Raw genomic sequence first — 56,533 nt, forward strand, 5'->3', positions numbered from 1 at the left:
GTGTGGGGCCTGACCGAGCACGGCGCCAAACGCACCGGCCGCGACCCGGTCGTCCAGCCCCGCAGCGTCGTCTACGACCCCCGCCTCACCCTCTCCCTGCCCGTACCCCTGACCGTCACCAGCGGGATCAACGCGCTCGCGCACGCCGTCGAGGCGCTGTACGCCCCGGACGTCTCCCCGCTGGTCTCGGTCATGGCGGAGGAGGGCGTCCGGGCGATGGCCGAGGCGCTGCCCCGGCTGGCCGCCGACCCGATGAACCTCGACGCCCGTGGCCGGGCACTGTACGCGGCGTGGCTGTGCGGCGCGTGCCTCGGCACGACCACCATGGGGCTGCACCACAAGCTGTGCCACGTCCTCGGCGGCACCTACGGCCTGCCCCACGCCGAGACGCACACCGTCGTCCTGCCCCACGCCCTCGCCCACAACGCCCCAGCGGCCCCGCAGGCGTTGACCGTACTGCGCCGCGCCCTCGGCACCGACGACGTGCCCCGCACCCTGTGGGACCTGGCCGGCCGCCTCGGCGCCCCGCGCTCCCTCGCCGAACTGGGCCTCACTGAAGCGGACGTGGCCCGGGCGGCGGACCGAGTGGCGGGCGAGCCGTACGCCAATCCGCGCGAGGTGACCGTGGAGGGGGTTCGTGGGGTACTGCTCGCGGCGTACGACGGAGGCCCGCCGGAGCACGCTGAGGGGAGCACCCCTTGGAGGTCCTGACAGAGGTTGTTGATCACGTGGCCGTCGGCTTGTCTGCTCGTTGGCCGGGTCGTCGGGCAACGTCAGTCGCGGCCGTGGATCGTGTCGGACGAACTGTGGTCGCTCATCGAGCCGTTACTGCCCGAGGCGGAGCCGAAGCTGGTGGCGGGCCGGCCGCGAGTGCCCGACCGGCAGGCCCTGTGCGGGATCCTGTACGTGCTGTACACCGGCATCGAGTGGGAGTACCTGCCCCAGGAGCTGGACTTCGGTTCGGGTATGACGTGCTCGCGACGCCTGGCCGCCTGGAACGAGGCCGGCGTGTGGGACCGGCTGCACTCGGTGTTGCTGAAGAAGCTGCGGTCGGCCAGGCAGCCGGACTGGTCGCGGGCGGTGATCGACTCCTCCCACGTGCGGGCGGCCCGCAGGGGCCCCTGAGCGGTCCCGGCCCGGTCGACCGCGCACGGTCGGGCAGCAGACACCACGTCCTTGTCGATGGCTCACCCACCGCCGCGTCCAACGCCCTCGTCAGGACCTCTTACTGATTGTTGCAAGATCAGCGCGTGGGCGGCGGAGGCAGATGAGGTGCAGGCCGGTGCGATCGGGACCGTCGATGCCCGGGTCCTAACGCAGGGCGGCGGCGACCAGACCTTCGAGGGCCTCGCGTGGCACTTCGCCGCCGCTCACCAGCCGGTCGAAGACCAGTCCGTCGATACAGGTCAGCAGGATGTGAGTGCGATGGTCGACGTCCGTCACGCCGTGCTCGGCGAGGAACAGCCGGACAGCCTCGCGGCCGGCGTTCTCGCGGGGTACGAGGATCTCGCGCAGTTCACGGTCACGCACGCTCTCGACGGCGCAGGCGTAGCGAGCGAGCGAGCGCCGGCGGCCCTCGCCGGTGAGTCGCTGTCGGGCGAGCAGCACCATGCCGTCCACCAGTTCCTCGACGGTGCGCAGCGGTGGAAGCTCTTCTGCCATTGTTTGCAGTTCCGCCTGGTCGAGTTGGACCAGACGTGTGACCAGTCCGGTGAGCAGCGCGGCTCGGGTGCGGAAGTAGGCCGACGTGGTGCCGGGCGGCATGGCCGCTCTGCGGTCGACGGCACGGTGGGTCAGGCCGCGGACCCCTTCGTCGGCAAGTACGTCGAGAGCCGCGTCCGCGAGGAGGGTGCGCCGATCCGAAACCATGACTCCTTTCTACACCTGTAGAGCCTCAGAAGCCGTAGGGCGGCGCAGCCGCCTCAGCAGGCCCGCCACGGCGTCGCGGTCGCCGATTGTTCGCGGCGGTGACCATGACGACCACAGCCGGTCCTGGAACTCGGCGATCAGCCCGTGCTCGCGCCGGCGACTGAAGAAGGCGTGAACCGGCCCCAATCGGAGGAGTCCGCGGGCCGTCGTGCGTCAGCCGAAGCTGCGGAGCGACGTGAGGACGTACCCCAGCAGGACGAGGCAGGAGCTGCCGACGGCGATGAGCATCTGCGGCAGGCTCGGCTGGATCCCCAGCATCAACGGACTCCAGCCCCAGAACACCAGCACGGTCAGCGCGGTGCGCAGTGTCTGGAACGGCGCCGACCAGGCCACCTCCTGAAGGTCGTCGGCGTCGGGCACGAGGGTGAACACAGGGGTCAGGATGGTGCCGATGAGCGCAACGACGATGAAGGCGATCAACGAGCCCAAGCCCAACTCGTCGTCCTGGAAGGCCTTCCAGCGGTTCTCGGCGAGCGTGGGCAGGTCCTTGCTCTCGTTGGCGTAACCGCCGAGACCAGGGTCGGACCGGGCCCACAGGACGTCGACCTCGGTGCCTTTGCCGGGCTTCTCGTACGTGTACGCGCCGCGCACAGTGAGCCGTTCGGCACCGCCGGGCACGGAGACCACGAGCCGGGACACGTACCCCTTCACGACGCCTTCGCTCAGTTCCTGCCGTGTCGACTGCCGTTCCACGACCGTCGCGGCGCTCACCTCGGCGCCGGCATCGCGCAGGGCGTCGAGCTTGTTGCCCGCGTTGGACGAAGTCAGGAGGGCGGCGGCGAACACGGCGGAGGAGAACGCGACGATGACCCAGAGGGCACCGGTGCGAAGCTTGACCCAGAACTCGTCCGTGAAACCGTCGGCCTTGGGCTCGCCGCGCAGCACCCACAGCGCCACCACCCGCATCACCGCACACCCCACGGCGACGGCACCCCACACGAAGGGTTCCTGCCAGGGCCGGGCCATGGCGGTGGCCCCCAGCAGCCACATGCAGGCGACGGCGGCGGCGACCCACGCCGCGAGCGAGCACAGCCGTACGAGCCATATCAGCGCCGAACGCACAGACCCCCCCATGACATGTGAAGCGATCTCCCCGCAGCGTGCGCATCGACGTGCCGATGTACACGGCTGGGACGAGCAGGAAACCACCCCCGGCGAAAGCCATCTCCGTCAGGGTCGCCTCCCGCCCCGGCAGCAGGGGCCGAAGCGGAGGAACACCCCCACCGCAGGCACGGCCCGGACGGTCTGGGCGAGCGGCGACCAGGCCGTCCGCCGGCAGCGGTCGGCGTGGGCCTCGATGGTAAAGCAGGGGGGTCAGTACGGCGCCCTCGATACCGGCGAGGACGACGGACGCCACCAGCGCGGCGCCGCTGTTCTCATCGTCCGGGAAGGCCGCCCAGCGTCCCGCGGCGAGCGTGGGCAGGTGCTTGCAGCCGACGACGACCGTAGACGTAACTGCCCGAAATCGCCCACGGGACGTCGGCCTTCAGCCCCCTCGATGGGCTTGTCGTACGTGAACGCGCCCTTCTTCGTGCACGCACAGGTCAGCTGACAGGCGGTGGCCACGTTTGCCGGCACCTCGCCCGGGCCGGGACGTTCACCAGAGTGGTGAAGTCGTCCGAGGCGAAGACCCCGGTCCCGTCCGCCACCTTGAAGTCGGTGGACTTGTACACCCGGATTTCCTGCCGCGACCAGGGGCGCCACTCCTTGGCGGCCTGCTGCCCCGCGGCGCCCAGCAGCGGGTTGCCGGATGGTGACCTGGCGGCGGGCCCAGGCGCGTCTACGCGCCTCACGGCTCTCGGACGCGCTCGACCTGGCCGTACGGCCGCGGGAGGTCTCTACAGATAGAGTCACCCTTCTACAGGTGTAGAAGGGTGAGGGCTTCGGCATGGGCAACACGGCAGTGGTGGTCGGAGGGGGCATCGGCGGGCTGGCCGCCGCGATCGGACTGCGCCGCATCGGATGGGAAGTAACGGTCGTCGAGCGTGCCTCCCTGCTCGAGGACGCGGGGGCGGGCATCTCGCTGGCCGCGAACGGCCTGCGGGCACTGGATGAACTCGGCGTCGGCGACGCGGTACGGGATGCCTCGCGAGGCCAGTACAACGGCGGCACTCGCACACCACAGGGCGGTTGGCTGGCCCGGATGGACGGCTCGGCGCTGGAGGAGGCGGTGGGCGCACCGATCATGGGCATCCCCCGCTCCACCTTGCACCGACTGCTTCGCGACTCGCTGCCCGCCGAGGCACTGCTGATCGGCTCCGGGGCGGACTCGGTCGAGCAGTCCGGCCCCGGGACGGTTCGAGTCGGCTGCGGCGAGACGGTCCTGGAGGCCGATCTGGTAGTGGCTGCCGACGGCATCGGCAGCAAAGTGCGCAGCCATCTCTTCCCAGCCCACCCCGGTCCGGTCTACAGCGGCTCGACGGTGTTGCGCGCCATCACCGAGCAGGCGGTCGACCTGCGCACCGACTTCGAGCTGACCTGGGGGCACGGCGCCGAGTTCGGGCACATCGGCTTCCGCGACGGGCGGGCCGAGTGGCACGCCGTCCTCAACCTCCCCGCCGGGACGCGGTTCGCCGACCCACTGGACGAACTTCGCAGACGATTCCATACCTGGCACGACCCGATCCCCGCCCTGCTCGACGCGACCCGGCCCGCCGCCGTGCTGCACCACGACGTCAGCGAACTCCGCACACCACTCCCCTCGTACACGGTCGGCCGGACCGCGCTGCTCGGCGACGCGGCACACGCGATGACCCCCAACCTCGGACAGGGTGCCTGCCAGGCGCTGGAGGACGCGGTCACCCTGGCCGCCGCGCTGGCCACCGAGCCCACCGTGAAGGCCGCGCTCGCTCGCTACGACGCCGAGCGCCGACCGCGCAGCCAGGCCATCGCGCGGGCCGCCCGGCAGGCCGGGCGGATGGGCCAGCAGCTCTCCCACCCACTGGCCGTCGCCCTGCGGAACACGGCGATGCGGCTGACACCCTCCCGAGCCGCAACGCACATGATCCTTCGGCACCACGCCTGGGTCCCACCACAACTGGGCTGATCCGATTCGCACCCCGCCAACTCACCACCAGACGCCTTGCGAGACGAAGTCGAGCTGCGCATCTTGCCGTGGGCGGTCACGGCGGGCAGGGTGCGCGGGCGTGTGCTGATCTTGCTGCGGACGACCTGTGGGAGCGGCTGGCTCCGCTGAAGCCCCGTGCTTCCGAGCGCAGCTACCGCTGTCCGGGGCGACTGCGTGTTCCCGACCGGGTGGCCCTCGCCGGCGTCTTGTACGTGCCGTGGACTGGTGTCGCATGGCGCCACGTCCCGACGGAGACCGTCGGCTGCTCCGGGGTGCCGCTGCTGGACTCGGTCCCACCGATCCGGGGCCTGCGAGGACGGCCCCGCCGCAAGCCCCGGCGCCAGTACGCGGACCGGGACTGCGGCTTCGACAAGTATCGCCGCCTGTTGTGGAAGCGCGGCATCAAACCCGTGATCGCCCGACGCGGCGTCGCCCACGGTTCTGGACTGGGCAAGGTCCGCCGGGTGGTCGAGTGCGCGTTCACCTGGTCGCACCAATTCGAGCGACTCCGCATCCGCTACGAGCGGCGCGCAGATCTTCACCAGGGTCTCCTCGAAGTGGCCTGCAGCCTCATATCTGTCTGCGCCGCCTGCGAGCCTCATGCTGAAATGATCAGTCAGTCAGGAGCCGCTTTACGGCCCTGCCGTGGGGTCGGCTGCGTTCCCGCCCGGGGAATGCCGGGCGATGAGGCGCAGGACGGACCTGACAAGTCTCATGACCCAGGCATGGCGGTCTTCCGACGTGCCGCCCACCGTCTCGTCGACCTGCCGGATGAGCCTGACGCCGCCCGCCAGGAGTCGTGGGCTGGGGCGCAGCAGAAGCACCGATGCGACGGAACGGGCCAGTCCCGGCCACTCCTGTTGCGCGCAGACGATGGCCGAAAGGCGGATCGCGGCGCCCAGGGCGGCACGATCGGTGTCCATGTGCTCGCGCAGGAGTGCGACGAGGGGTCTTGCCAGCTGTGCCTCGGCGGTCGCGGCGGGGATGTCCAACTGCAGGGCGAACGACCGTACGAGATCATCGATCGCCTCGTCCGTGCGACCGTCGTAGAGACGGGAGATGCCTCGCCCCCCGAGGCACCATGTGTGGTCCGGCGCCATGGACAAGGCGCGATCGAAAGTCTGCTCGGCCTCCTCCAGCCGGCCGGCCTCCCACAGCACCCATCCGTATCTGGCGAAGGCGACCGGCGGCGCCGCGGTGAGCTCTGTCGCCTTCGCCAGCCGGGGCAGAGCCTCGTCGTCCCGTCCCAGGCAGTGCAGTGCCCAGCCCTGGTAGGCGAGGAGTTCGCTCCGGTGCGGGGAGGGAAGGTATGGCTCGGCCAGCAGTCCGCCGGTGTGTTTCACGACCTCCGTGTGGCGGCCCAGCCGGCCGAGAAACCGAAGCCACGCCAGCCGGTACCAGGAGTTCGGCGGAGCGTACTGTGCCGCTCGCGCCATCCCCCGCAGGGCCGCGTCCCGATGCTGGGTCTCCCACAGGATCAGCGAGCGTTCGGCGTGGGCCGCCGCGTACGCGGGGTCGATCGCCAGAGCGCGGTCCAGATCGGACAGCGCTGCCGCGACGTGCCCCTGCATCCGCAGCGCCTGAGCACGCCCGAGATAGGCCCAGTCGAGTTCGGGGTCCAGCTCGATGGCGCGTGTGTAGTCCGCTCGTGCCTGCTCCGGCCGACCGGCCAGCAGGTATGTGAGGGCGCGCTCGACGTGGGCCACCGCATGGTCCGGTGCCAGCGCGAGAGCCGCGGCGAAGTCCGCGTGTGCCTGGGCATGGCGCTCAGCGCGGCGATGGGCCCGGCCACGAACGAGTCTGGCGCGCACCTGGCCGGAGGCGGGCAGCCCCGGATGTCCCAGAAGAACGTCCAGTGTGCCCACGACGGCCGACGCTTCCTGGCCCGGAGCGGAAGTCAGCCTGTCCCCCCACGTGGTCAGGGTGTCGTCCGCCGTGTCCGCCGCAGCCTGTGCCAGCAGCTGAGCCCAGCGACGCACCACGCCCCCGTCGTGCTCACATACCTCGGCGATCTCCGCCAGCGCCTCGGGAAGCGCTTGCCGAGGATCGGCGCACAGCCGGTGATACGTCTCGTTGCAGCGGTAGTCACGCCACAGGGGATCCGGCCAGCGTTCCTCTTCGGGCAGGCTCTCCTCGCACCGCAGCCGCCACGACCGGTAGAGCTCGGCAAGAGACGTGTGGTCCTGCTGCCAGCGCGTGGGTGACTGAGTCCGCTGCAGACGCAGCATCGGTGTACGTACGACGTCGTGGTACCGGCACTGGCCGGCCCGGTCGGTCACGAACGCGAGCCCGCGCACCCACGGGTACTGGTCGACGGCCTCCGGCGGGACGACGCAACGGTAGACATCCTCGTTGAAGCGAAGGGGAAGGGCGCAGGCCAGGGCAGCAGTGCGTCGAGCCGGGTCGGTCTCCCACTTGAGGAAGCGCTCGACGGCGGTACCGGACGGGTCCACCACCGCCCCCGCGTCGGAAGGCCGCGCCTGCGCGAGCGTGTGGACGAGAACGGGCAGCCGGCCCGACAGGTGCAGGATCACTTCCACCACCTGCTCGACGGTGATGCCCTGCAGGGCGAGGAGCGCCCGCGCCTCCTGTTCAGTGAAGACGTCCAGGCTGACGTCGTTGACCAGGTCCAGCCAGTCGCCCCAGAACCGTGAGTCGAGGCGCCCCTGCCCGGCCAGCACGATCTGCACGTTCGCCGCCAGCGCACCGTGGACATCGGTGAAGGCGATGTCGCGCAGCCAGGCGTCCAGTGCGGGGCCGGTGCGTTCGTACACGTCGATGAAGAGGACGACCCACGGCCGCCGTTCCGCCAGTTCCGCCAGGTCCTCCAGGAACACCGGCGTGAGCACTCCGACCGGGTCCAGCAGCAGCCGCACGTCGTCGGGGGAGCGCAGACGGCCGCCGACGGCGGAACTCAGACGATGTGCCCCTTCGACGACTTGCGCCGCGTCCACCGCCCCGGCGAGCGCGCCCACCACGGGCACCATCCCGAGGCCCGCGAGACCCACCTGCGCCGCGATGGTCCGGGGCAGGGAGGGCGGGGGCGGCTGTTCCCCGATGCTCTCCTCCTGGGGCGGTTGCGCTCTCAGCGCCTGCTGGGCTTCATGCAGCCGCTGCCGGTAGTGCGCCAGCCGCTTGTCGAACCTCTTCATCGGCAGCTCGTGGCGGCCCAGCCGCTCGCTGACGGCCGCCATCGCCTCGACAGCGCTGTGAACGGGATCGGCGAGGTGCACCGCGGCAGCGCCGTGCTCGTCGGCGATGGCGGCCCACTGCCGGAGCAAAGACGTCTTGCCCACACCGGCGATGCCGTGCACATGGTGGAGAAACTGGTAGTCGTCCGCCTCGGCGTTCCGGCCGAGATTGGTCCGGAAGGTGCTGATCTCATCACGTCTTCCGACGAAGCCGCTTCGTCGGCGGCGGCGAACCAAGTCCTGCCGCGTGAGCCGTCGTTCCGCCAATGCCCCCACCCCCTGCGGATCAGTATGGGAAGCCATAGCCATTCTTCTCAGCCTTGCGGACAGAAGGTGACCGCAAGCTTTCCTAGGGTCGTGGCATGACCCAGACACAGAAGATCCTTGTCACCGGCGCCACCGGAACCGTCGGCCGTCAGGTTGCCGCCGAACTGCTCGCCAGGGGCCACGAGGTGCGTGCCCTCACGCGGAATGCCGCGAAGGCCGGCCTCCCGGCGGGGGTCGAGGTCGTCGAGGGCGACCTCACCGAGCCGGACGGCCTGGCCCCGGCCCTGGAGGGTGTCACCGGCCTCCACCTGATCACCTTCGGCGGCGCCGCCTTCAGCCCGCTGGAGACCGGCCCCAGGCTCCTGGAGCTCGCCCGCTCCGCCGGAGTCCGCCGCGTCACCGTGCTGCACGGCGGCGGTCCCACTGCGCTGGAGGATGCGGTACGTGCCGACGACGGCGTGGACTGGACCGTGCTCATGCCGGTCGAGTTCATGGCCAACGCCCTGGAGTGGGCGGACGGGATCGTGGCAGCGGGCGAGGTGCGGGAGCCGTTCGTCGACCGGCTGAGCGCCATGGTCCACGAGGGCGACATCGGCGCCGTCGCCGCGGTCGCGCTCACGCAGGAGGGGCACGGCAGCCAGGAGTACGTGATCACCGGGCCCGAGGTGCTCACCGTCGGCGACAAGGTGCAGACGATCGCCGACGCCGCAGGCCGGGAGATCACCCTGGTCGAGCTGACGGAGGAGCAGGCCGTCGCGCAGTGGCAGGCGGCGGGTCTCGCGGAGGACGTCATCGGCTTCCTGCTCATGGCGTACGGGGACACACCCGAGGTGGGCCGTACGGTCTCCGGCACCGTCGAGAAGGTCACCGGCCGCCCGGCGCGCACCTTCGCCCAGTGGGCCGCCGAACACGCGGACGCCTTCAAGGGGCAGTCCTGACTGTCTCGTATTGAGACACCCGGACCGGAGCCCGGTCCGTCAAGATCGACAAGGGGGTGTGACCGCAGCAAGGTGCGGCCGTCGGCGTGCGCTGAATCGCTGACCGCACGGCCGCACACCCGAAGAAAGGTGACCACCATGGCCCTCGCACTGCTCCGGCGCCGGTGGCTCAAGAGCACCCCCGCCGCAGCGGCGGGCCTCGCCCTGCCCCTCCCCGCCGGCGCGGGTGCCGTCGCCCGCGAGGTCGTCGACCCGATGGGCTCGCCGCTGGCTGCGGCGGACGTCACCGTCACCGCCCTGGACACCCACCGCGTCGCCGCCCGCGGCACGACCGACCCGTACGGCTACTTCCTCGCGGCGCTGCCACCCGGCCGGTACAGCCTGCTCATCTCGGCGCAGGGCCTGCGGCCGCACCGTGAGACGGTCGAGACGGGCCCGGGCGCCCCGACGGCCACCGAACGCGTCTGGCTGCAGCCCGCCGAGGCGCTCCAGCTTCCGACACCCGGCACCTGGCTCTTCGACCCGCCGCACACGGCGATCCGGTTCATCGCCAAACACGTCGGCATGGCCCATGTCCACGGCCGCTTCGAACGCTTCGAGGGCGGCATCCGCATAGCCCCGGACATGACCGACTCCCGCGTCCACGTCCGCATCGACGCCTCCAGCATCACCACCGGCAACAGCACCCGCGACAACCACCTGCGGTCCGCCGACTTCCTCGACGTGGAGCGCTTCCCGCACATCGACTTCACGAGCGCGCGCTTCGCCTACCGGGGCGGCAGCAAGTGGACGCTGCAGGGCTCCCTCACGATGCACGGCGTCAGCCGCTCCGTGGCCCTGGACACGACGTACCTCGGCACCGTGAACGGCGGCTACGGCCAGGAGTTGCGCTGCGCGGCCCTGGCGACGGCGGAACTGCACCGCGAGGACTACACCCTCAACTGGCGTTCGATGCTGGCCCGGGGCATCGCCGTGGTCGGCCCGACCGTCCAACTGGAACTCGACGTCCAGGCGATGTACCGCACCCACGACACGCCTACCCCGCCGGAGTAGTGGTCCGACCCGGGCCTTCCGAGAGGCCCGGGCCGTACGGACGGGCTGTGCCTGTCCGGCGTCCGGCCATACCTCCGGCGGCCGGGGCGGTTCCGGGTCGCTCCGCCGCTCCGCCGCCCGGGCGTTCTCCTCCCGCAGGGCCGTCAGCCACGGCCGGAGATCCGGCAACGGCTGCTTCGAGCACGCCAGCCGGTGCTCGATCCGGCAGCGCTGTGATCCGTCCGGCGGGCACACCCCGTACACCGTGACCCGGCCGTCCGACAGAGTGATCCACCGGTGCTCCGCGGGCACGAGATGCGCCGGCACCTCCAGCCCCGGCTCCAGCAGCACCCAGTCCTGCTCCAGCGTCGGCACGCGATCCTGCGGCAACCGGCAGCGCGGACACGCATACGGGCCGGTCTGTAATCGGCGCAGCCCCTCTTCCACAGCCCCCATACGGCCAGAGTCCGCAGTTCTCCGCCCGGCGAGTAGAGCGCGAACCGGACGAGACACGTGAGGTGTGTGGACACGAGGGGGGCGCAGCGAGGCTCGGCAGTTCCAACCGGCAACTACCGCTGGATCCCCGCCGGCCGGGACGCTGCGGAACGAACCCCGGCCGCCCCGCACCCGCCGCTCACCGCCGGGCGCCGAAAATCCCTGGCCCCGTTCCCATCGGTCTCCCTACACTCACGCCCATACCCGGCGCCGCCCACTACCGAGCGCCGGGCACCATAGCGACGAACGAAGGGAGACGGCCATGCGTGACCACACCGCTGCCGTCGTTTCCCTGCCGCAGCACGAGGTGATCCTCGTGTCTTCGTCGCCCCGGTGCCCGCTGCGCGGCGGCACCGGCTGACCGGGACGAACGCCTGACACCCGAACAGTCCTGACGCAACGTCGAGTTCGGGTTCCATCGGCCCTTTTCGCCCGGGAATCGCGCTGCCCTTTTTCTGATCGCACCGAAAGGCCCCGGGCCGTGCGCACCTACGTCAACCCGCTCGCCGTCGTCCGCAACCTCGGCATTCTCGCCCATGTCGACGCCGGCAAGACCACCGTCACCGAACGGATCCTGTTCGCCACCGGAACCACGCACAAGCGCGGCGAGGTCCACGACGGCACCACCGTCACCGACTTCGACCCGCAGGAGCGCGACCGGGGCATCACCATCTTCGCCGCGGCGGTGAGCTGCACCTGGGACGGTCACCGGCTCAACCTCATCGACACCCCCGGGCACGTCGACTTCGCCGACGAGGTGGAGCGTGCGCTGCGGGTGCTCGACGGTGCGGTGGCCGTGTTCGACGCGGTGGCCGGGGTGGAGCCGCAGAGCGAGTCGGTGTGGCGGCAGGCCGACCGGCACGGCGTGCCGAGGATCGCGTTCGTCAACAAGATGGACCGCGCCGGGGCCGACCTCGACGCGGCCGTGGCATCGATCCGGGAGCGGCTGCACCCGGCGCCCCTGGTCGTGCAGCTGCCGATCGGAGCGGAGGACTCCTTCACCGGCGTCGTCGACCTGGTGCGCATGCGCGCACTGCTGTGGGCCGACGACGGCACCGCCGAGGACGTGCCGGTGCCAGGCGACCTGCGGGGCGCAGCCCATGAGCGCCGCCGGTCGCTGGAGGAGGCCGTGGCGGAACTGCACCCGGGCGCGCTGGAGGAGTTCTGCGACACCGGCACGCTCTCCGAGGGGACCCTCTGCTCGGCGCTGCGCGAGGTGACCCGGGACGGTGACGGCGTGGTCGTGCTGTGCGGCTCCGCGTACCGCAACCGCGGTGTCGAGCCGCTGCTCGACGCGGTCGTGGCCTACCTGCCGTCGCCGCTGGACGTGCCGCCGGTCCGCGGCACCCACGACGGCGAGGAGCAGGCACGGCCCGCCGACCCCGAGGCGCCCGCGGCCGCCCTCGCGTTCAAGGTGCACGCCACCCCGACGGGACGGCTGACCTATCTGCGGATCTACTCGGGCACGATCGAGAAGGGAGACACCCTGTGGGACGCGACCGCCGGGCGCAGCGAGCGGATCGGACGGATCCTGCGCGTCCAGGCCGACCGGCACGCCCCGCTGGAGCGAGCCGTCGCCGGGGACATCGTCGCCGTGGTCGGACTGAAGACCGCCCGCGCGGGCTCGACCCTGTGCGCGGCGGACGCGCCGCTCGCCCTGGAACCACCCGGTGTGCCCGAGCCGGTGGTGTCCGTCGCGGTCGAGTCCCGCCGGGCCGGTGACACCGGCCGGCTCACGTCGGGGCTGGCGCGGCTGACCGAGGAGGATCCCTCGCTGGTCGTGCGGTCCGACCCGGAGACCGGGCAGACGGTGCTGTCCGGCATGGGTGAACTGCACCTGGAGGTGGCGGTGGAGAAGCTCCGCCGCGAGCTGGGTCTGGAGGTCAACGTCGGCCGCCCCCGGGTCAGTTACCGCGAGACCGTCGGCCGGGGTGTGTCCGGGCTGCTGTACCGGCACGTCAAACAGGACGGCGGGGCGGGGCAGTTCGCCCATGTCGTCCTCGACGTGGAGCCGCACGAGGAGGGAGGCTTCGAGTTCCGTTCGGCCGTCGTGGGCGGACGGGTGCCGCAGGAGTTCGTCCGGGCGGTCGAGGCCGGCTGCCGGGACGCCCTCACCGAGGGCCCGCTCGGCGGGCACCCGGTGACCGGGCTGCGGGTCGCCCTGACCGACGGGGCGACCCATGTGAAGGACTCCTCGGACACGGCGTTCCGCACGGCCGGCCGGCTAGGTCTCCGGGAGGCCCTGCGCGCCTGCGCGATGGTCCTGCTGGAGCCGGTCGTCGAGGTCACGGTCACCGTGCCCGAGGACGCGGTCGGCGGCGTGCTCGGCGATCTCGCCGCCCGGCGCGGGAAGGTGACCGGCTCGGTCACCCGCGCGGGTGCTGCGGTCGTCACCGCCACCGTGCCGCTGGCCGAACTGTTCGGCTACGCGACCCGGTTGCGCAGCCGCACCCAGGGCCGCGGCACCTTCACGGCACGGCCCACCGGCTACGCGCCGGCGCCGGTCGCGGCAACGGCGCGATAGCGCACGGCACCGGCCCCTCCCTTCCTCGTCCGAAGGCAGGGAGGGGCCGGTGTCTCTCGGGCCGGTCGTTGCCGCCGCCGTGCCGCCGGTTACACCGCCGCCGCTTCCAGGAGCCGGCTACCTTCGTCGGCCGGTTACTGGCCACCGGCCACTGGCCACTGGCCACTGGCCACTGGCCACTGGCCACTGGCCACTGGCCACTGGCCACTGGCCACTGGCCACTGGCCACTGGCCACTGGCCATCGGCCATCGGCCGCTGCCACCGGCCACCGGCCGTCGCCATCGGCCGCTGCCATCGGCCATCGGCCGCTGCCACCGGCCACCGGCCGTCGCCGTCGGCCGCTGCCATCGGCCACCGGCCGCTGCCATCGGCCCCGGCCGCCGCCACTGGCCACCGGCCGCCGGCCACGCACCTGCGCCTGTCGCGACGCCCCCGCGCCGACAGCCGAGGCTGCGAGCCCCTCCTTTCCGGACCTGAAGGAAGGGGCAGCCCGCCCCGCCCTACGAGCTACGGGTACGACACCACCGTCGACGGCACCGTGGACGTCCCCGAGGCGACCCCGTGTCGTTGCTGGACTGGCTCGGCCCGAACTACTACTTCAAGCAGCCGGTCGACCCGAACGACCCGCTGGCCGGGTACAAGCAGGGCGGCATGAACGCCAAGGCGTACGACGTCACCGGCATCGACACAGGGATCCTGTACGACAGCAGCCGTACCCCGCCGTTCACCGTCATGATGTCGATGCCCTCCAAGGCCTGACGCCCCGCCGAGAAAGGCCAGCACCACATGTCCGTCGACCAGATTGCCTGGGAAGCCGCGGTACGCCACCTGTTCGAGGACGCGTTCCCGTACGACGCCACGGGGCCGCGCCGCCACGAGGACTGGATCCTCGACGTCCTCGCGCTGATGGCCCGGGCCGTACCGGATCCCCGGGGCTGGACCGGTCTCGACGACACGGCGCAGACCCCGGAGCGCGAGACGTACCCCACGTATCCGTTCGCCGTCCACCCTCCGGAGTACATCGCGGCGCGTCTCCATGAGATCGACCGGGCCAGCGCCGAGAACCTGCTGCTGGCCCTCACGGACGACTGCTGCACCCTGTCCAACCTGAAGCGCTTCACGGAGAGCGAGGAGGAACTGCGAGCGATGGCACGCACGATCCTCGCACGGTACGGAGACGAGGCCACCTATCACACCAACGTCAAGAAGCCCGGCCATGTCCGCGGCACGCTCGACTTCACGTCATCGAGTTGGGCTTACAGCCCGCTGGCGCTGACCAACGACTACTCGGAGGACTGCGGCCTGATCGTCGTCTCCCACACCGAGGTGGGCATGTTCTGGAACTTCTCCGACTACTGATCCGGCTGCTGATCCGTGCAAGCGCAGCTCCTGACCAGATGCTTTGAGAGGATGCCCCCCTGACCCGTTCCGCCTCCTACCCCGACCGGGCGACCGCCTACTGGGCCACCCACAGGTGGTGACCGCCAACGAGCAGATCATCCACCGCTGGCTCGCCCAGGGCACCCGTGTGCTGCCTCCGTAGACGTGGATGAACTCCTTGTAGTCGGCGGGGAGCTCAACCTCAAGGCTGCGCTCGACCTCGTCCCAATCCTTCCGGCGGGGCTCGCTCTGCGCCGGGGCGATGTCGAGCAGACACGCAAGGGCGTTGGTCATGGCTGGGTCCTGTTTCTAAGCATCAATGAATCCGGACGGCAGAGAGGCCAGCTTCTTTTCACTGCTCTCGTCAGCCACCTCTCTTCTGGTTGGGATAAATGCGGCATTTTCCGACTCCGTGATTCCGGGGCTTCTGTGCTGGGTGAACTGGAAGCCGTCTGATCCGTACGCCTCGACGTCGCACAAGGGGCAGACAGAGAACGGGAGCGGTTGCTGCGGCGCATCGACGAGCCCGCCCCACGCCCGGCCTCGTCCGCCCCGCCGGATGCGGGGGCACCGAGGACCGAGCCGGAGACGTGGGAGGAACCGGCGGGCGAGGGGGCTCCGGCACTGGTGGTCGACGGCCGCGGAATCATGACCGCAGGCCGTAGCGCCGCCTCTCCCCGGCCCCCGAGCATGCGGCTTCTTGGCTCGGCTCTGCACGAAATGCGACGTCGCTACGCACAGCACCTTGGGGTGGCCGTGATCGGCACGGACCTCGTGGACCTCGTCGAGTACGACGAGGAGGAGCTGCTGGAACGGGCCGTCCAGGAAGGGCTGATCGTCACCGTCGGCCTCTCCGTAGGCGGTGCTCAGCTTGGCGCAGCAGCTCGCTGTGGTCGTCTCCGTGGACGACCTGCGCCGCCTGCGCCTTCCGTACCCGTGGGTCGCGGAGAAGGAGCGGTTCGTCAAGCTGGCGCGTGTGGGGCGCCCCTGGGTGTTCACGTAGGCCGCACCGGGCGGGTGCCGAGCTCAGGATCGGCACCCGCGGCAGGCGGGCATGCCCCTGGTCGGAGCCGCTTTTCCGTCGGTGCCCGATGAACGGGGAACCCGCCTTCTCCTAATCGGGCTGCGCAAGGCGGTATGTGACGGGCCGGTCCTCCACCTTCACCAGCAGGCCCTCGCTCGCGAGGTCCCGAAGGATCTGCCGGGTGTGCTTGTCCTGCGGTTCGTGCCCCGCGTCGCGCAGCGCGCGCAGCCCGCGCTCGGTGTCCCACCGGCCGCCGTGACTCCGCACGGCCTTCTCGAGGTCGGCGTGCTGGCTGCCGGCCGGTTCGGTCAACGCTCCGCTCCTGGGCCCTGTTCGCCGACGGTGACGGCGTGCGCCTTCCTCGTGTGGTTGGCGATGCTCGCCGGTGCGCCGACGTAGTCGCACGACGGACACTTCCGCCACACCCCCTCGGACACGGCACGCGCGCTCACCGAGTGTCCGGGCCCGTATCCGTGTCCGTGCAGCAACTGGGCGACGGAGGAGCCGTACTCGACCGCAAGCAGTGCCGCCTCCGCCACCTTGTCGTGTCCGGGAGCGAAGAAGGATCCGGTTCCGACCTTCTTGGCGCAGCCGCACCAACAGGATCCGGTCGGAGTGAGGTTGGGAAGAGGCTTTGTGGTCATGCCGTCACAGTAGGTCAACCATCGGTGGAGCACGGGGCGTTCGTCGTGTCGGGTGGCTTCGCCGGGCCGCCGTGAGAGCACCGGAACCGGCCGCACGGCCCTCCGGCATGCGGCCTGCTACCCCCGAACCGCGGCAGCCGTCGCGTCTTCCTCCGTCCTGAAGCCCGGCACGGACCCGCTGAGATCCGGTTCGCCGAACTCCTCCCGCAATGCCTCGAAAGCCGTCACCTTGTCCGCGCCGAAGCGGCCGACGTGGGCGGCGTATTCGTCGGGGGAGAGGAACACCGACGGCCGGGACTTGGTGTGGAACTTGTCCGCGTACATCACCAGCCTTTCCTCCTCCGTCACCGCCACGTAGTCGGCGGGAGGGAGGGGCAGTGCCTGGCTGATGATGTCGTGCCGTGTGAGTCCCACCCCCGTGTGGTGGGAGCAGAAGCGGCGGAGGGCTTCGGGGAAGCCCTCCTCTTCGAGGATCTCGTGGCCGAGCAGACCGTGCCGGATGTAGTTCCGGTGGTCCAGGCGTCCGTCGTCCCCGTAGAGGCGGTACACGCCGATGTCGTGGAGGAGACAGCCGGCGCGGACCAGATCGGCGTCGAGGTGCGAGAGGCGGGGCGCGGACAGGAGCTGCTCGGCGATTCCCCAGACGATCTCGCAGTGCGTGTGGACGAGGGTGAACGCCTCGGTCGTGGGCGCGTATTTCTCGTGCAGCGCCCGGATCTCTGCGGGGCCCGGAATCCTCATCGGGGGAGCGTAGCAACCGCTCGTCCGGCTGAGCCGGGAAGTTCCCGCAGCGGTCCTTTTCACGCGATCGGATGGTGCCTCGGGGAGCGGGCACCTGCCCGGCGTGCGGGCCGTTCGAGCTGGTGACGGGGGCTTCTCGTCCATCGACATCACGGCAGCGGGAGCACACCATGGGCCTGCACTTCCACCGCAACCCCGACGGCACGACGACCGGGCGCAACGAGGCCAACGGCTTCACCGTGACGCATGCCGAAGAAGAGGAGGTGAAGCGGCAGTTGTACGAGGACGCCGGGTGGGAGTACACGCCTCCTCCTCCGCCGCCGGTTCCGCCCGGATTCCATCGGTTCTCCTTGGTGCACGACGAGTTCCGGGCCTTGGGGTTCGGGGACGAGAGGTACGCGGGGCTGCGGGCGCGTCCGCCGGAGGGGTGCATGCCGGTCGACCGGGGGTGCTTCGCCCTGGAGTGCGAGCGGCCCGGGAAGACGCTGATGGACGCGGTCGCCGGTACCGTCGCGGAGGTCCGCCGGGAGCACGGCCTGGTGATGAACAGCCTGGGTGTCGAGAAGCCCCAGGAATGGTTCGACGCGGACGACAAGAACGGCTACGCGGCGAAGACCGTGGCGCACTTGGTGCTGATGGCCGCCGACCGCGCAAGACTGCTCGGCTACAGGCGCAAGGAATTGGTCCGGCTGCTCGATGCCACGGGCATCGAGTAGGGGAAGGCAACGGCGACGCCGGCGGAAAGCCCGTTGCCCAGGACGTCACCTGCTGACAAGGTCGCGCCCATGCCCACCTTCTCCGCTCCCGACGGCACCACCTTGGCCTACCACCTGGACGGGGACGGCCCGCCCCTGCTCTGTCTCCCCGGTGGTCCCCTGCAGGACTCCGTCTACCTGGGGGATCTGGGCGGGCTGACGGCCCATCGCACCCTGGTCCGGCTGGACCTCAGGGGCACGGGCCGGTCCGCGGTGCCGGCCGATTCCGCGTCCTACCGCTGTGATCGGCTGGTCGGTGATGTCGAGGCGCTGCGTGCGGAACTGGGTCTGGAGCGGGTGGATCTGCTCGGTCACTCCGCGGGGGCGAACCTGGCCGTGCTGTACGCGGCCCGGCATCCGGATCGGGTGGGGCGGCTGGCGCTCGTCACGCCCAGTGTCTTCGCCGTCGGGCTGGACGTCACCGCCGAGGACCGGCTGGAGACGGCCCGTCTGCGCCGGGGCGAACCGTGGTTCGTCCCGGCGTACGCCTCCTTGGAGGCCGTCACGTCCGGCCGGGCGGCTCCCACCGACTGGGACGCGGTGGCGCCCTTCTGGTTCAGCCGCTGGGACGACGCGGCGCGCGCGTTCCGTGCGGCGGAGCGGCGCCAGCGCAACGACGAGGCCGCGGCCCTGTACGCCTCCGAGGGCGCCTTCGACCCGGGCGCCACGCGTGCCGCTCTCGCCGGATTGCCCGCACCGGTGCTCCTCCTCGCCGGGGAGTACGACATCGCCGCGCCCGTGCGGGTGATGAAGGAGTACACCGGGTTGTTCCCGCGGGCGGAACTGGTCGTGCAGAGCGGGGCGGGGCACTTTCCGTGGCGGGACGGGGCGGGGGATTTCGTGACGGCCCTGGCGGCTTTCCTCGGTCAGGCGTCAGCTCCGCTGCCCGGGACGTAGTCCGGGTCCACCTGCGCCGCCAGGTCCTCGCCCGTGCGGGCGTCCGCCCAGGACCGGGCGTTGCGCAGGTGGAACTCGACCGCGTGACGGTGGAGCCGGTCCCAGTCGCGCGGGTGGGAGTCGACCGTCTCGCGCAGCACCCTGAGGGCGTGGCGGTTGTGCGGCTCCAGCGACGCCAGTGCGTCCGGGCCGGGCTTCGTGCGGCCCTGCTCGGCCGCGCGGACCCAGGGGGACTGCACCAGGTGGGTCAGAAGGTCGTCACCCACCTGTTCCTTGAGGAACAACAGGTCGTCCTCGCTGGTGACCTTGTTGCCGACGACCGCGATGCGGATGCCGAACTTTTCCGCGTGGTCGCGGTACTGGCGGTAGACGGAGACGCCCTTGCGGGTGGGTTCCGCCACCAGGAACGTGATGTCGAAGCGGGTGAACAGACCCGAGGCGAAGGCGTCCGCGCCCGCCGTCATGTCGACCACGACGTACTCGCCCGGGCCGTCCAGCAGATGCCCGAGGTAGAGCTCGACCGCGCCGAGCTTGGAGTGGTAGCAGGCCACGCCCAGGTCCGATTCGTCGAACTCGCCCGTGGCCATCAGCGGGACACCGCCCGCCCGGCCGACGTGCCGGGTGTGCAGTTCGTCGTCGCCCAGCGGGCGCAGCAGGCGGGAGCCGCGGCCCGGCGGGGTCGTCTTGATCATCGCCTCGGGTGAGGTGATGCGCGCATTCGTGCCCCGCAGGTACCTCTTGATGTCGGGCAGATACGCGCCCAGAGGAGGCGTGGACTTCTCCACGCCGCCCAGCGCCTCGGCCAGGTGCTGGTTGATGTCGCCGTCGACGGCGAGGACCGGGGCGCCGCAGCGTGCCAGGTGCCGGGAGAAGAGCGCGGACAGCGTGGTCTTGCCGCTGCCGCCCTTGCCGACGAACGCGATCCTCACGACAGCCCCACCTTGTTGAAAATGGATGTCATGTGGCTAGGTTTAGGGAGCGATCGTCGCCCTTGTCAAATTGCTTGAGCCGAACGGGATTCACCTTGGTGCATAGGATGTGCAAGTGCGTATTTTCAGCAGTAAAGGCGCGGTCCGGTTCCTCGCTCCCCTCGGCCTCCTCGTCCTTCTCCCGGGACTGGCCGGCTGCTTCGTCTCTCCCGGCGGACAGTCGCTGTCGGACGGAGGGCCGGGGCCGTCAGGGTCGCGGCTGCGCGTCGCCCTCGCCTTCCCGCCCGCCGAGAACCTCTCGCCGTACGGAGCCGACGCCACGCTGCTCAGCCGGCTCGGCGTCACCGAGGGGTTGACCGCCCTGGACGCCAACGGTGCCGCGGCCCCCGCGCTCGCCCAGTCCTGGCGCCGGGAGAGCGACCGCACCTGGCGCTTCACCCTGCGCGAGGCCACCTTCCAGGACGGCACGGACGTCACCCCCACCGCCGTGGCCGCCGCGCTCACCCACGCCACTCAGGCCGAGCCCGCTCCCACCGCCCTCGCCGGCGTCACCCTCGGTGCCGAGCCCGACGGCGACAGCGGCGTCCGCGTCACGACCGCCGAGCCCGACCCCGTCCTGCCCATGCGCCTGGCAGGCCCCAGCCTGGCCATCCTCTCCCCGAAGGCGTACGAGAAGAAGGGCAACCCCACCCCGGTCGGCACCGCCACCGGCCCCTTCGAGATCACCGAGGTCAACGGCGGCGGCTCCGCCACCCTCGACCGTTACGACGACTACTGGGGCGGCCTCGCCCACGCCTCCGGCATCGACGCGCGCTTCGTCAAGGACGGCACCGCCCGCGCCAACGCCGTCCGCACCGGCGACGTGGACATAGCCGAGGCGATCCCCGTCGCCCAGGCCACCACGCTCGACAAGTCCACCCTCGAGGAAGCCGGCACCACCCGGACGACCAGCCTGCAGCTCAACACGCGGACCGGTCCCTTCAAGGACCCGGAGCTGCGCGCCGCCGCCCGCACGGCGATCGACTCCTCAGCCCTCGTCAAGGGCGTCTTCGAGGGGTACGCCGACCCGGGCGCCGGTATCTTCGGACCCGCCGTCACCTGGGCCGAGAGCAAGCGGGTGAAACCGGCCGGGCGCGCGAAGGCCGCCCGCCCCGACGGCAGGCCGATCACACTCGCCACCTACGACAACCGGCCCGAACTTCCCGAGGTCGCCCAGGTCGTGCAACAGCAGCTCCAGAAGGCCGGCTTCACGGTGAAGCTGGAGGTGCGCGAGTACTCACGGCTGGAGAGCGACGCGCTCGCCGGGAAGTTCGACGCGTTCATCGGCGCCCGCAACAGCCTCCTGGACACCGGCGACCCCGTCGGCGTCCTCGGCAGCGACTACACCTGCGACGGCGCCTACAACCTCGCCCGGTTGTGCGACAAGAAGGTCGACCGGGCAGTCGACCGGGCCGTCGAGACCGACGGCACCGATGAGCGGCAGGACGCCGCGATGGCCGCCGAGGCCACGATCCTCGGCACGGACGCTGTCGTACCACTGGCCCACCAGCAGATCGTCGCCGGCGTCTCCACCAAGGTCCGGGGCGTGCTGCTCGACCCCTACGAGCGGACCCTGGTGGGTACCGGAACGCGTCGCTGACGGGCCGGTTCAGGCGGGCAGCTTCGTGTCGATCACGCAGCTGATCTCGACGAGCTGCCCGGGGAAGGTCAGTTCGGTGACGCCGAGGGCCGTGCTGACCGGACGGTGGGCGCCGAAGTACGCCCGGTTGCGCTTCGCGACCACCTCGGCGTTCCGCACGAGGTCCACCGCGTACAGCGTCTGGGAGACGATCTGGTTGCGGGTGGCGCCGTAGTGGGCCAGGACCTTGTCGAGGTTGACGTAGGTCCGGTCGAGCTGGGCGGTGACGTCCTCCTCGGGGTCGAAGGCGCCCGCCTCGTCGAACGAGAGCTGCCCGGAGACGTGGACCAGGTCACCGGACCTGATCGCCTGGGCATAGCCGAAGTGGCCCTCGGCCGCTATGCCGTGGTCGTAGACGTCGAGCGTGGTCATGGTGCGCGTTCCTTCCGTCGGACACGGACCGCAGGGCAACGGTCCAGTGCTCTCTTGCGGTTACTCGGAAACCGTAGGAGAGTGACCGCCGACCTGGAAGAACGCACTTTTCGGTGACTGGGGAACCAGATGGTGACCAAGCAGTTGAGAGACCTGCCCGAGAACGCGGATCTGCGGCGGGCGGACTCCCTGGCCCGGGAGATCTTCTCCGACGTGGCCAACAAGTGGGCGCTGCTGATCATCGAGGCGCTCGGAGAACGCACCCTGCGCTTCAGCGAGTTGCGCGACGAGGTCGAGGGCGTCAGCCACAAGATGCTCACGCAGAACCTGCGGATGCTGGAGCGCAACGGCCTGGTCGACCGGAAGGTGCACCCCACCGTCCCGCCCAAGGTCGAGTACACGCTCACCGAACCGGGCCGCGCCCTGCGCGCCACGGTCGACGCGATCTGCGGCTGGACCCACCGGTACCTCCCGCACATCGAGGCGGCCCGAGGGCGCTTCGGCACCTGACCGGCGAAGCCGGCCGGGCGTCAGCTCGCGACCAGTTCCCGCACCTGAGGGGCGGCCGCCGGCTCCTCGGCCCGCGAGGTCCGGTACAGCCACAGCACGTCCCGCCCGAACGACCAGACCAGCAGGCCCAGGGCCAGCGCTGCGACGCCGAAGTTGGCCGCGTAGGGGAGGAGATCGGCGCCGGCCAGCAGCAGGAGGACGCCCTGGAGCGCTGCGACGGTCTTGCGGGCGGTGCTCGCCGGGAGTGCGGCGGTCAGCCAGGGCCACACCTTGGCCGCGGCGACGAAGACGTAGCGCATGCCGCCGATCAGCAGGACCCACGGGCCCAGTTGCATCGACACGTACACGCTGAGCACCAGGATCAGGAAGGCGTCGACCTCCATGTCGAAGCGCGCGCCCAGCGGGGTCGAGGTACCGGTGCGGCGGGCGACCTTGCCGTCCACGCCGTCGAGGATCAGCGCCACCGCCGTCAGACCGACGAACAGCGACACCGGCGGTGAGCTCTGGAACGAGTCGGCGACCAGGGCCGTGACGCCGCCGACGAGAGTGGCCCGGCCGAGGGTGACCCGGTTGGCCGCGCCGAACGAGCGCAGCCGCGAGCGGTGCAGGGCCCGCGAGAGCACCGCCCAGGTGGCGATCGCGAACGCGAGGCCCGTCAGCCAGCCCGCCGGCCCCATCCCGATCGCCGTGCCGATCAGGGCCAGCAGCAGGACCTGCACGCCCGCCCCCAGGGCGGTCTCCTGCTGTACGAGCCTCGCGTCGTAAGTGTTGTTCAGGGCCACCGAACGTCCTCCGGCCATGTGACAGAGTCGATCAACGCCGCTACGTTGTGCGCGGCCTGTGCACCCCTCGGTACGCAAGCAGCTTGCCGATCGTTCAGGAGGACTTCGATGAAGCACACCGGACGCGCGTTCTGGATCGACTCGCCTGGGCGAGGCGGCATCCGGGACATCGCCCTGCCGGCGCCCGGCGAGGGCGAGGTGCTGGTCCGCACGCTGTTCTCCGGCGTGAGCCGTGGCACCGAGACGCTCGTCTTCCGCGGCGGCGTGCCCGTCAGCCAGCACACGGCCATGCGGGCGCCGTTCCAGGAGGGCGACTTCCCCGGCCCGGTGAAGTACGGCTACCTCAACGTCGGCGTGGTGGAGGAGGGGCCCCAAGAGCTCACCGGCCGCACGGTGTTCTGCCTCTACCCGCACCAGACGCGTTATGTCGTCCCGGCCGCCGCGGTCACGCCCGTACCGGACACCGTGCCCGCCGAACGGGCCGTGCTCGCCGGGACCGTGGAGACCGCCGTCAACGCGCTGTGGGACGCCGCCCCCCTGATCGGCGACCGGATCGCCGTGGTCGGCGGCGGCATGGTCGGCTGCTCGGTGGCAGCCCTCCTCGCCCGGTTCCCCGGGGTGCGTGTCCAGCTCGTCGACGCCGACCCGTCCCGCGCGAAGATCGCCGAGGCACTCGGCGTCGGCTTCGCCACCCCCGAGGACGCCGACGGAGAATGCGACCTGGTCGTGCACGCCAGCGCCACGGAGGCGGGCCTCGCCAGGTCCCTGGAACTCCTCACCGCCGAGGGAACCGTCCTCGAACTCAGCTGGTACGGCGACCGGCAGGTCAGCCTTCCGCTCGGTGAGGCCTTCCACTCCCGCCGGCTCGTCATCCGCAGCAGCCAGGTCGGCACCGTCTCCCCGGCCCGCCCGAACCGCACCTACGCCGACCGGCTCGCCGTCGCCCTCGACCTGCTCGCCGACCCCGCGCTCGACGCCCTGATCACCGGCGAGTCCCCCTTCGGGGACCTGCCGGACGTACTGCCCCGGCTCGTCTCCGGCGAGGTTCCCGCACTGTGCCACCGCGTCCGTTACGACGAGAGCGATTGACGCATCGGCTGACGATTCGTTCCATCCGGTACGAGTTGGCCACGACAAGAGCGCCTGACCTTGAGAAAAGACGTACGACTGGCTGAACAGGGGAAGGCAACGGGCCGTACTACTCGGCATCCCCGGCACCGAGAGCGGGGAACAGACGCGCCGCACCTGGAGGGTCGTCCGTTGTTCAGCATCACCGTCCGCGATCACATCATGATCGCCCACAGCTTCCGTGGCGACGTCTTCGGACCCGCGCAGCGCCTGCACGGGGCCACGTTCCTCGTGGACGCCACGTTCCGGCGCGAACAGCTGGACGAGGACAACATCGTCGTCGACATCGGGCTGGCCACCCAGGAACTCGGCGCGGTCGTCAGCGAGCTGAACTACCGCAACCTCGACAACGAGCCCGACTTCGCCGGAGTCAACACCTCCACGGAGTTCCTCGCCAAGGTCATCGCCGACCGGCTCGCCGAGCGCATCCACAAGGGGGCGCTGGGCGAGGGCGCCAAGGGCATCGCGGGCCTGACCGTCACCCTGCACGAATCGCACATCGCCTGGGCGAGTTACGAGCGTGCGCTGTGACCGACACGACCGTCGAACGGCCCGAGCACATGGGTCCGGCACCGGCACGGCTGAATTATGTTCCCGTGCAGCACGCCTCCCTGAAGAACGCCGAGATCATCCCCATGTCCCTGCGCACCGTGCACTTCGTACTGCCGGGCGGCATCGACGACCCGACGGCCCCCAGCGGCGGCAACGCCTACGACCGGCGCGTGTGCCTGGACCTGCCCGGCTTCGGCTGGCAGGTGACCAAGCACGCCGTGGCCGGTGACTGGCCCCGGCCGGGAGCCGGCGCCCGAACGGACCTGGCCCGAGCCCTGGCCGCGTTGCCCGACGGATCCGTCGTGCTCCTCGACGGGCTGGTGGCCTGCGGTGTGCCGGAGATCGTGGTCCCCGAGGCGGAACGCCTGCGCATGGCCGTCCTCGTCCACCTCCCGCTCGGCGACGAGACGGGCCTGGACGCGGCGGTCGCCGCCGAACTGGACGCCAAGGAGCGGACGGTGCTGCGGGCGGTACCCGCGGTGATCGCCACCAGTGACTGGGCGGTCCGCCGCCTGGTCTCCCACCACGGCCTTCCGCCCGAGCGGGTGCACGTCGCCGCCCCCGGCGCCGACATCGCGCCGCTCGCGCCCGGCACCGACGGGGTGTCGCGCCTGCTGTGCGTGGCCGCCGTGACCCCGCGCAAGGGCCAGCACCGGCTGGTGGAGGCGCTGGCCGCGGTGAGCGACCTGCCGTGGAGCTGCGTGTGCGTCGGCTCCCTGACCCAGGAACCGGAGTACGTCGACCACCTGCGGTCCCTCATCAGGAAGCACGGCCTCGAGGACCGGCTGGAGCTGGCCGGGCCGAAGTCCGGCCCCGCGCTCGACGCGAGTTACGCCACGGCCGACCTGATGGTCCTCACCTCCTACGCCGAGACGTACGGCATGGCGGTGACCGAGGCGCTGGCCCGGGGCATCCCGGTGCTGGCCACGGACGTCGGCGGGCTGCCGGAGGCGGTCGGCCGCGCCCCCGACGGCGGGGTGCCGGGCATCCTCGTCCCGCCGGAGAACCCCGCCGCCATCGCCGCCGAACTGCGCGGCTGGTTCGGCGAGGCGGACGTACGACGCCGCCTGAAGGCCGCCGCCCGCAGCCGCCGTGCCGCCCTCGACGGCTGGGCGACGACCGCACAGAGCCTGGCGGCGGTACTGCGCCGGCTCCCGACCGAACCCCGGAGGGCCGCATGACGAACCCGGTGACGACGACCCAGCAGAGCGGGGCGATCCCGGCACAGCCCGGGCCGAGGGAGGCAACGGGCGTGACGGACGGCATACTTCCGGGCGGGAAGCCCGGTCCGGCGCAGGCCGCCACGGGCCTCGCGGGCGCGGTTCCCGGCGGGACCGCGGGAACCCCGGACCTGGGCTCCAGCGTGGAGTTCGTCCCGGGGCACGCCCCGGACGCCGTCATCCCCGGCGCCGGCCCCAGCGGCAGGCCCGGCTCGCGGCCGACCGTCAAACTGCGTGAGGCCAACCCGGACGACCCGCCCCGGTACGCGCCCGAGTGGCTGGAGTTGCGGGAGCCGGCCGATGCCGCCGCACGGGCGCACGACCTGCTCGACCCGCTGCGGATCCGGCTCGCCAACCTGCCGGGCAAGTCGGGCGTCGTCATCCACGACCTGGGCTGCGGCACCGGCTCGATGGGCCGCTGGCTCGCGCCCCGCCTGGACGGCGCCCAGCACTGGATCCTGCACGACCGCGACCCCTACCTGCTGCACTTCGCCGCCGTCTCCTCCCCGCGCTCGGCCGCCGACGGCAGCCGGGTCACCGTGGAGACGCGCCGGGGTGACGTCGCCCGCCTCACCCCGGACGCCCTGCAGGGCGCGTCCTTGGTGACGGCGTCCGCGTTGCTGGACGTCCTCACACGCGAGGAGATCGACACGCTCGCCGCCGCATGTGCCGGAGCCGGCTGCCCCGCCCTGCTGACGCTCTCCGTCGCCGGGCGCGTGGAGCTGACCCCGTCCCACCCGCTGGACGCGGAGATCGCCCAGGCGTTCAACGACCACCAGCGTCGCGACGGCCTGCTCGGACCCGACGCGGTCACCGCTGCGGCGGAAGCGTTCTCCGAGCACGGCGCGACGGTACGGCTGCACCCGAGCGCCTGGCGGCTCGGCCCCGACCAGGCCGCGCTCACCGAACAGTGGCTGCGCGGCTGGGTCGGCGCCGCCGTCGAGGAGCGCCCCGAACTGCGGGCCGAGGCCGACGTCTATCTGACCAACAGGCTGGCCGCCTGCGCGGCGGGCGAGTTGCGCGTCACCGTCCACCACGTCGACCTCCTCGCCCTGTCCCGCCCGGTGGGCGGAGCGTCATGAGCCCGCAGGCGACGGGAACGCGCCCGCGCACCCCGCTCACCGAGCAGCCCGCGTTGCCCGCGACCGCCGGCGGCACCCGTGTGCCCGCGCCCTTCGGCCCGGCGGACACGGCCCGGGCGGACACGGCCGTGCCGCGCCCGGTCGTGGGTGACAGGAGCGAGCCCGCCGCCTCGGCCCCGTCCGGCTCCACCCGGACGACCGAAACTCCGATGAACCGTCGTAACACGGACATCGCCGTTCCGGGCGCCACCCGTGGCCTGGACGGCGTGGCCCTGGGCGGGGCCGGCCTGGAGGGCGCCAGTGGCCTGGACGGCACGGCCTTGGACGGCGCCGGCCTGAAGGGCGCCAGTGGCCTGGACGGCGTGGCCCTGGGCGGCGCCGGCCTGGAGGGCACCAGTGGCCTGGACGGCACGGCCCTGGACGGCGCCGGCCTGGAGGGCACCAGTGGCCTGGACGGCGACGGTCTGGACGGCACGCATCGGGACGGCACCGGCACGCCGGCGCCCGGCCCGGTCCGTACGGCCCTGGCCCGCCTCGGCTCCCCGAAGGTCCGCACACACCTCGGCACCCTCGCCGGGATCGCCATCCTGGGCGTGCTGTTCTGGCGCCTCGGTACCGGTGTCTTCCTGGACGGACTGCGGCGGATCGACGGGGTGTCGCTGCTGCTCGCGCTCGGCATCGGGCTCGTCACCACCGTGTGCAGCGCGTGGCGGTGGGCGATCGTGGCCCGGGGGCTCAGGATCCGGCTGCCGTTCGGGCCGGCCGTCGCCGACTACTACCGCGCGCTGTTCCTGAACGCGGCCCTGCCCGGAGGCGTCCTCGGCGACGTGCACCGGGCCGTGCGGCACGGGCAGAGCGAGGGGGACCTGCGGCGGGGCGTGAAGGCCGTCGTCCTCGAACGGACCGCCGGGCAGCTCGCGTTGTTCGCCGCCGGGGCCGTCGTCCTGCTGACCATGCCCTCCCCGGTGCTGGACCAGGCCCGGCACGTCGCCCCGCTCGCGGTCCTGACCGCCTTGGGTGCACTCGCCGTCGTCCTCGCCCTGCGCATGAACCGCGCGGCGCCTTCGCCTCGCGGCCGTAAGCTGCGCGCGTTCCTCGCCGAGGCCCGCGAAGGGCTGCTGTCGCGACAGAACGGGCCCGGAGTGGTTGTCTCCTCCGTGGTCGTGCTGGCAGGTTACGTCGCGATGTTCGTACTCGCCGCCCGGGTCGCCGGGACCGCCGCCTCCGTGGCGGTCCTGCTGCCCCTCGCCGTCCTCGCCCTGCTGGCGATGGGTCTGCCGCTGAACGTCGGCGGCTGGGGGCCCAGGGAGGGCGTCACCGCCTGGGCGTTCGGCGCCGCGGGCCTGGGCGCGGGCCGGGGGCTCGCCGTCGCGGTCGTCTACGGCGTGCTCAGCCTCGTGGCGAGCCTGCCCGGCCTGATCGTGCTCGTCGCCCGCTGGTACGCGGGCCTGCGGGCCGGGGACCGGGCGACTCCCGAGGCCCCGGCCTCCCAGGGTGACTACGCGTCGGAGGTCAGCATCGAGAAATACGCCCCGAACGAATCCGTCAGGCTCGCCAGGAGTTCCTTCCCCTTTTCCGCCGAACCCAGCGAAGGACGGCCGATGACACCGGAATCGGTATAGCCGGACATGCCGAGGGTGAGCAGATGACGCCGGTCGTCAGCGACGAAATCGGAGGTCTCATAACCGGGTCGGAGCATTTCGGGATGAGCGTGCAGAAGGATGGAGGTCTCAATTTCCCCCGCGTGCATGTCGGTGAGCAGCGAGGTGACCACACCAGCCCGCTCGCGCGCCGCCTCCCAGTCCTCCGCGGCCGGGAAGAGCGCCATCCGCTCGCCGCGGGCGGACGATTCCTGAACCACGTTGCCCAGCACGTAGTTGCCGCCGTGCCCGTTGACCACCACCAGGGCGTCGACCCCGGACCGGCGCAGCGAAGCCGCAATGTCCCGTACCACCGCATGAAGGGTCACCGAGGAGATGCTGACGGTCCCCGGCCAGGCCGCGTGCTCGTGCGAGCACGAGATCGTCACCGGAGGAAGGAGGTGCACCGGATACGCGCCGGCTATCTCGCGCGCGACGGCACAGGCGACGAGCGTGTCGGTCGCCAACGGAAGATACGCGCCGTGCTGTTCGAAGCTCCCCACGGGAAGCACCGCGACCTGCCGTGAGACGCCGGCACCTCGCGTCCGTACGTCTTCCGTGGTGTCCGCCGGCACCAGATCACTCATTTCGTCACGGCCTTTCGTCTCTGCTTAGGAACTCGAGAATCATGACAGACAACATTGGCGTACTCGGCAAGAAGGCACCGCAGCGGACCGGCGTGGAACGCGTCGTGAATGCCCCCTTGCCCACCGTGTACGGGAAATTCCAGGCGATCGGCTACATGGACCACGACCGCGGTGACGAACAGGTCGCGCTGGTCTACGGCGAGATCGGCCCGGACGACGTCCTCATCCGGCTGCACTCGGAGTGCCTGACCGGCGACGCCTTCGGCTCCCAGCACTGCGAGTGCGGTGACCAGCTCGACGCCGCCCTGCGCGCGGTCGTCGCGGAGGGTGCCGGTGTCGTGGTCTACCTCAGAGGGCATGAAGGCCGGGGCATCGGCCTGCTCGCCAAGCTGCGTGCGATGGCCCTGCAGGCGGAGGGTCTGGACACCGTCGAGGCCAACCTCGCCCTCGGCCTGCCCGTGGACGCCCGCGACTACGGTGTCGCCGCCCGGATCCTGGACGATCTGGGCGTGCGGTCCGTGCGTCTGATGTCGAACAACCCGCGCAAGCGTGAGGCGCTGGTGGACCACGGCATCACGGTCGCCGAGCAGGTGCCGCTGCTCATACCGCCGTGCGAGAACAACATCACCTATCTGCGCACCAAGCGGGAGCGCCTCGACCATCACCTGCCCCACCTGGACGCGGTGGTCAGCTCCTCCTGACCGCCTCGGCCGGTTCGGGTTCCCCGATGTGAGCTGGGCGAATCCGTGCGCGACCCCTAGGCGGGCCGCGTACGCTTCGTGGACGTCCGCACCTTGAGCGTCGGCCCTCAGCGGCCGACGCCTCACGCCGGAGGCCCACCTGGTATGACCGAGCTCCATCTGTGGCTGCGCCACGAGGCCCGCACGACCGAGCGACGCACTCCGATCGTGCCCGACGACGCCCGGAGGCTCGTCGGGCACGGAGTGGAACTGACCGTCGAGGAGTCCCCGCAGCGGGTCTTCCCGATCGAGGAGTACGAGGCGGCCGGCTGCCGGGTCGCGCCCGCGGGCTCCTGGGCGACGGCGCCGCGGGACGCCGTCGTGCTCGGCCTGAAGGAACTGCCCGACGACCCGGCCGGACTGACGCACCGGCACATCTTCTTCGGCCACGCCTACAAGGGCCAGCCGGGAGCGGCGGACCTGCTGGGCCGGTTCGCCGCCGGGGGCGGGGCGCTGTTCGACCTGGAGTACCTGGTGGACGACACCGGACGGCGCCTGGCCGCCTTCGGGTTCTGGGCCGGTTATCTGGGCGCCGCCCTCGCCGTGCTGAGGCACCGGGGCCGGCTACGGGCACCGCTGACCCCGACCACCAAGGAAGACCTGGACGAGACACTGAGGCCGGACGCCGCCGACGCCGGGTTCGCCGGCCTCGTCATCGGCGCCCTGGGCCGCAGCGGCCGCGGCGCCCGCGCTGCCTTCGCCACCGCCGGCGCCGACCCGACCTGCTGGGACCTCGCCGAGACCCGCGACCTCGACCGCGCCGCCCTGCTGCGGCACGACGTGATGGTCAACGCGGTGCTCGCCACCACCCCCGTCCCGCCCTTCCTGCGCGCACAGGACCTCGACGCCCCGGACCGCCGGCTGCGCACGCTGTGCGACGTGACCTGCGACGTCGGTTCCCCGCTCAACGTCCTGCCGGTGTACGACGAGACCACCTCGTGGGACGAGCCGGTACGCCGGCTGCGCGACGAGCCCCCGCTCGACCTCATCGCCATCGACAACCTGCCCTCCCTTCTGCCGCTGGAGTCCAGCACCGACTTCTCGGCAGCCCTGCTGCCCCACCTGCTCGACTTCGGCGTATCCGGGCCCTGGGGGCGCTGCCTGGACCGGTTCCGTGACGCGTCCCGCGCCCACGGCCTCGACAAGGGGGAGTCCCATGGCCACTGAACCGGCACCGGCGAGCGGCACCGTCCACTGGATCGGCGCCGGCCTGTCCACGGGCAGCGGTCTCGCCGCGCTGTGCGGCACCGCCGAGCGGGTCCGGCTCTGGCACCGCACCGAGAGCCGCGCCGCCGACGCCCTCGGCAGGCTGGGTCTCGCCGGCCGGGCCGAGCCACGCGCGTACACGCTGTCCGCGCTCGCCGCCGAACTCGCCCCGGGCGACGTCGTCGTGTCGATGCTGCCCGCGCCGGAACACGCCCCGCTCCTCGCGGAGTGTGTACGGCGGGGGGCGCACTTCGCGTGCTCCAGCTATGTGTCGGAGGCGGTGCTGGAGCAGGTGCCCGCCGCCAAGAAGGCCGGACTCGTCGTCCTCACCGAGGCCGGGCTCGATCCGGGCATCGACCACCTGTTCGCCCACGCCCTGGTCGCCCGTGCCCGGGAGGCGATCGGCGACGAGACACCCGCCTCGTACACCTTCACGTCCTACTGCGGCGGTGTCCCCGCCGTCCCGAACGACTTCACGTACCGCTTCAGCTGGGCCCCCGCGGGTGTCCTGGGCGCCCTGCGCTCCCCGGCCCGGTACCTCGAGAGCGGTGCGGAGACGGTCGCCGAGCGGCCCTGGGAGGCGACCCGGCGGCATGTCGTCGACGGGGAGACCTTCGAGGTCTACCCCAACCGCGACAGCGTTCCGTTCGTCGCCCAGTACGGGCTGCCGGACGCCTGGACACCGCACACGTTCGTACGCGGCACCCTGCGTCTGGAGGGCTGGCTGCGCGCCTGGGACGGCGTCTTCGAGGAGCTGAAGAGCGGTGACGACGCCCGGATCGCGGCCCTGGCCCGGGAGCTGGCCGCCGCCTACCCCACCACGGACGACGACCGTGACCGGGTGGTCCTGGCCGTGTCGCTGGACGTGCGCGCCGAGTCGGGGCGGTCGTGGAAGGGCGGTTACCTCCTCGACCTGGTGGGTGACGCCGCGGAGAGCGCGATGGCCCGCTGCGTCTCACGGACCCTCGCCCTCGGCGTCCGCCACGTCCTGGACGGCTCCCTGCCGCCCGGCCTGAACCGCGCCGCGGAGACGGCCGCCCGGTCCGAGCAGTGGCTGCGTGAACTCGACCGGGACGGAGTGGAGTTCACCCTGCGCGTCGATCAGTAGCGGTCAACGGTCCGACAGGGACTCGTGGATGAGCCGCTTGAGGAGGTCGCCCGGTACGGAGTGGGGTTAACCCTGCGCGTCGACCAGTAGCGGTCAACGGTCCGACAGGGCCTCGTGGATGAGCCGCTTGAGGAACTCGCCCGGTACGGAGTGGGGTTAACCCTGCGCGTCGACCAGTAGCGGTCAACGGTCCGACAGGGCCTCGTGTATGAGCCGCTTGAGGTCCTTGAAGACCGTGTGGGAGGTCCTCGGCCGCACCTGCGTCATGAACTGCACCGTCAGGTCGCGGCCCGGATCGACCCAGAACGTCGTCGTGGCCACGCCGCTCCAGCCGAAGGCGCCGAGCCCGGACGGGACCAGGGTGCGGGACGGGTCGATCACCACGGAGCAGTTGAGGCCGAAGCCGAGCCCCTCGTTGCCGGGCTCGTCGTGGGCGGGGCGGCTGCCGAAGGCCCGCAGGTCCGCGCCGCCGGGCAGGTGGTTGCGGGTCATCAGCTCCACGGTCCGCGGGGCGAGCAGCCGCACGCCGTCGAGCTCGCCCCGGCGGCGCAGCAGTTCCATGAAACGGTGGTAGTCGTGGGCCGAGCACACCATGCCGCCGCTGCCCGACAGGAACCGCGGCCTGCCGCGCAGCGGAAGCCCCGCGATCGGCTCGATGCCGCCGCCGTCCTTCTCCCCGTACATCTCCGAGAGCCGGGGAGCCTGTGCGTCCGTGACGTGGAAGCCCGCGTCCGTCATACCGAGCGGCCCGAAGATCCGCTCCGCGCAGAACACGTCGAGCGGCTGCCCGGACACGACCTCGATGATCCGGCCCAGGACGTTGCTGGCCACCGAGTAGTTCCACTCGGTGCCCGGCTCGAACTGCAGCGGCAGACTCGCGTACACCTCGATGGTCTCGGCCAGATCCGCGCCCGGCGGCACCGACGACTCCAGGCCGGCCTCGCGGTACAGGGCGTCGACGGGGTGGGTGTGATAGAAGCCGAAGGTCAGACCCGAGGTGTGGGTCATCAGATGCCGGACGAGCATCGGGCCGTCGGCCGGGCGGGTCTGGACGTCCGCCCCTGTGCCGCCGACGTAGACCCGCGGCTCGGCGAATGCGGGCAGGTGGTCGGCGACCGGGTCGTCGAGCGACAGCCGGCCCTCCTCCACCAGCAGCAGCGCGGCGACCGCGGTGACCGGCTTCGTCATGGAGTACACCCGCCACAGCGTGTCGGGCTCGACCGGCAACCCGGCCGCGATGTCGCGCAGGCCGTGTGTCGTGAGGTGGGCGACGCGTCCGGCCCGGGCGACGGACACGAGGAAGCCCGGCAGACGCCCCTCGTCGACCAGCCGGGCGAAGTTCCGGTCCAGGCGACCCAGCACCTGCGGATCCAGCCCGGCCTCACCCGGATCGACCTCTTGTCGCAGCTGTGCCATGGCTCGTCTCCCGTCGCGCTGGTCGAGATGAGATCCGGCATACCCCGCCCGGACCGCCTCAGACCCCATCAGGGTGCAGGAACGGTTCATGATCGCGCAGGAACAGGTGAGCGAGGCCCGGGGCAGTGCCCTCAGGGGCGTGGGGACTGCGCGAGCCCCCACGCACCCGAGGACCACCCACCGGGCCTCGAAAACAGCCGACGGGGACGGTGGCGTCAGGCCGTCACCTTCTCCGGCCGCGCAGCTCCGAGCCCGGCCCGTTCCCCCAGGGACTGAGTGGGAACCCGGTGGGTCTCCCGCGCCGACACCGCGGCGATCACCGGCGGCACGCACAGCGCCGCCGTGAACAGCGCGACCGCCGACCAGTCGTCACCCCCCGGCCCCGCGATCTGCGCCGCGAACGTCACCGCGAACCCGGCCGCCGCGAAACCGATCTGCGTGCCGATGGCCACGCCGGACAGCCGGACCCGGGTCGCGAACATCTCGCCGTAGAAGGCGGGCCACACGCCGTTCGCGGCGCTGTAGACCACCCCGAAGCAGACGATGCCCGTGAGGAACGTCAGCGGGTAGGAGCCCGTGGAGACCGCCCACAGGTACAGGAACATCGTCACCGCGCTGCCGGCCGCGCCGATCAGGAACACCGGGCGGCGCCCGATCCGGTCGGACAGCGTCGCCCACAGCGGGATCGCGGCGAGCGCGACGACATTGGCCAGGGCGCCCACCCACAGCATGGCCGTACGCGACATGCCGACCGCGTCGCTCGTGGCGTACGCCAGCGCCCACACCGTGAAGATCGTGCTGACCGAGGCGATCAGCGCGCCCGCGATCACCCGCAGTACATCCGCCCAGTGTTCGCGGAGCAGGATCACCAGGGGCAGCTTGACCACACCCTCCTCGGCGGCCTGCTGGGCGAAGGCCGGCGTCTCGTCCAGTTTGCGGCGGATGACGTAACCGGCGACGGCGACCCCGACGCTCAGCCAGAACGGCAGCCGCCAGCCCCATGACAGCAACTGGTCCTCGGGCAGCGCGGCGACCGGGATGAAGACCAGCGTGGCCAGCAGCTGGCCGCCCTGTGTGCCGCTGAGGGTGAAGCTGGTGAAGAAGCCGCGCCGGCCCGGTGGCGCGTGTTCCAGCGTCATGGAGTTGGCGCTGGCCTGTTCGCCCGCCGCCGAGATGCCCTGGAGCACCCGGCACAGCACCAGCAGGACCGGGGCGAGACCGCCGACCTGGTCCCGGGTCGGCAGGCAGCCGATGAGAAACGTCGACAGGCCCATCAGCATCAGCGTGAAGACCATGATCTTCTTACGGCCGAGCTTGTCACCGAAGTGCCCGAGCACCAGCGCGCCCACCGGGCGGGCGGCGTACGCGACGCCGAACGTGGCCAGCGACAGCAGGGTCGCGGTCGCCGGGTCGGACTCGTCGAAGAACACCTCGGGGAAGATCAGCGCTGCTGCGCTGCCGTAGATGAAGAAGTCGTAGTACTCCAGGGCGCTGCCGATCCAGGCGGCGGTGGCGGCCTTCCGGGGCTGACCGGGCGGGGCGGCGGACCCTGAGGGCATGGCGGGGACGGACACGGCGGCTCCTTCGGGGGGCTCCACACTAAAGCGGAGCGGGGCGACGGACGAGCAGAGGGGACGTGCCGGATCGCGGCTAATTAACCCACTGGGTAGTTAGTAGGGGATGGCCAGAGATGCTGCGCCCGCGTGCCGCCGGTGTCAAGGGGTGGTGCGCGGGCTGTTCAGTCCGCCGAGCGCTCCGCCGTCAGATACGCGATCACCATGTCGCCCAGCATGGCGCGGTAGTGCGCGCGCTGCGCCCCGTCGAGCAGGTCGCGGCCGAACAGGGCGCCGAAGGTGTGCCGGTTGGCGACCCGGAAGAAGCAGAAGGAGGAGATCATCGCGTGCAGGTCGACGGCGTCGACGTCGGCCGTGAACAGGCCCGACTCCTGGCCCGACGCCAGGATCCGGCGGATCACGTCCAGGGCGGGGGAGCCGATCGTCCCGAGCATCTCGGAGGCGGCGATGTGCTGCGCCTCGTGGATGTTCTCGATGCTGACCAGGCGGATGAAGTCGGGGTGCTGCTCGTGGTGGTCGAAGGTCAGCTCGGCCAGGCGCCGGATGGCCGCGACCGGGTCCAGATGGTCGACGTCGAGCTGCTGCTCGGCCTCCCGGATCACGCCGTACGCGCGCTCCAGCACGGCCGTGAACAGCTGCTCCTTGCCGCCGAAGTAGTAGTAGATCATCCGCTTCGTGGTGCGGGTGCGGGCGGCGATCTCGTCGACCCGGGCCCCGTCGTAGCCGGCCCGGGCGAACTCCTGGGTGGCGACGTCGAGGATCTCGGCCCGGGTGCGTACGGCGTCGCGGATGCGCTCGCCGGGTCGTGCCGGTTCTTCGACGCTGGTCATCGGGTTCCTTCGGGCTCGGGGGCCGGTGCCGGTGATTGTAGAAGCAGGGGCCCGTGCGCCCGTGGGGACTTCCCGAGTCCGTGCTCGGCTGATATAGCTAACGTACTAGTTCGTACATTAGTGAGCCGCCCGGGAGGCGCGTGTGCCCATGGAGTCGTATCTCGTCGGACTGATCGGTTCCGGCATCGGCCCGTCGCTCAGCCCGGCCCTGCACGAGCGGGAGGCCGACCGGCAGGGCCTGCGCCTGGTGTACCGGCTGATCGACATCGACACCCTCGGCGTTCCGCCCGAGGCGGTCGGCGACCTGCTGCGGGCGGCCCGGGACCTGGGCTTCGACGGACTCAACATCACGCATCCCTGCAAGCAGCTCGTCATCGAGCACCTGGATGCGCTCGCCCCGCAGGCCGAGGCGCTGGGCGCGGTCAACACCGTCGTCTTCGAGGACGGCCGCGCGGTCGGCCACAACACGGATGTCACCGGCTTCGCGGCGTCGTTCGCGCGCGGCCTGCCCGACGCGCCGCTGGAGCAGGTAGTGCAGCTGGGCGCCGGCGGTGCGGGGGCGGCCGTCGCCCACGCCATGCTCACCCTCGGCGCCGGGCGGATCACCGTCGTCGACGCCCTGCCCGAGCGGGCGGCGGCGCTGGCCGGTTCCCTGAACCGCACCTTCGGACAGGGCCGTGCGGCCGCCGCCTCGACCGACCGGCAGGCCGAAGTGCTCGCGCACGCCGACGGCATCGTCCACGCCACCCCCACCGGCATGGCCGCCCACCCCGGACTGCCCCTGCCGGCCGAGCTGCTCCACTGCGGGCTGTGGGTGGCCGAGGTGGTGTACCGCCCGCTGGTCACCGAGCTGCTGCGCACCGCCCGCGCACTGGGCTGCGCCACCCTCGACGGCGGAGGCATGGCCGCCTTCCAGGCCGCCGACGCGTTCCGCCTGTTCACCGGCCGGGAACCGGGTGCCGCGCGGATGCTGGCCGACCTGACCGAACTGGCCGGGGCCGTAGGGGCTTCGAACTAGAGAGAGGTACCGCCGTTGCGTACGTCCATCGCCACCGTCTCCCTCAGCGGTTCCCTCACCGAGAAACTCGACGCCGCGGCGCGGGCCGGCTTCGACGGGGTGGAACTCTTCGAGAACGACCTGCTGGCCAGCCCCCTCACCCCCGAGGACATCCGCGCCCGCTGCGCCGACCTCGGGCTCCGCATCGACCTCTACCAGCCGATGCGGGACATCGAAGCCGTCCCCGAGGCCGAGTTCGCCCGCAACCTGCGGCGGGCCCGGCACAAGTTCGAGCTGATGCGCCGGCTCGGCGCCGACACGGTCCTCGTCTGCTCCAGCGTCTCACCGCAAGCGGTGGACGACGACGCCCTCGCCGCCGAGCAGCTCGCCCGACTCGCCGACCTGGCACGGGAGTCCGGCATCCGGGTGGCCTACGAGGCACTCGCGTGGGGGCGGCACGTCAGCACCTACGACCACGCCTGGCGCATCGTCGAGGCCGCCGGTCACCCGACCCTCGGCACCTGCCTGGACAGCTTCCACATCCTCTCGCGCTGCACCGCCCCCGAGGACCTCCGAGGCATCGCGGCCATCCCCGGCGAGAAGATCTTCTTCCTCCAGCTCGCCGACGCCCCGCTGCTCGCCATGGACGTCCTGCAGTGGAGCCGCCACTACCGCTGCTTCCCCGGACAGGGCGGCTTCGACATCGCGGGGCTGGTACGGCACGTGCTGGCCACCGGCTACGACGGCCCGTTGTCCCTGGAGGTCTTCAACGACGTGTTCCGGCAGGCCGAGGCCGGACCGACCGCCGTCGACGCCCGGCGTTCCCTGCTGCTCCTCCAGGAGGCGGTGGGCAAGGCGCCCCTGCCCGGCCCCGTCGTCCCCACCGGCGTCGCCTTCGCCGAGCTGGTCACGCCCGACGCCGAACCCCTGGCCGACCTGCTCGGTGCCCTGGGCTTCGCCCGCACCGCACGGCACCGCAGCAAGCCCGTGGCCCTGTGGGAGCAGGGGGACGCCCGGATCCTCGTCAACACCGGGACGGCCGCCCGCCGCGACGGCACCCGGCTCGCCGCGATCGGGCTGGAGTCACCGGACCCGGCCGGAGCGGCCCGGCGTGCCGAGGCGCTGCTGGCTCCCGTCCTGCCCCGCCGCCGCGCACCGCAGGACGCCCCGCTGGACGCCGTCGCCGCCCCCGACGGCACGGAGCTGTTCTTCTGTGCCACCGGCCGCCCGGACCTGCCCGACTGGCGGGCCGACTTCGCCGACACAGGCCTGCCCTCGGACCGGGCGGGAGTCCGGGGCATCGACCACCTCGCCCTCACCCAGCCCTGGCACCACTTCGACGAAGCGGCCCTCTTCCACCGCGGGGTGCTCGGTCTGGACGCCCAGGAGAGCGTGGACGTCGCCGACCCGTACGGCCTGATGCGCAGCCGCGCCGTCACCAACGCCGACGGCAGTGTCCGGATCGCCCTCACCGTCGGCGCCGCGCCCACGGACGACACCGTCCACGCCCAGCACATCGCCCTGGTCACCGACGACGTGGTCGCCGCGGCCCGCCGCTTCCGGGACGCGGGCGGCACTCTGCTGCGGGTCCCCGCGAATTACCACGACGACCTCGCCGCCCGCTTCGAGTTCGCCGACGGCGAGCTGGAGACCTACCGCGAGCTCGGCATCCTCTACGACCGCGACGCCCACGGCGTCTTCCGCCACTGCTACACCCGCACCGTCGGACGCGTCTTCTTCGAACTGGTCCAGCGTGACGGCGGTGACGGCGGTGACGCCGGCTACCGGGGCTACGGCGCCGCCAACGCCCCGGTGCGGCTGGCCGCGCAGCACACGGCGCGGGCGCTCACTGGCGGCTGACGGTGCGGGTGATGCCGGTGACGACGGTGGTGGCGAGGATCCAGCCCGTGAGCACCAGGGCGTAGGAGAGCCACTGGTAGCCGTCGGTGGGGGCGAACGCGGCCTCCTGCCCGAAGGAGATCACCGGCAGCAGCAGGTCGAGGGTGTAGAAGACCGGGTTGAACTGCGGTGCCTCGTCCGGCTTCAGCGGCGCGGGATGGTGCAGCGCGTACACGAGCGAGCCGACCATCAGCAGCGACACCAGCCAGCCCGCGGCCCGCAGGGGGCGGAAGCCGTAGCCCACGGTGGCGTCCTGCACATGGCCCCACAGCCGGCCGTACCAGGGCAGGGTGGCGCGCCTGCGGCGCTGCTTGGCGAGCTGGACGAGACGGGCGGCGGGATCGTCGCCGATCCGGCGGTAGGCGGCGGTCAACTGCTCGTAGGCGTGCGGGACATAGCCCTCGCCGTCCCGCTCCAGCATCGCCAGCCGCCGCTCGGCCGGCTCGTGCGGGGTGAGGGAGGTGTAGACGAGACTGTTGAGCAGGACCTCGTCGGGCACCACCTCCGGCTCCAGGAACAGCACGTCCATCTGGGCGCGGCGCAGGTTGAGGGTGCCGTCCATACGAGGACCCTTGCGCAGCCAGAGTTCGCCGATGGTGCAGCTGCTGGCCCGCAGCGCCGCGTCCCCAGGATTCGTCAGCCGCGCGTACGACAGGTCCAGACGGCCCGCTACGTGCGCGCCGCGCAGGCCGATCCAGCCCAGCACGTCCGCTTCGCGCAGCCTGGCGTCGCCCGCCACCGTGAGCGTCTCCGCGTCGAGGGCGACCGCACCGGCACCGGCCTGCAGACGCGCCTCGTTGAGGTCGATCGTGCCGGCGACCGACGCGCCCGACAGCCGTACCTCGCCACGCGTGCGCAACCCCGGCGCCGACAGGCCGTCCCCGATGGTCACATGGTTGAGCTGGAGTGCCGGCTGACCGGCGGGCGGTTCGCCGATGTCGGCCCCGTCCATGAACAGCGCGCCGGAGACCTGCGCCCCGCCGAGCCGCACGGGCCCGTCGAACAGGCAGTCCGACATGCGCAGCACGCCGTCCACGTGCAGGGTGGCGGCGTCCAGGCCGGGCAGGACCGAGCCGCGCAGATTCAGCTGGCGCAGCCGCGCCGCGTACAGCACGGGTACGTCCTCGAACCAGCAGTCGCTGAGACGCACGGCGTGGCCGATGTCGCCGTACTGGAGGTTCAGCACCCCGGTGATCCGCGCGCCGGCCAGCCTGAGGGCGGCGGTCTCCCCGTCCTCCTGCGGCGCGCTCAGCAGCAGGGCCCGCACCACGGCCGCCCGTACGGTCCGTTCGGGGCCCCAGTGCGCGCCCTCCGCAGCGCTCTCCTGCGCCGGGCCCCGGAAGTCCACGTCCTGCCCCCGCGGAAAGGCACGCCACACCCGTTCCTCGGCGGGCGTCATGTCGTCGATCTCCATCAGCCGGGACTCTGACGTGCCCGGCCGGAGGTGTCAACTCGCCTCCGGCCGGGGCTCGTTACGCCCGGCTGTTCCACTCCGCGATCACGGGCCGGCCGTGCTCGGTCGACAGCCGGCAGACCGTCCCGGTCTCCAGCCGGAACAGCCGTCCCTGCGCCGGGGACAGGCCCAGCCGGCGGGCGGTCAGCACGCGGAGGAGATGGCCGTGCGCCACCAGCATCACGTCCCCCTCGGGCAGCGACTTCTCCGCCCGGGCCAGCACCCGGTCGGCCCGTTCGCCGACTTCCTCGGGGGACTCGCCCGGCTCGCCGTCGGGGCCGGGCGGGTTCCCGTCGGTCCACAGGTCCCAGCCGGGCCGGGTGCGGTGGATCTCCTCCGTGGTGACGCCCTCGTAGGCGCCGTAGTACCACTCGTGCAGGTCCGCGTCCTGCACGGTCCCCGTCAGGCCCGCGAGTTCGGCCGTGCGCACCGCACGGCCGAGCGGGCTGGTGAGGACCAGCGCGAAGGAGCGGTCCGCGAGGAGCGGGGCGAGCGACGCGGCCTGCTCCTCACCGTGCCGGGTGAGGGGCAGGTCGGTGAAGCTGGTGTGCTGTCCGCTCCGGCTCCACTCCGTCTCGCCGTGGCGGACCAGCAGCAGATCACCCACGTGCTACGCCTTCTTCGCGGACTCGACGGCGTGGCCGCCGAACTGGTTGCGCAGCGCCGCGATCATCTTCATCTGCGGCGAGTCGTCCTGCCGGGAGGCGAAGCGGGAGTAGAGGGAGGCGGTGATCGCGGGCAGCGGCACGGAGTTGTCGATCGCGGCCTCCACCGTCCAGCGTCCCTCACCGGAGTCCTGGGCGTAGCCCCGGAGCTCCTCCAGGTGCTCGTCCTCGTCGAGGGCGTCGACCGCCAGGTCCAGCAGCCAGGAGCGGATGACGGTGCCCTGCTGCCAGGAGCGGAACACCTCGCGGACGTTGTCCACCGAGTCCACGGCCTCCAGCAGTTCCCAGCCTTCGGCGTAGGCCTGCATCATCGCGTACTCGATGCCGTTGTGGACCATCTTGGCGAAGTGCCCGGCGCCGACCTTGCCCGCGTGGACGTAGCCGTACGGGCCCTCCGGCTTGAGCGCCTCGAAGATCGGCCGCAGCCGGTCGACGTACTCCTTCTCGCCGCCGACCATCAGGGCGTAGCCGTTCTTCAGGCCCCACACGCCGCCCGAGACACCCGCGTCGACGAAGCCGATCCCGCGCTTGCTCAGCTCCTCGGCGTGCTTCTCGTCGTCCGTCCAGCGCGAGTTGCCGCCGTCGACCACCGTGTCGTACGGCTTCAGCAGGCCCGCGAGCTGGTCGATGACGTGCTGGGTGGGCTCGCCGGCCGGGACCATGACCCACACCGTGCGGGGCGCTTCCAGCTGGTTGACGAGGTCGGCCAGACTGCTGGCGTCGGACTTCTCGGGGTTGGTGTCGTATCCGATGACGGTGTGGCCGGCGTTGCGCAGGCGCTCGCGCATGTTGCCGCCCATCTTGCCGAGACCCACAAGACCGATCTGCATGTCAGTTCACTTCCCGAAGTGTGCGGTAGGCGGCCACCAGGGCGGCCGTGGACGGGTCGAGACCGGGGACGTCGGCGCCCTCGGTCAGGGCGGGCTCGACGCGCTTGGCGAGCACCTTGCCGAGTTCGACGCCCCACTGGTCGAAGGAGTCGATGTTCCAGACGGCGCCCTGCACGAACACCTTGTGCTCGTAGAGGGCGATCAGCTGGCCGAGGACCGACGGGCTCAGTTCGGTGGCCAGGATCGTCGTGGTGGGGTGGTTGCCCGGGAAGGTGCGGTGCGGCACCTGCTCCTCGGGCACGCCCTCCGCGCGCACCTCTTCGGCGGTCTTGCCGAAGGCGAGCGCCTGCCCCTGGGCGAACAGATTGGCCATCAGCAGGTCGTGCTGCGCCTTGAGTTCGTCGCTGAGTTCGGCGACGGGCCGGGCGAAGCCGATCAGGTCGGCGGGGATGAGCTTGGTGCCCTGGTGGATCAACTGGTAGTAGGCGTGCTGCCCGTTGGTGCCGGGCGTGCCCCACACCACCGGACCGGTCTGCCACTCCACCGCGTTCCCGTCACGGTCCACCGACTTGCCGTTGGACTCCATGTCGAGCTGCTGGAGGTAGGCGGTGAACTTCGACAGGTAGTGGCTGTAGGGCAGCACCGCGTGCGACTGGGCGTCGTGGAAGTTGCCGTACCAGATGCCCAGCAGGCCCATGATGAGCGGGGCGTTGGCCTCGGCAGGGGCGTTGCGGAAGTGCTCGTCGACGAGGCGGAAGCCGTCGAGCATCTCCCGGAAGCGGTCAGGTCCGATCGCGATCATCAGGGACAGGCCGATCGCGGAGTCGTACGAATAGCGGCCGCCGACCCAGTCCCAGAACTCGAACATGTTGTCGACGTCGATACCGAAGTCGGCGACCTTCTCCGTGTTGGTCGACAGCGCGACGAAGTGCTTCGCCACCGCCTTCTCGTCGCCCCCCAGGCCGTTCAGCAGCCAGGAGCGCGCCGAGGTCGCGTTGGTGATGGTCTCGATCGTGGTGAACGTCTTGGACGCGACGATGAACAGCGTCTGGGCCGGGTCCAGGTCGCGCACCGCCTCGTGCAGGTCCGAGCCGTCCACGTTCGACACGAAACGGAACGTCAGCTCCCGTGCGGTGAACGGCCGCAGCGCCTCATAGGCCATGGCCGGACCGAGGTCCGAGCCGCCGATGCCGATGTTGACGACGTTGCGGATCCGCTTGCCGGTGTGCCCGGTCCACTCCCCGGAGCGCACCCTTTCCGCGAAACCGGTCATCTTGTCGAGCACGGCGTGCACGGCCGGGACGACGTTCTCGCCGTCGACCTCGATCACCGCGTCCCGCGGGGCGCGCAGCGCGGTGTGCAGCACGGCCCGGTTCTCGGTGACGTTGATCCGCTCGCCGCGGAACATCGCGTCCCGCAGCCCGAACACGTCGGTGGCCGCGGCCAGCTCCTGGAGCAGGGCCAGCGTCTCGTCGGTGACCAGGTGCTTGGAGTAGTCGATCCGCAGGTCGCCCACGCGCACGACGTAGCGCTCGGCGCGCCCCGGGTCCGCCGCGAACAGTTCACGCAGGTCCGGCTGCGGCAGGGCGTCCGTGCGGTGGTCCTGCAGGGCGGTCCACTCGGGGCGCCGGGCGAGCCGGGGGGAGTCGGAGGGGGAGTCAGACATGAGCAGGGATCTCCTCGGTCGCCTCGCCGTTCAGGGCGATGGCGTACATCTCGTCCGCGTCGAGGCGCCGCAGCTCCTCGGCGATCAGTTCGGAGGTCGCACGGACCTTCAGCGCGAGGGTGCGTGAGGGCTGGCCCGGCAGGGTCAGCGTGGCCAGCGGCCCCTCGGGCCGGTCGATGACGATCTCGCCGTGCTCGGTGCCCAGGCGCACGGCGGTCACGACCGGCCCGGCGGTGACCACGCGGTCGACCCGGACATGCAGCCGCGCCTCCAGCCAGCGGGCCAGCAGCTCGGCGGCCGGGTTCTCGGCCTCGGCCTCCACCGCCGCGGAGACGATCCGCGCCCGGGCCTGGTCCAGCGCCGCCGCGAGCATCGAACGCCAGGGCGTCAGCCGGGTCCAGGCGAGGTCGGTGTCACCGGGGGCGTAGGAGCGGACCCGGGCCTGCAGCGTCTCCAGCGGGTTCTCGACGGCGTACAGGTCGGTGATCCGCCGTTGGGCCAGCGCGCCGAGCGGGTCCTTCGAGGGCACCTCGGGGGCGTCCACCGGCCACCACACCACCACCGGCGCGTCCGGCAGCAGCAGCGGCAGCACCACCGAGTCGGCGTGCTCGGACACCTCGCCGTAGGTCCTGAGGATCACCGTCTCGCCGGTGCCCGCGTCGGCGCCCACCCGGACCTCGGCGTCCAGCCGGGAGGACTGGCGGTCGCGCGGGGTGCGGGCGTGCCGCTTGATGACGACCAGGGTGCGCGAGGGGTGCTCGTGCGAGGCCTCCTCGGCCGCCTTGATCGCGTCGTAGGCGTTTTCCTCGTCCGTGACGATCACCATCGTCAGGACCATGCCCACGGCGGGTGTGCCGATGGCGCGGCGGCCCTGCACCAACGCCTTGTTGATCTTGCTTGCCGTGGTGTCGGTCAGGTCGATCTTCATGGCCTGCGCCAGCTCCGTCCGTCTCGTGCGAGCATCTCGTCGGCTTCCTCGGGTCCCCAGCTGCCCGAGGCGTACTGCGCGGGCCTGCCGTGCGTGGCCCAGTACTGCTCGATCGGGTCGAGGATCTTCCAGGACTCTTCCACTTCCTGGTGACGGGGGAACAGGTTGGCGTCGCCCAGGAGCACGTCAAGGATCAGCCGTTCGTACGCCTCGGGGCTCGATTCGGTGAACGACTCGCCGTAGGCGAAGTCCATCGTGACGTCCCGGATCTCCATCGACGTCCCGGGCACCTTCGAGCCGAAGCGGACCGTCATGCCCTCGTCCGGCTGGACGCGGATGACGATCGCGTTGGAGCCGAGCTCCTCGGTGGCCGTGGAGTCGAAGGGGGAGTGCGGGGCCCGCTGGAAGACGACGGCGATCTCCGTCACCCGGCGGCCCAGCCGCTTGCCGGTGCGCAGGTAGAACGGGACGCCCGCCCAGCGGCGGTTGTCCACCTGGAGCCTGACCGCGGCGTAGGTGTCGGTCGTGGAGGACTGGTCGATGCCGTCCTCCTCCAGATAGCCGCGCACCTTCGTGCCGCCCTGCCAGGCCGCCGCGTACTGCCCGCGCACGGTGCCCTGCCCCAGGTCCTGCGGCAGTCGGACGGCCTTGAGAACCTTGAGCTTCTCGGTGAGCAGCGAGGCGGCGTCGAAAGCGGCCGGTTCCTCCATCGCGGTGAGCGCCATCAGCTGGAGCAGGTGGTTCTGGATGACGTCCCGGGCGGCGCCGATGCCGTCGTAGTACCCGGCCCGGCCGCCGATGCCGATGTCCTCGGCCATGGTGATCTGCACGTGGTCGACGTACGACCGGTTCCAGATCGGCTCGAACATCTGGTTGGCGAAGCGCAGCGCCAGGAGGTTCTGGACGGTCTCCTTGCCGAGGTAGTGGTCGATGCGGAAGACCTGTTCCGGGTCGAACACGTCGTGCACGATGCGGTTGAGCTCCTCGGCCGATGCCAGGTCGTGCCCGAACGGCTTCTCGATGACCGCGCGGCGCCAGGAGCCCTCGGGGGCGCTCGCCAGCTTGTGCTTCTTCAGTTGCTGGACGACCTTCGGGAAGAACTTCGGCGGCACCGAGAGGTAGAAGGCGTAGTTGCCGCTGGTGCCCCGGGAGGCGTCCAGCTCCTCGACCGCGGAACGCAGCTGCTTGAACGCCGTGTCGTCGTCGAAGTCGCCCGGGATGAACCGCATGCCCTCGGCGAGCTGCTGCCAGACCTCCTCGCGGAACGGGGTCCGGGCGTGCTCGCGGACCGCGTCGTGCACCACCTGCGCGAAGTCCTGGTCCTCCCAGTCCCGGCGGGCGAAGCCCACCAGGGAGAAGCCCGGCGGCAGCAGACCCCGGTTGGCCAGGTCGTACACGGCCGGCATCAGCTTCTTGCGGGACAGGTCACCGGTGACGCCGAAGATGACCAGCCCGGAGGGCCCCGCGATCCTGGGCAGACGGCGGTCGCGCGGGTCGCGCAGGGGGTTGTCGAAGTGAGTGTCGGCGTGCTCCGTCCGGGGGGCGTGACCGCTCACCCCGGTCTGCTCCACCCCGGCCGCCTCCTGTGCGGCCAGGGCCTCCTTCTCCTCCTTGGTGCCCTTGGTCTCCTGTTCGGCCGTCTGGGGGATGCCCTCGATGCCCTCGCTCATTCCGCGTCAACTCCCTTGCTGTTCAAGGACTTGGTGACCGCGTCCAGCAGCTCCTGCCAGGCCACCTCGAACTTGGCCACGCCCTCGTCCTCCAGTTGCCGCACCACCTCGTCGTATGCAATGCCGAGCCGTTCGACGGCCGCCAGGTCCGCGCGAGCCTGCGCGTAACCGCCGGAGACGGTGTCGCCCTGGACGTCGCCGTGGTCGGCGACGGCGTTCAACGTGGCCTCCGGCATGGTGTTGACGGTGCCGGGGGCGACCAGCTCGTCCACGTACAGGGTGTCCTTGTAGGCCGGGTCCTTCACACCGGTGGAGGCCCAAAGGGGGCGCTGCCGGTGCGCGCGGGCTCCGCCCAGCGCCTGCCAGCGCGCCCCGGCGAAGACCTGCTCGTACGCCTCGTAGGCGAGCCTCGCGTTGGCCAGGGCGGCCCGGCCCCTCAGGGCGAGGGCCTCCTGCGTGCCCAGCAGCGTCAGCCGCTTGTCGATCTCGGCGTCCACACGGGAGACGAAGAACGAGGCGACCGAGTGAATCGCGGACAGGTCGAGGCCTGCCGCCTGCGCCTTCTCGAGCCCCGCGAGATAGGCGTCCATCACCTCGCGGTACCGCTCCAGCGAGAAGATCAGCGTCACATTGACACTGATACCCGCCCCGATGACTTCCATGATCGCGGGCAGGCCCGCCCGCGTCGCCGGGATCTTGATCATCACATTGGGGCGGTCCACCAGCCAGGCCAGCTGCCGGGCCTCGGCGACGGTCGCCCGCGTGTCGTGGGCCAGCCGCGGGTCGACCTCGATGGAGACCCGGCCGTCCCGGCCGCCGGTGGCCTCGTACACCGGCCGCAGGACGTCGGCGGCGGCCCGGACGTCGGCGGTCGTCATCATCCTGACGGCCTCGTCGACCGTCACACCGCGCACCGCCAGGTCGGCGAGCTGCTCCTCGTAGCCCGCGCCGGAGCCGATGGCGGCCTGGAAGATGGACGGGTTGGTGGTGACGCCGACGACGTTCCTCGTGGCGACGAGCTCGGCCAGGTTGCCGGACTCGATCCGCCGGCGCGACAGGTCGTCGAGCCAGATCGACACGCCCTCGTCGGACAGGCGCTTGAGTGCTCCCGCGTGCGCGGTCGCTTCGGACACAGTGATCATCTTCTTTCGGGCGGTCGGTTCAGCCACGGGCGGCGGTGAGGGATTCCCGCGCGGCGGCGACGACGTTCTCGGGGGTGAAGCCGTACTCGGCGAACAGGGTCTTCGCGTCGGCGGAGGCACCGAAGTGCTCCAGGGAGACGATGCGTCCGGCGTCCCCCACGAACCGGTACCAGGTCAGGCCGATCCCGGCCTCGACGGCGACCCGGGCCTTCACGGACGGCGGCAGGACGCTGTCGCGGTAGGAACGGGGCTGCTCCTCGAACCACTCCACGGACGGCATCGACACCACGCGGGTGGGCACACCGGCGGCCTGGAGCATCTCGCGCGCCCCGGCGGCGACGTGCACCTCGGAACCGGTGGCGATCAGGATCACCTGGGGCGTGCCGCCCTCCGCCTCGAACCTCACGTAGCCGCCACGTGCCGCGCGGGGGTCCGGCTCGTAGGCGGGCACGCCCTGGCGGGTGAGCGCGAGGCCGTGGGGGGCCGGGGCGGTGCCGTGCCGCTCGAGGATCTCGGCCCAGACGACCGCGGTCTCGTTGGCGTCGGCCGGACGTACGACGTTCAGGCCCGGGATCGCCCGCAGCGCGGCCAGGTGCTCCACCGGCTGGTGGGTCGGGCCGTCCTCGCCCAGGCCGATGGAGTCGTGCGTCCACACGTACGTCACCGGCAGTTGCATCAGGGCCGACATCCGCACGGCGTTGCGCATGTAGTCGGAGAAGACCAGGAACGTGCCGCCGTAGATGCGGGTGTTGCCGTGCAGCGCGATGCCGTTCATCTCCGCGGCCATGGAGAACTCGCGGATGCCGAAGTGCACGGTGCGGCCGTAGGGGTCGGCCTCCGGCAGCGGGTTTCCCTCGGGGAGGAACGAGCTGGTCTTGTCGATGGTGGTGTTGTTGGAGCCGGCGAGGTCGGCCGAACCGCCCCACAGCTCGGGCACCACCGGGCCCAGCGCCTGGAGGACCTTGCCGGAGGCGGCGCGGGTGGCGACGGCCTGGCCCGGCTCGAACACCGGCAGGGCGTCCTCCCAGCCCTCGGGCAGCTCGCCCTTGCTGACCCGGTCGAAGGTGGCGGCCCGCTGCGGGTTCTCGCCCCGCCAGGCGGCGATCCGCTTGTCCCAGGCGGTGTGCGCCTCGGCGCCCCGGTCCAGGGCCAGGCGGGTGTGGGCCAGCACCTCGTCGGCCACCTCGAACGAGCGCTCCGGGTCGAAGCCGAGCAGACGCTTGGTGGCCGCGACCTCGTCCTCGCCGAGCGCCGAGCCGTGGGAGGCCTCGGTGTTGCGCGCGTTCGGGGCGGGCCAGGCGATGATCGTGCGCATCGCGATGATCGACGGGCGCTCCGTCTCGGCCTGAGCCGCCCCGAGCGCCGCGTGCAGCGCGTGCACGTCGACGTCGCCGTCCTCCTGCGGCTCGATCCGCTGCACGTGCCAGCCGTAGGCCTCGTAGCGCCGCAGCACGTCCTCGGAGAACGCGGTGGCGGTGTCGCCCTCGATGGAGATGTGGTTGTCGTCGTAGAGGAAGACCAGGTTGCCGAGCCTCTGGTGGCCGGCGAGCGAGGAGGCCTCGGCGGAGACGCCCTCCTGGAGGTCGCCGTCGGAGACGATCGCCCAGATCGTGTGGTCGAAGGGGGAGTCGCCCTCGGGGGCGTCCGGGTCGAACAGGCCGCGTTCGTAGCGTGCGGCCATCGCCATGCCGACCGCGTTCGCGACGCCCTGCCCCAGTGGGCCGGTGGTGGTCTCCACGCCGGCGGTGTGCCCGTACTCGGGGTGACCGGGCGTCTTGGAGCCGTGCGTGCGGAACGCCTTCAGATCGTCCAGCTCCAGCTCGTAGCCCGCGAGGTAGAGCTGTGTGTAGAGGGTCAGCGAGGTGTGGCCGGGGGAGAGGACGAAGCGGTCACGGCCGGTCCACTCGGGATCGGCGGGGTCGTGCCGCATCACCTTCTGAAAGATCGTGTAGGCGGCCGGCGCCAAACTCATCGCCGTGCCGGGGTGGCCGTTGCCGACCCGCTGGACGGCATCCGCCGCCAGCAGACGGGCGGTGTCGACGGCACGCCGGTCGAGTTCGGTCCATTCGAAGCTGTCCGCTGTCTGCGTGCTCATCTTCAAGAAGTCCTCGATCGGTGCGGAGCTGCTGAGCTGACGCGTTCAAAATTAAAAGTCTGACTTTTACGCCGGAAGGTCGCCGTGTGCCAGCCTGTGGTGAAAGTGGGACACCCACCGGCGACAGGGCACGCACGTGGGGCGAGGCGAGGCGGACATGGCGGATATGGCGGACAGAACCACCCAAGGTGGCGACGGGATCGATACGCTCCCCTTCCCGGTCGAGCTCAGCGTCGGCGGCGTCGGCATGCAGGTCGCCCCGATGGGCGACACCTGGCCGTCCGGCGTACCGCTGGAGCGCGTGCACCGCATCGACTTCCACATCGTCCTGCTGTTCGGCGCGGGCCCGGTCCGGCACATGGTCGACTTCACCGAGCACGAGGCCATGGCCGGGGACCTGCTGTGGATCCGCCCGGGGCAGGTCCACCGCTTCTCGCCCACCAGCGAGTACCGCGGAACCGTGCTGACCATGCAGCCCGGCTTCCTGCCCCGCTCGACCGTCGAGGCCACCGGCCTCTACCGCTACGACCTGCCGCCGCTGCTGCGCCCCGACCCGCCCCAACTCGCCGCCCTGCAAGCCGCGCTGACGCAGCTGCGGCGCGAGTACGAGGACACGGCCACACTCCCGCTGAGCCTGCACACCGCCGTCCTGCGCCACACGCTGACCGCGTTCCTGCTGCGGCTCGCCCACCTCGCGGCGAGTTCGGCCGAGGCGCGGCGGCAGCGGTCCGACTCGACGTTCACCCTCTTCCGGGACGCCGTGGAACGGGACTTCGCCACCAATCACAGCGTCAGCGCCTACGCCGACGCGCTCGGCTACTCCCGCCGCACCCTGGTCCGCGCCGTGCGCGCCGCGACCGGGGAGACCCCCAAAGCCTTCATCGACAAGCGGGTGGTCCTGGAGGCCAAACGGCTCCTCGCCCACACCGAACTGCCGATCGGACGAGTCGGCGTGGCGGTCGGCTTCCCCGATGCCGCGAACTTCTCCAAGTTCTTCCACCAGCACACGGAGCAGACCCCGGCGGCGTTTCGCGCGGAGTTGCGCTGAAGGCGGCGAGAAGGGGCTCCACGCGCGCGTGGAGCCCCTTGCCGAGGGCCGTCAGTGCCCGAAGGTGAACCAGTTGACGTTCACGAAGTCGGCCGGCTGACCGCTGGTGAAGGTCAGATACACGTCGTGCGTGCCCGTCACGGCGCTGATGTTCGCCGGGACGGTCCGCCACGACTGCCAGCCCCCGGTGTTGCCCACCGCGAAGCTCCCGACGGGCGCGCTGCTCCGGCTGTCCAGCCGCACCTCGACCAGCCCGCTGACGCCGCCCGCCGCTCCGCTCGCGACCCGGGCGCTGAACTGCCGGGCCGCCGTGGAGCCGAAGTTCACGCCCTTGAAGTGCAGCCAGTCGCCGCCTGCGAGCGCGCCGACGTTCTGCCCACCGCCGGAGTCGGCCGTCGTCTCGGTGATCACGCCGGACTGGCCGTCGTAGGACTCGGCCTGGATGGTGCCGTAGGCGTCGCGGTTGCCGGTCGGGGGAGGCGTGGTGCCACCGCCGGACGACAGCACCTGCACGTAGTCGACGACCATCGCGTGGCCTGCTTGCGTCCCGGCGTCCGGGCCACCGCCGAACGCGTCGGGGAAGCCGCCGCCCATCGCGACGTTCAGGATGACGAAGAAGCCGTGGTCGGTGGCGTTCTTCCAGGTCGTCGCGTCGACCTGATCGGCGCGCACCGTGTGGTAGTTGACGCCGTCGAGGTAGAAGCGGATCTCCTCGACGCTCGTCGAGCGGTCCCACTCCATCCGGTACGTGTGGAAGCCCGCCTGGCAGGAGGTGCCCTGGCAGGTGGTCGAACCGCCGATCCCACTGGTCTCGTTGCAGGGGCCGCCCGGGGAGGTGCCGCAGTGCATCGTCGCGAACACCGTGTTCATGCCCTGGGTGTTCTCCATGATGTCCAGCTCGCCGACCGCCGGCCAGTTCCAGTAGTTGCCGCGGTACGGGCCGCCCAGCATCCAGAACGCCGGCCAGTAACCCTTGGCGGCTGCGCCCGTGACGTTCGGCACCTGGATGCGCGACTCGACGCGGAGTCTGCCGCCGGCCGGAGGCTGGAAGTCGGTGCGGTTGGTCTCGATCCGGCCGGAGGTCCAGTTGCCGGCGGCGTCCCGCCGGGGCGTGATGCGCAGGTTGCCGTTGCCGTCGAGCGAGACGTTGTCCGTGCTGTTCGTCATCGTCTCGATCTCGCCCGTGCCCCAGTTGGCGGGGCCGCCCGGGTAGCCCTTGCCGGTCGCGTACTGCCAGTCGGAGGTGTTGACGCCGGAGCCGGCGGGGCCGTTGAAGTCCTCCACGAACAGCTGCGTCCAGCCCGAGGGGGGTGGGGGCGCGGAGGCGTTCGCGGACGGGGTGGCGACCGTGGTGGCGGCCGCCGCCAGCCCGAGGGTGCTGACCACGGCGACGAACGCCCGCCGCAGCGGACGCCGTCTGGGGAAGGTGCCGGTGGTGTCGCTCATATGGGGATGCCTCTCGGATGGGAGACGGGTGAGAGCGCTCTCAAAGTGCCGTCAATGTGCTCCACGCGGTCCGGGGCGTCAAGAGGTAAAGCCGGGATTGGTGCGGGGCGGTGCGTGAGTGCACTCCTTGAACGCGACCGCCCGGTCCGGCCCTGCCGGGCTCCGTGCTGTTGAACAAGGGGTTCCGGGGCACTCGGGGGGTCGACGGACTACCGGCCGAGGCAGCAGGAGGCATCCGTGGCCGTTCGCCATCACCTGATCCGAGTCGGCCCGGGCGCCGTGTGGGACGTCCTCGCCGACGGCCACCGCTACGCCCAGTGGGTGGTGGGCACCTCCGAGTCCCACCCGGTGCGCGGACAGTGGCCACGCACCGGAGCGGCGATCCGCTACGAGGTCCGGCTCGGCCCGGTACGGCTCACCGACGAGACCATCGTCCGCCACTGCGACGAAGGCGCCCGGCTGGAGCTGGAGGCACAGGCCGGCGCGCTCGGCTCCGCACGCATCGCGATCGAGCTGCGGCCCTGGGGCGAACACTGCCTGGTGATCGTGGACGAGCATCCGCTGCGCGGCGCGGGCGGCCGGTTGCACAACGTCGGCTTCGAGGCGCTGATCCAGCTGCGCCACCGCGCCATGCTCGCCCGGCTGGCCAGGCTGTGCGAGGCAGAGGCACAGGTCCCGGGAGGCACCCGTCGCGGCCTCGGCCAGGTGACGGCCGGGCCCGACACGGGCGGGGCCGGCCATGCCTGACGCCGTGGTGATCGGCGCGGGCCCCAACGGCCTGGTCGCCGCCAACCTCCTCGCGGACGCCGGGTGGCACGTCGAGGTGCTGGAGGAGCAGCCCGAACCGGGCGGCGCCGTGCGCCACGACCGAGGCGTCGACCCCGTGTTCGTCAACGACCTGTTCAGCTCCTTCTACCCCCTGGCCGCGGCATCGCCCGTCCTGGCCGCACTGCGCCCCGAGGAACACGGACTGCGCTGGAGCCACGCCCCCAGCGTGCTGGCCCACCCCCTCACCGACGGCAGGTGCGCAGTGCTGGACCGCAACGTCGACACCACCGCCGCGTCCCTCGACACCTTCGAACCGGGCGACGGAGCCGCCTGGCAGCGGCTGCACGACGTGTGGCAGAGCGTGGGCCCCGACCTCCTCGACGCCCTGTTCACCCCCTTCCCGCCCGTCCGGGCCTCGGCGCGGATCGCCTGGCGACTGCGGGCCGCGGGCGGACTGCGCCTGGCCCGCTCCCTGGTGCTGCCGGTGCGCCGCCTGGGGGAGGAGGAGTTCCGCGGCCAGGGTGGACGCCTGCTGCTGGCCGGCAACGCCCTGCACGCCGACCTCGCCCCCGAGTCGGCGGGCAGCGGCGGCTTCGGCTGGCTGATGGCCATGCTGGGCCAGACCTACGGCTTCCCGGTCCCGGTCGGCGGCTCCGGTGCGCTGACCTCGGCCCTGGTGCACCGCCTGGAGACCCGCGGCGGCCGGGTGCGCTGCGGACAGCGCGTGGAGCACGTCGTCGTCCGCGGCGGGCGGGCCGTCGGCGTGCGCACGGCGGCCGGTGACGCGGTGCGGGCCCGGCGGGCGGTCCTGGCGGACGTGTCGGTGCCCGCCCTGTACGGCGAGCTCCTCGACCCCGCCCACCTGCCCGCGCAGGTCCTCGACGACCTGCGGCGCTTCCAGTGGGACTTCGCCACGTTCAAGGTCGACTGGGCGCTCGACGGCCCGGTGCCCTGGCAGGCCGAGCAGGCCTCCCGGGCCGGTACCGTGCACCTCGCCGACGGCATGGACGAGCTGACCCGGTTCGCCGCACAGATCGCCATGCGGGAGGTCCCGGACCGGCCCTTCCTGATCTTCGGCCAGATGACCACCTCCGACGCCTCCCGTTCCCCGCAGGGCACCGAATCGGCCTGGGCCTACACCCACATCCCCCACGAGATCCGCGCCGACGCCGCCGACGAGGGCATCACCGGCAGCTGGGGCACCAAGGACCAGGAGCTGATGGCCGACCGCGTCGAACGCCAGGTGGAGCGCTTCGCGCCCGGCTTCCGCTCGCTGATCCGCGGCCGCCGCATCCTGGCGCCCCCGACCCTGGAGGCGCTCGACGGCAATCTCGTGGGCGGCGCCATCAACGGCGGAACCACCGCCATGCACCAGCAGCTCGTCTTCCGGCCCCTGCCCGGCACCGGCCGCCCCGAGACGCCGGTGCCGGGCCTGTACCTCGCCTCCTCCGGAGCCCACCCGGGCGGCGGCGTGCACGGCGCACCCGGAGCGAACGCCGCGCGGGCCGCCCTGCGCCGCAACCGGCCCCCCGGCCTCGCCCGCGGACAGCGGCTCCTCGCCCGTCGCGACCGCGCCGGGGCCAGGCGCTGACCCAGGGGGACGCAACCGGCACGGGAAGGAAGGGCAGCCCATGAGCAGCAGCCCGCTCGCCGAGCGCACCGTCGTCATCACCGGAGCTGCCCGCGGCGTGGGCGCCGCCCTGGCCCGCGAAGCCGCCCGGCGCGGCGCCCGGGTGGGCCTCGTCGGACACGAGAAGACCGTTCTGGACGAGGTGGCGGCCTGTCTGCCGGGCCCCGCCCTCGCCGTGGAGGCCGACGTCACCGACCTCTCCGCGCTGGAAGCCGCCGCGGACACCGTGCGGGCCCACCTCGGCCGTCCCTCCGCCGTGGTGGCGAACGCCGGCATCGCCGAGGGCGGTTCCCTGCTGGACTCCGACCCGGCCACCTGGCGCCGCGTGATCGACGTCAACCTCACCGGCAGCGCCCAGACCGCCCGCGCGTTCCTGCCGGACCTGCTCGACACGGCGGGCTACTTCCTCCAGGTCGCCTCCCTGGCGTCGATCGGCGCCGCCCCGCTGATGAGTGCCTACTGCGCCTCCAAGGCGGGGGTCGAGGCCTTCGCGCACTCCCTGCGGGCGGAGGTGGCGCACCGCGGGGTCGGGGTCGGCATCGCCTACCTCAACTGGACGGACACCGACATGATCCGCGACGCCGACCGGTACGCGGTCCTGCGGGAACTGCGCCTGCACATGCCCCCGCCGGCCCGCCGCGTGTACTCCGTGGAGGTCGTCGCCGCCCGCCTGGTCAAAGGCATGGAGCGGCGGCGTACAGCCGTCTACGCCCCGGCGTGGCTGCGGCTGGCCCAGCCGATACGCCCCGCCATGCCCCCCGTGGTCCTGCGCGTCGCGCGCCGCGCACTGCCCCGCCTGGAGGCCGCGGGCCCGGTCCGCCACACCGGGCCGCTCGGCGCCGGCGGCCTGGCCGACCGTGCGGCTGCAGGAGAGGGGCCTGACAGGGGGTGACCGGCCGGGCCCGGCCGGGCGCGGTCATGCCGGACACTGGTCATCAGGAGAAGGGAGGCCGACCGTGCTGACCGGAGTCCGAGAACAGCTGGGCCAGGCCCTGTTCCGCCGCGTCGCGGGTCCGGGCGGGCCCGCGACCCGCGCCCGTATCCACCACACCCCCGGACCGCGCTGGTTCGGGCCGGAGCGGCCGATCCGCACGGTCCACGGTGACGCCTCGATGTTCATCGGCGGGCTGACCGCGCTGCTCCTGCAGTCGCTGCATCCCCTCGCGATGGCGGCCGTCGCCGGGCACTCCGGCTTCCGCGGCGACCCGTGGGGCCGGTTGCAGCGCACCAGCACCTTCCTGGCCGTCACGACGTACGGCACCGCCGCGGACGCCCAGCAGGCGGTCGACCGCGTACGCGGCATCCACGAACGGATCCGCGGCACGACGGCGGAGGGAGTGCCGTACCACGCGGCCGACCCTCATCTGCTCGGCTGGGTGCACGCCGCCGAGACGGACAGCTTCCTGCGCGCCCACGAACGCTACGGGGCCCGGCCGCTGGACGAAGCGGGCTACGACGCCTACGTCGCCGACACCGCGCGCGTCGCCGAGGCGCTGGGGGCGGTCGACCCACCGCGAAGCCGCACCGAGCTGGCCGAGTGCCTGACGGCCTACCGGCCCGAACTGCGGGCCACGCCCGAGGCCCGGGCGGCCGCCCGCTTCCTGCTGCTCCAGCCTCCCCTGCCCCTGGCCGTCCGCCCCTTCTACGGCGGGCTCGCCGCGAACGCCGTCACCCTGCTGCCGCCCTGGGCGCGCGGCATGCTGTGGCTGCCCCGGGTCCCGGTCGTCGAGGTCCTCGCCGTGCGTCCCACCGGGCGGGCCCTGACCCGGACCATCCGCTGGGCCATGACCCCGGCCCGGGAGGCCTGACCTCAGGGCGAGCGGCCCGGCGAACCCCGGCAGCGCTCAGGGCTGCCACCCCAGCGCCCGCGAGATGCCCCGCGCCGCCACCCGCACCGCCGGGCCCAGGACCGGCACCTGGGCGTCCGCGTGGGGCACCACGATCGACACGGCGGCGGTCACCGTGCCGTCCGCGCCGCGTATTGGCGCGGCCACCGACAGGGCGTCCTGCGTGACCTGACGGTCGCTCACCGCGATCCCCGACCTGCGCACTTCGGC

50 protein-coding genes and 5 pseudogenes (2 of these 55 only partly in view) are annotated in these 56,533 nt (G+C 71.8%); 31 read left to right on the forward strand and 24 right to left on the reverse strand.

Annotated elements, in window-relative coordinates; genetic code table 11:
• A protein-coding gene (locus ACZ7EG_RS17690) for a maleylacetate reductase (protein ID WP_471078990.1) crosses the window boundary here: on the forward strand, positions 1–711 show its 3' portion. Its footprint begins 390 nt before the window's first position; the window shows 711 of its 1,101 coding nt (coding positions 391–1,101); its start codon lies beyond the left edge, outside the window; the stop codon is at positions 709–711.
• A 78-nt stretch (positions 712–789) separates the two neighbouring features.
• Positions 790–1,202: pseudogene (locus tag ACZ7EG_RS17695) on the forward strand (IS5 family transposase); the annotation flags it as partial.
• 109 nt (positions 1,203–1,311) lie between these two features.
• Here the strand turns inward: ACZ7EG_RS17695 and ACZ7EG_RS17700 are convergent.
• Both ACZ7EG_RS17700 and ACZ7EG_RS17705 read right to left on the reverse strand, forming a co-directional pair.
• Positions 1,312–1,869, reverse strand: coding sequence for a TetR/AcrR family transcriptional regulator (locus ACZ7EG_RS17700; RefSeq protein WP_471078993.1), 558 nt, complete (start codon positions 1,867–1,869; stop codon positions 1,312–1,314).
• 213 nt (positions 1,870–2,082) lie between these two features.
• A complete protein-coding gene (locus ACZ7EG_RS17705) occupies positions 2,083–2,991 on the reverse strand; it encodes a hypothetical protein (protein WP_471078996.1) in 909 nt (302 codons plus the stop codon).
• Positions 2,992–3,817: 826 nt separating this feature from the next.
• Between ACZ7EG_RS17705 and ACZ7EG_RS17710 the strand changes: the two genes are divergently transcribed.
• Positions 3,818–4,975 (forward strand): FAD-dependent monooxygenase, encoded by a 1,158-nt coding sequence (locus ACZ7EG_RS17710; protein WP_471078999.1) that lies wholly within the window; start codon positions 3,818–3,820, stop codon positions 4,973–4,975.
• A gap of 68 nt (positions 4,976–5,043) precedes the next feature.
• Positions 5,044–5,571 (forward strand): annotated as a pseudogene (locus tag ACZ7EG_RS17715) (transposase); the annotation flags it as partial.
• 57 nt (positions 5,572–5,628) lie between these two features.
• On the opposite strand, the gene ACZ7EG_RS17720 reads toward ACZ7EG_RS17715, so the two are convergent.
• The gene (locus ACZ7EG_RS17720) at positions 5,629–8,490 is read right to left on the reverse strand and encodes a tetratricopeptide repeat protein (protein WP_471079002.1); all 2,862 of its coding nucleotides are present in this window, start codon (positions 8,488–8,490) and stop codon (positions 5,629–5,631) included.
• A gap of 59 nt (positions 8,491–8,549) precedes the next feature.
• On the opposite strand from ACZ7EG_RS17720, the gene ACZ7EG_RS17725 reads away from it, so the two are divergent.
• Both ACZ7EG_RS17725 and ACZ7EG_RS17730 read left to right on the forward strand, forming a co-directional pair.
• Complete coding sequence (locus tag ACZ7EG_RS17725) at positions 8,550–9,392, forward strand: NmrA family NAD(P)-binding protein (RefSeq protein WP_471079005.1); 843 nt, start codon at positions 8,550–8,552, stop codon at positions 9,390–9,392.
• A gap of 138 nt (positions 9,393–9,530) precedes the next feature.
• A complete protein-coding gene (locus ACZ7EG_RS17730) occupies positions 9,531–10,445 on the forward strand; it encodes a YceI family protein (protein WP_184852006.1) in 915 nt (304 codons plus the stop codon).
• A 111-nt stretch (positions 10,446–10,556) separates the two neighbouring features.
• Here the strand turns inward: ACZ7EG_RS17730 and ACZ7EG_RS17735 are convergent.
• Positions 10,557–10,880, reverse strand: a pseudogene (locus tag ACZ7EG_RS17735) (DUF6083 domain-containing protein); the annotation flags it as partial.
• A 520-nt stretch (positions 10,881–11,400) separates the two neighbouring features.
• Here ACZ7EG_RS17735 and fusA point away from each other — a divergent pair.
• The 6 genes and pseudogenes from fusA to ACZ7EG_RS17765 all read left to right on the forward strand — a co-directional run bounded on the left by fusA (position 11,401) and on the right by ACZ7EG_RS17765 (position 15,827).
• Positions 11,401–13,443 (forward strand): elongation factor G, encoded by a 2,043-nt coding sequence (fusA, locus tag ACZ7EG_RS17740; protein ID WP_471079008.1) that lies wholly within the window; start codon positions 11,401–11,403, stop codon positions 13,441–13,443.
• Between the two features lie 562 nt (positions 13,444–14,005).
• Positions 14,006–14,203, forward strand: coding sequence for a hypothetical protein (locus ACZ7EG_RS17745; protein WP_471079011.1), 198 nt, complete (start codon positions 14,006–14,008; stop codon positions 14,201–14,203).
• 27 nt (positions 14,204–14,230) lie between these two features.
• Positions 14,231–14,803 (forward strand): hypothetical protein, encoded by a 573-nt coding sequence (locus ACZ7EG_RS17750; RefSeq protein WP_471079014.1) that lies wholly within the window; start codon positions 14,231–14,233, stop codon positions 14,801–14,803.
• A gap of 59 nt (positions 14,804–14,862) precedes the next feature.
• Positions 14,863–14,972: pseudogene (locus tag ACZ7EG_RS17755) on the forward strand (RNase A-like domain-containing protein); the annotation flags it as partial.
• A gap of 17 nt (positions 14,973–14,989) precedes the next feature.
• Positions 14,990–15,280, forward strand: a complete 291-nt coding sequence (locus ACZ7EG_RS17760; RefSeq protein WP_471080424.1) for a hypothetical protein — start codon at positions 14,990–14,992, stop codon at positions 15,278–15,280.
• Between the two features lie 415 nt (positions 15,281–15,695).
• Entirely contained in the window at positions 15,696–15,827 is a 132-nt protein-coding gene (locus tag ACZ7EG_RS17765; RefSeq protein ID WP_471079017.1) for a hypothetical protein, read from the forward strand.
• Between the two features lie 111 nt (positions 15,828–15,938).
• On the opposite strand, the gene ACZ7EG_RS17770 is transcribed toward ACZ7EG_RS17765, so the two are convergent.
• The 3 genes from ACZ7EG_RS17770 to ACZ7EG_RS17780 form a co-directional block, all read right to left on the reverse strand.
• Complete coding sequence (locus ACZ7EG_RS17770) at positions 15,939–16,160, reverse strand: hypothetical protein (protein WP_471079020.1); 222 nt, start codon at positions 16,158–16,160, stop codon at positions 15,939–15,941.
• On the reverse strand, positions 16,157–16,492 hold the full coding sequence (locus tag ACZ7EG_RS17775; protein ID WP_471079022.1) for a hypothetical protein: 336 nt from the start codon (positions 16,490–16,492) through the stop codon (positions 16,157–16,159). The genes ACZ7EG_RS17770 and ACZ7EG_RS17775 overlap by 4 nt, the downstream gene beginning before the upstream one ends.
• A gap of 117 nt (positions 16,493–16,609) precedes the next feature.
• Entirely contained in the window at positions 16,610–17,233 is a 624-nt protein-coding gene (locus ACZ7EG_RS17780; RefSeq protein WP_471079025.1) for an HD domain-containing protein, read from the reverse strand.
• A gap of 170 nt (positions 17,234–17,403) precedes the next feature.
• Between ACZ7EG_RS17780 and ACZ7EG_RS17785 the strand changes: the two genes are divergently transcribed.
• Together ACZ7EG_RS17785 and ACZ7EG_RS17790 are read left to right on the forward strand one after the other, a co-directional pair.
• Complete coding sequence (locus tag ACZ7EG_RS17785) at positions 17,404–17,949, forward strand: hypothetical protein (protein WP_471079028.1); 546 nt, start codon at positions 17,404–17,406, stop codon at positions 17,947–17,949.
• 69 nt (positions 17,950–18,018) lie between these two features.
• The gene (locus ACZ7EG_RS17790; protein ID WP_471079031.1) at positions 18,019–18,885 is read left to right on the forward strand and encodes an alpha/beta fold hydrolase; all 867 of its coding nucleotides are present in this window, start codon (positions 18,019–18,021) and stop codon (positions 18,883–18,885) included.
• Here the strand turns inward: ACZ7EG_RS17790 and ACZ7EG_RS17795 are convergent.
• Positions 18,855–19,814 carry an ATP-binding protein gene (locus ACZ7EG_RS17795; protein WP_471079034.1) on the reverse strand — a complete coding sequence of 320 codons (960 nt, stop codon included), beginning with the start codon at positions 19,812–19,814 and terminating at the stop codon, positions 18,855–18,857. The two genes, ACZ7EG_RS17790 and ACZ7EG_RS17795, sit on opposite strands and share 31 nt — an antisense overlap.
• A gap of 109 nt (positions 19,815–19,923) precedes the next feature.
• On the opposite strand from ACZ7EG_RS17795, the gene ACZ7EG_RS17800 reads away from it, so the two are divergent.
• Positions 19,924–21,453: an ABC transporter substrate-binding protein gene (locus ACZ7EG_RS17800; RefSeq protein WP_471079037.1), complete on the forward strand. Its 1,530-nt coding sequence runs from the start codon at positions 19,924–19,926 to the stop codon at positions 21,451–21,453.
• 9 nt (positions 21,454–21,462) lie between these two features.
• Here the strand turns inward: ACZ7EG_RS17800 and ACZ7EG_RS17805 are convergent, their stop codons facing one another.
• Entirely contained in the window at positions 21,463–21,864 is a 402-nt protein-coding gene (locus tag ACZ7EG_RS17805) for a Rid family hydrolase (protein WP_471079040.1), read from the reverse strand.
• A gap of 129 nt (positions 21,865–21,993) precedes the next feature.
• Here ACZ7EG_RS17805 and ACZ7EG_RS17810 point away from each other — a divergent pair, with 129 nt between their 5' ends.
• Positions 21,994–22,374, forward strand: a complete 381-nt coding sequence (locus ACZ7EG_RS17810) for a winged helix-turn-helix transcriptional regulator (protein ID WP_355806855.1) — start codon at positions 21,994–21,996, stop codon at positions 22,372–22,374.
• Between the two features lie 20 nt (positions 22,375–22,394).
• On the opposite strand, the gene ACZ7EG_RS17815 is transcribed toward ACZ7EG_RS17810, so the two are convergent.
• Entirely contained in the window at positions 22,395–23,156 is a 762-nt protein-coding gene (locus ACZ7EG_RS17815) for a CDP-alcohol phosphatidyltransferase family protein (protein ID WP_471080367.1), read from the reverse strand.
• Positions 23,157–23,264: 108 nt separating this feature from the next.
• Between ACZ7EG_RS17815 and ACZ7EG_RS17820 the strand changes: the two genes are divergently transcribed.
• The 5 genes and pseudogenes from ACZ7EG_RS17820 to ACZ7EG_RS17840 all read left to right on the forward strand — a co-directional run.
• Positions 23,265–24,245, forward strand: a complete 981-nt coding sequence (locus ACZ7EG_RS17820; RefSeq protein ID WP_471079043.1) for a zinc-dependent alcohol dehydrogenase — start codon at positions 23,265–23,267, stop codon at positions 24,243–24,245.
• Between the two features lie 171 nt (positions 24,246–24,416).
• Positions 24,417–24,815: a 6-pyruvoyl trahydropterin synthase family protein gene (locus ACZ7EG_RS17825; protein ID WP_030843501.1), complete on the forward strand. Its 399-nt coding sequence runs from the start codon at positions 24,417–24,419 to the stop codon at positions 24,813–24,815.
• The gene (locus tag ACZ7EG_RS17830) at positions 24,812–26,017 is read left to right on the forward strand and encodes a glycosyltransferase family 4 protein (protein WP_471079046.1); all 1,206 of its coding nucleotides are present in this window, start codon (positions 24,812–24,814) and stop codon (positions 26,015–26,017) included. Before ACZ7EG_RS17825 ends, ACZ7EG_RS17830 begins: the two co-directional genes overlap by 4 nt.
• Positions 26,014–27,138 (forward strand): class I SAM-dependent methyltransferase, encoded by a 1,125-nt coding sequence (locus tag ACZ7EG_RS17835; protein WP_471079049.1) that lies wholly within the window; start codon positions 26,014–26,016, stop codon positions 27,136–27,138. Before ACZ7EG_RS17830 ends, ACZ7EG_RS17835 begins: the two co-directional genes overlap by 4 nt.
• A gap of 209 nt (positions 27,139–27,347) precedes the next feature.
• Positions 27,348–28,490 (forward strand): annotated as a pseudogene (locus tag ACZ7EG_RS17840) (lysylphosphatidylglycerol synthase transmembrane domain-containing protein); the annotation flags it as partial.
• Between the two features lie 146 nt (positions 28,491–28,636).
• On the opposite strand, the gene ACZ7EG_RS17845 reads toward ACZ7EG_RS17840, so the two are convergent.
• The gene (locus tag ACZ7EG_RS17845) at positions 28,637–29,365 is read right to left on the reverse strand and encodes a creatininase family protein (RefSeq protein ID WP_471079052.1); all 729 of its coding nucleotides are present in this window, start codon (positions 29,363–29,365) and stop codon (positions 28,637–28,639) included.
• A 41-nt stretch (positions 29,366–29,406) separates the two neighbouring features.
• Here ACZ7EG_RS17845 and ribA point away from each other — a divergent pair, with 41 nt between their 5' ends.
• From ribA to ACZ7EG_RS17860, 3 genes are all read left to right on the forward strand, one after another.
• Positions 29,407–30,066: a GTP cyclohydrolase II gene (gene ribA / locus ACZ7EG_RS17850; protein ID WP_402699547.1), complete on the forward strand. Its 660-nt coding sequence runs from the start codon at positions 29,407–29,409 to the stop codon at positions 30,064–30,066.
• Between the two features lie 144 nt (positions 30,067–30,210).
• Complete coding sequence (locus ACZ7EG_RS17855) at positions 30,211–31,272, forward strand: saccharopine dehydrogenase (RefSeq protein WP_471079056.1); 1,062 nt, start codon at positions 30,211–30,213, stop codon at positions 31,270–31,272.
• The gene (locus ACZ7EG_RS17860; RefSeq protein ID WP_471079059.1) at positions 31,262–32,419 is read left to right on the forward strand and encodes a saccharopine dehydrogenase family protein; all 1,158 of its coding nucleotides are present in this window, start codon (positions 31,262–31,264) and stop codon (positions 32,417–32,419) included. Before ACZ7EG_RS17855 ends, ACZ7EG_RS17860 begins: the two co-directional genes overlap by 11 nt.
• Positions 32,420–32,602: 183 nt before the next feature.
• Here ACZ7EG_RS17860 and ACZ7EG_RS17865 read toward each other — a convergent pair whose 3' ends face one another.
• The 3 genes from ACZ7EG_RS17865 to ACZ7EG_RS17875 form a co-directional block, all read right to left on the reverse strand.
• Complete coding sequence (locus ACZ7EG_RS17865; protein WP_471079062.1) at positions 32,603–33,835, reverse strand: serine hydrolase domain-containing protein; 1,233 nt, start codon at positions 33,833–33,835, stop codon at positions 32,603–32,605.
• A gap of 215 nt (positions 33,836–34,050) precedes the next feature.
• A complete protein-coding gene (locus ACZ7EG_RS17870; protein WP_471079065.1) occupies positions 34,051–35,409 on the reverse strand; it encodes an MFS transporter in 1,359 nt (452 codons plus the stop codon).
• Between the two features lie 164 nt (positions 35,410–35,573).
• Positions 35,574–36,239, reverse strand: a complete 666-nt coding sequence (locus tag ACZ7EG_RS17875) for a TetR family transcriptional regulator (RefSeq protein ID WP_471079068.1) — start codon at positions 36,237–36,239, stop codon at positions 35,574–35,576.
• A gap of 142 nt (positions 36,240–36,381) precedes the next feature.
• Here ACZ7EG_RS17875 and ACZ7EG_RS17880 point away from each other — a divergent pair, with 142 nt between their 5' ends.
• Positions 36,382–37,257, forward strand: a complete 876-nt coding sequence (locus tag ACZ7EG_RS17880) for a shikimate dehydrogenase (protein ID WP_471079071.1) — start codon at positions 36,382–36,384, stop codon at positions 37,255–37,257.
• 15 nt (positions 37,258–37,272) lie between these two features.
• Positions 37,273–39,096, forward strand: coding sequence for a bifunctional sugar phosphate isomerase/epimerase/4-hydroxyphenylpyruvate dioxygenase family protein (locus tag ACZ7EG_RS17885; RefSeq protein ID WP_471079074.1), 1,824 nt, complete (start codon positions 37,273–37,275; stop codon positions 39,094–39,096).
• On the opposite strand, the gene ACZ7EG_RS17890 is transcribed toward ACZ7EG_RS17885, so the two are convergent.
• From ACZ7EG_RS17890 to tkt, 8 genes are read right to left on the reverse strand one after another with little or no spacing between them, the layout of a single operon-like run.
• A complete protein-coding gene (locus ACZ7EG_RS17890) occupies positions 39,083–40,549 on the reverse strand; it encodes a membrane-associated oxidoreductase (RefSeq protein WP_471079076.1) in 1,467 nt (488 codons plus the stop codon). The genes ACZ7EG_RS17885 and ACZ7EG_RS17890 overlap by 14 nt on opposite strands.
• A gap of 58 nt (positions 40,550–40,607) precedes the next feature.
• Positions 40,608–41,195: a histidine phosphatase family protein gene (locus ACZ7EG_RS17895; protein WP_471079079.1), complete on the reverse strand. Its 588-nt coding sequence runs from the start codon at positions 41,193–41,195 to the stop codon at positions 40,608–40,610.
• Between the two features lie 3 nt (positions 41,196–41,198).
• On the reverse strand, positions 41,199–42,083 hold the full coding sequence (gene gnd / locus ACZ7EG_RS17900; protein ID WP_471079082.1) for a phosphogluconate dehydrogenase (NAD(+)-dependent, decarboxylating): 885 nt from the start codon (positions 42,081–42,083) through the stop codon (positions 41,199–41,201).
• 1 nt (position 42,084) lies between these two features.
• On the reverse strand, positions 42,085–43,749 hold the full coding sequence (gene pgi, locus ACZ7EG_RS17905; RefSeq protein WP_471079085.1) for a glucose-6-phosphate isomerase: 1,665 nt from the start codon (positions 43,747–43,749) through the stop codon (positions 42,085–42,087).
• Entirely contained in the window at positions 43,742–44,677 is a 936-nt protein-coding gene (gene opcA / locus ACZ7EG_RS17910; protein WP_471079088.1) for a glucose-6-phosphate dehydrogenase assembly protein OpcA, read from the reverse strand. Before opcA ends, pgi begins: the two co-directional genes overlap by 8 nt.
• Positions 44,674–46,347: a glucose-6-phosphate dehydrogenase gene (zwf, locus tag ACZ7EG_RS17915; RefSeq protein ID WP_471079091.1), complete on the reverse strand. Its 1,674-nt coding sequence runs from the start codon at positions 46,345–46,347 to the stop codon at positions 44,674–44,676. Before zwf ends, opcA begins: the two co-directional genes overlap by 4 nt.
• The gene (gene tal, locus ACZ7EG_RS17920; protein WP_471079094.1) at positions 46,344–47,489 is read right to left on the reverse strand and encodes a transaldolase; all 1,146 of its coding nucleotides are present in this window, start codon (positions 47,487–47,489) and stop codon (positions 46,344–46,346) included. The genes zwf and tal overlap by 4 nt, the downstream gene beginning before the upstream one ends.
• Before the next feature lie 19 nt (positions 47,490–47,508).
• Entirely contained in the window at positions 47,509–49,584 is a 2,076-nt protein-coding gene (gene tkt / locus ACZ7EG_RS17925) for a transketolase (protein ID WP_471079097.1), read from the reverse strand.
• 166 nt (positions 49,585–49,750) lie between these two features.
• Between tkt and ACZ7EG_RS17930 the strand changes: the two genes are divergently transcribed.
• Entirely contained in the window at positions 49,751–50,632 is an 882-nt protein-coding gene (locus ACZ7EG_RS17930; protein ID WP_471079100.1) for a helix-turn-helix domain-containing protein, read from the forward strand.
• Between the two features lie 51 nt (positions 50,633–50,683).
• Here the strand turns inward: ACZ7EG_RS17930 and ACZ7EG_RS17935 are convergent, their stop codons facing one another.
• The gene (locus tag ACZ7EG_RS17935) at positions 50,684–52,078 is read right to left on the reverse strand and encodes a glycoside hydrolase family 16 protein (RefSeq protein ID WP_471079103.1); all 1,395 of its coding nucleotides are present in this window, start codon (positions 52,076–52,078) and stop codon (positions 50,684–50,686) included.
• A 237-nt stretch (positions 52,079–52,315) separates the two neighbouring features.
• Here ACZ7EG_RS17935 and ACZ7EG_RS17940 point away from each other — a divergent pair, with 237 nt between their 5' ends.
• From ACZ7EG_RS17940 to ACZ7EG_RS17955, 4 genes are all read left to right on the forward strand, one after another.
• Positions 52,316–52,825, forward strand: coding sequence for an SRPBCC family protein (locus ACZ7EG_RS17940; RefSeq protein ID WP_471079105.1), 510 nt, complete (start codon positions 52,316–52,318; stop codon positions 52,823–52,825).
• The gene (locus ACZ7EG_RS17945; protein ID WP_471079108.1) at positions 52,818–54,437 is read left to right on the forward strand and encodes a phytoene desaturase family protein; all 1,620 of its coding nucleotides are present in this window, start codon (positions 52,818–52,820) and stop codon (positions 54,435–54,437) included. The genes ACZ7EG_RS17940 and ACZ7EG_RS17945 overlap by 8 nt, the downstream gene beginning before the upstream one ends.
• A gap of 40 nt (positions 54,438–54,477) precedes the next feature.
• Positions 54,478–55,368 (forward strand): SDR family oxidoreductase, encoded by an 891-nt coding sequence (locus ACZ7EG_RS17950; RefSeq protein ID WP_471079111.1) that lies wholly within the window; start codon positions 54,478–54,480, stop codon positions 55,366–55,368.
• A 64-nt stretch (positions 55,369–55,432) separates the two neighbouring features.
• Positions 55,433–56,284 carry an oxygenase MpaB family protein gene (locus ACZ7EG_RS17955; RefSeq protein ID WP_471079114.1) on the forward strand — a complete coding sequence of 284 codons (852 nt, stop codon included), beginning with the start codon at positions 55,433–55,435 and terminating at the stop codon, positions 56,282–56,284.
• 36 nt (positions 56,285–56,320) lie between these two features.
• On the opposite strand, the gene ACZ7EG_RS17960 is transcribed toward ACZ7EG_RS17955, so the two are convergent.
• Positions 56,321–56,533: the end of an IclR family transcriptional regulator gene (locus ACZ7EG_RS17960; protein ID WP_471079117.1), read on the reverse strand. 531 nt of this gene lie beyond the right edge of the window; the window shows 213 of its 744 coding nt (coding positions 532–744); its start codon lies beyond the right edge, outside the window — the gene reads right to left on this strand; it ends in the stop codon at positions 56,321–56,323.

This window comes from Streptomyces sp. NPDC037100, assembly GCF_055606225.1.

Coding starts and splice junctions, on each gene's coding strand:
- ACZ7EG_RS17860 (WP_471079059.1), top strand. CDS start 31,262: ATGGCCACTGAACCGGCACCGGCGAGCGGCACCGTCCACTGGATCGGC.
- opcA (WP_471079088.1), bottom strand. CDS start 44,677: ATGAAGATCGACCTGACCGACACCACGGCAAGCAAGATCAACAAGGCG.
- ACZ7EG_RS17790 (WP_471079031.1), top strand. CDS start 18,019: ATGCCCACCTTCTCCGCTCCCGACGGCACCACCTTGGCCTACCACCTG.
- ACZ7EG_RS17700 (WP_471078993.1), bottom strand. CDS start 1,869: ATGGTTTCGGATCGGCGCACCCTCCTCGCGGACGCGGCTCTCGACGTA.
- ACZ7EG_RS17875 (WP_471079068.1), bottom strand. CDS start 36,239: ATGACCAGCGTCGAAGAACCGGCACGACCCGGCGAGCGCATCCGCGAC.
- ACZ7EG_RS17785 (WP_471079028.1), top strand. CDS start 17,404: ATGGGCCTGCACTTCCACCGCAACCCCGACGGCACGACGACCGGGCGC.
- ACZ7EG_RS17720 (WP_471079002.1), bottom strand. CDS start 8,490: ATGGCTTCCCATACTGATCCGCAGGGGGTGGGGGCATTGGCGGAACGA.
- ACZ7EG_RS17710 (WP_471078999.1), top strand. CDS start 3,818: ATGGGCAACACGGCAGTGGTGGTCGGAGGGGGCATCGGCGGGCTGGCC.
- ACZ7EG_RS17730 (WP_184852006.1), top strand. CDS start 9,531: ATGGCCCTCGCACTGCTCCGGCGCCGGTGGCTCAAGAGCACCCCCGCC.
- ACZ7EG_RS17810 (WP_355806855.1), top strand. CDS start 21,994: ATGGTGACCAAGCAGTTGAGAGACCTGCCCGAGAACGCGGATCTGCGG.
- ACZ7EG_RS17725 (WP_471079005.1), top strand. CDS start 8,550: ATGACCCAGACACAGAAGATCCTTGTCACCGGCGCCACCGGAACCGTC.
- ACZ7EG_RS17945 (WP_471079108.1), top strand. CDS start 52,818: ATGCCTGACGCCGTGGTGATCGGCGCGGGCCCCAACGGCCTGGTCGCC.
- ACZ7EG_RS17845 (WP_471079052.1), bottom strand. CDS start 29,365: ATGAGTGATCTGGTGCCGGCGGACACCACGGAAGACGTACGGACGCGA.
- gnd (WP_471079082.1), bottom strand. CDS start 42,083: ATGCAGATCGGTCTTGTGGGTCTCGGCAAGATGGGCGGCAACATGCGC.
- ACZ7EG_RS17865 (WP_471079062.1), bottom strand. CDS start 33,835: ATGGCACAGCTGCGACAAGAGGTCGATCCGGGTGAGGCCGGGCTGGAT.
- ACZ7EG_RS17750 (WP_471079014.1), top strand. CDS start 14,231: ATGTCCGTCGACCAGATTGCCTGGGAAGCCGCGGTACGCCACCTGTTC.
- tal (WP_471079094.1), bottom strand. CDS start 47,489: ATGATCACTGTGTCCGAAGCGACCGCGCACGCGGGAGCACTCAAGCGC.
- ACZ7EG_RS17780 (WP_471079025.1), bottom strand. CDS start 17,233: ATGAGGATTCCGGGCCCCGCAGAGATCCGGGCGCTGCACGAGAAATAC.
- ACZ7EG_RS17935 (WP_471079103.1), bottom strand. CDS start 52,078: ATGAGCGACACCACCGGCACCTTCCCCAGACGGCGTCCGCTGCGGCGG.
- ACZ7EG_RS17835 (WP_471079049.1), top strand. CDS start 26,014: ATGACGAACCCGGTGACGACGACCCAGCAGAGCGGGGCGATCCCGGCA.
- zwf (WP_471079091.1), bottom strand. CDS start 46,347: ATGAGCGAGGGCATCGAGGGCATCCCCCAGACGGCCGAACAGGAGACC.
- ACZ7EG_RS17820 (WP_471079043.1), top strand. CDS start 23,265: ATGAAGCACACCGGACGCGCGTTCTGGATCGACTCGCCTGGGCGAGGC.
- ribA (WP_402699547.1), top strand. CDS start 29,407: ATGACAGACAACATTGGCGTACTCGGCAAGAAGGCACCGCAGCGGACC.
- ACZ7EG_RS17950 (WP_471079111.1), top strand. CDS start 54,478: ATGAGCAGCAGCCCGCTCGCCGAGCGCACCGTCGTCATCACCGGAGCT.
- ACZ7EG_RS17930 (WP_471079100.1), top strand. CDS start 49,751: ATGGCGGACAGAACCACCCAAGGTGGCGACGGGATCGATACGCTCCCC.
- pgi (WP_471079085.1), bottom strand. CDS start 43,749: ATGTCTGACTCCCCCTCCGACTCCCCCCGGCTCGCCCGGCGCCCCGAG.
- ACZ7EG_RS17775 (WP_471079022.1), bottom strand. CDS start 16,492: ATGACCACAAAGCCTCTTCCCAACCTCACTCCGACCGGATCCTGTTGG.
- ACZ7EG_RS17855 (WP_471079056.1), top strand. CDS start 30,211: ATGACCGAGCTCCATCTGTGGCTGCGCCACGAGGCCCGCACGACCGAG.
- ACZ7EG_RS17890 (WP_471079076.1), bottom strand. CDS start 40,549: ATGGAGATCGACGACATGACGCCCGCCGAGGAACGGGTGTGGCGTGCC.
- ACZ7EG_RS17805 (WP_471079040.1), bottom strand. CDS start 21,864: ATGACCACGCTCGACGTCTACGACCACGGCATAGCGGCCGAGGGCCAC.
- tkt (WP_471079097.1), bottom strand. CDS start 49,584: ATGAGCACGCAGACAGCGGACAGCTTCGAATGGACCGAACTCGACCGG.